The organism is Acinetobacter lwoffii (genome assembly GCF_024129355.1).
In the GTDB taxonomy this organism is placed as follows: domain Bacteria; phylum Pseudomonadota; class Gammaproteobacteria; order Pseudomonadales; family Moraxellaceae; genus Acinetobacter; species Acinetobacter lwoffii_I.
Genome location: NZ_JAMXXP010000016.1, coordinates 1 through 57,671, shown reverse-complemented (window position 1 = coordinate 57,671; position 57,671 = coordinate 1). Strand labels below are relative to the sequence as shown.

Genomic DNA, 57,671 nt, shown 5'->3' with positions numbered 1-57,671 from the left:
TATGGCCAGCAGGCCTATTCGATCCTGCTGGTTCATTCCCTGTTGGCCATTCTGGTGATTGCAGCTATTCCCCTATTTGCCGGGATTCGCTCGACCGAACATGGCGTGGCCTACTTTGCTGCCCTCATCGCGACGTTAAGCGGTCTGTTCCTGTGTAATCGTTACTTGATGCAGCCGTTGTATCGCTGGATTGCTAAAAGTGGCAGTCACGAACTGCATGCGATTGTAGCGATTGCGGTGACCTTGGCATTGTTGGTGTTAATGAATACCCTCGGACTGAATCTATTTCTCGGTGCTTTATTTGCTGGAATTTTACTGGCAGATTCAGATTTCAGGCCTGCGGTAGAAAGCACGATTCGGCCTTTTCAGGGCTTGTTGATGGGCCTGGCATTCATCAGTCTGGGCATTTCACTGCACTTACCTGATCTACGCAATTTCCCCTGGATGATTCTGGGCGGCACCCTCACTTTAATCTTGGGCAAGTTTGCAATCAGTCTGGCATTGGCGCGTTATCATCAAAATAGCTGGCGCAATAGTACCTTGCTAGCAGCCAGTCTGGCACAAGGTGGCGAATTTGCCTTACTCGCACTGGTGATTGCGGTATCCGACCAGATTATTACGGCCGATCTACTCTCTCCCTTGCTGTGGATGGTGAGTTTTTCCTTGCTGCTGACCCCCGCATTTTATTGGTTATTGCACAGTCAGATCTTACCGCGTCTGGATCGCCACAATCATCTGGCAGCGACTTTTGAAACTGATATTAATCCTCAAGCCCATACACCAATCCTGCTGATTGGCTTTGGTCGCTTCGGACAAATCATCGCCCGGATTCTACTGCAACAGCAACACGCCTTTAGTGTCATGGACAGCACTGTGCCAGCCACTGAGCTTCTGGCGCAGTACGACATCCCTTTCTATCAGGCAGATGCGACAGAACCGGCAGCCTTGATGCAGGCAGGGGTTGCCACGGCGCAACAGGTCATTGTCGCCATTGATGATATTGAAGACTCGATGCTGATCGTGCGGCATCTGCGGCTGAATTATCCTGAAACCTGTTTATGGGTCCGCGCCCGTGATCGACATCATGTACATTTATTGCAGGATTTGGGCGTGAAACATATCTGGCGTGAAACTTATCTTTCCGCCTTGGAACTCAGTCAAGCCTTATTAACCCAGCTCAATCCTGACCCGGAAGAAAGCCTGCAACAGATTCAAAACTTCCGTGAACAGGATGAAAAGTTGCTCAATAGTCAATATCATCTGGATCCGGATGAACATCCAAATTATGAAAATCAGCGCAGCAGTTTGGCTGAACTGGAGCATCTGTTTACCCAGGATCAACGCCATAAAGTGCAAAAACAGGCTACACCGCAGCAACAGGATACAAACGGCGCAGGAATTGATACGTTAAGAGATGAACTGTCCTAACTTGTGTTTTACAATAATGACACCATTAAAGCAGGGTTATGGAGAATTTTATGTCTGATTTACGCCAACGCTTTTTTATTGAAGATAGCCCTGTTCGTGGTGAAGTGGTGCATCTTGAAGAAGCTTTACAAACCATTTTAGCGCAACGTGACTATGCGCCTGCAGTTAAAATCCTGCTAGGTGAAATGCTTAGTGCCACTGCACTGCTGGCCAGCACATTGAAGATTAAAGGGCGTATCAGCCTGCAAATTCAGGCATCGGGCACATTTAAATGGGCTATGGCTGAATGTAACCATTTGGGTGAAGTTCGCGCTCTGGCTGACTATGAAGAAGATCCGCACTTTCTGGTCGGTGAAGACAGTAGTACAGTGTTGAAATCACTCACCTCTCCGGTTCTATTCATCAATATCGAACCAGAATTTGGTGAGCGTTATCAGGGGATTGTACCCCTTGATAAAGAAAATCTGGCGGGCTGTCTGATGCAGTATTATGACCTGTCTGCACAGATTCCGACGCGTATTGTACTGGCAAGTGACCATCAGCGTGCAGGTGGTTTACTGATTCAGTTATTACCACGTAATAGTGAAGAAGAACAACGCCGGGTAGATGAAGATCTATGGCCACGTCTGACCATGCTCACAGAGACTCTAAAAACTGAAGAGTTAGTCGGTTTGCAAGCCACTGATATTCTGTACCGTTTATATAACGAAGAAGAAGTGCGTCTGCCAGATACGGAAGTGTTGAAGTTTGGTTGTACCTGCTCTAAAGAGCGTTGTGCAGTCGCTTTACAGCAAATCGGAATAGAGTCGATCCGTGAAACGCTGGAATTCCAGAATCCGATCGAGATGGACTGTCAGTTCTGTAATAGCCAATATACTTTTACTGCTGAAGAAGCCTTGGGCCTATTTGGTAAACACCTGAGCTAAGCAGTTCGAATCCTTAAGTTTAAAAGCATTCCCAGGAATGCTTTTTTTATGTTTTAAAATCTAGGTGACTGAGCTCAACAAAGCGTATTCCCCTACAGTAGAAAACCTGTCTACCTCCTGAATCAAACTCTCCTGTAAATCCAATCTAAGAATCCCTTTTAAATTATAAGATTATTCACACTAACAAAACCTGAATATTCATCATTTTCAAAAAATTATGAGAAAGACCGCACAGTTCATACTCTTGATTTAATTATGCTTTTAAAATAAATTAGAGCAATAATTCTAAAATGAATACATCATCAATTTAACAGGTATGTTATGAGAAAATTATTGAATACTCTACTAATGGGGATAAGTTTGGCCGCAGTCTCTAGCCTGGCCTTTGCCTATGAAGATCCGTTATTGGGTAAATGGAAAACCATCGATGATCAATCGGGTTATTCTCGTGCGGATGTGGAAATTCGCAAGAAAGCAGATGGCAGTTATGAAGGAGTGATTGTCGAAACACGCAGCCTGCCTGGCGCAGAAAAAATGGGGATCTGTCATAAATGTCCAGGTCAGCTCAAGAACAAGCCTTTTCTAGGCCTGCCGTTTATCTGGGACTTTAAGGCAGATCCGAAAAAACCACGTGAATACCATGATGGCAAAGTACTTGATCCGATCAGTGGCAAAGTTTATAAGGGTAAAGCACGCTTAAGTGCTAATGGCAAACGTCTGACCTTACGTGGTTATGTGGGGGTATCAGTGATTGGCCGCAGTGTCACCTGGGTAAAATATTAATTTCAGAAAGATTTTCAAAGCCCCTGTATTTGGGGCTTTTTTCTTTGTCATGATTTGAAACAATAAGGTACAAATAAAAACTGTTTTGGGACAGCTAAAGTCATAATAATGGATCGAAGACGGTTATTTTTTATCCATTTATGATGATCAATCTTCAGCCTCGTTCAATTTTGCCCTTTGGTCTGCTTTGCAGCCCTGATATGGCACCCTCTATTCAACACAGGAAAGTGATTGAATACGCTTTGTCGATAACACATAAAATTATAAAAACCACTTCAGCTTTAACCTTCTTTGCCTCGCATCCTGCTGATAAAGATCCGGTCAGACCGACTGATTCATCAACTACTGGCACATCCCGACTCTTCACTCATGATCATTTGAGTCATCACTCTGAGTCTGCAGGTCCAAGGGTTGGAAAGCGTTCTATTTTAGCACCTTCCCTTTCTCCGGATTTTGCACACTTGGCTGTTTAAGGAGTAGACCCATGACTACGATTCAGTACCAAGAAAGTTTTTCCCACGGTTATACCCCCTCAGAAATTATGGACGATCGTTCATTTGACTTGATCCACTTTGCAGAAGCCTGTGGACAAAGCCCGGAATGGGTCATGCAGTTAATTGAACATGGAATTTTACCAAATCGTTCTACAACCCCGACCAGCACTTTCCTCGGTGAAGATATCTCGCGTGCACAACGCGCCTATCGCCTGCAACGCGATTTTGATGCCTCATTTAGCGCCGTTGCCATGATGCTGGACCTCATTGATGAAGTGCAGGAGTTACGCCGCGAGGTCAAACATTTGCACTTCAAGTAAATCCTTTTCATGTTCTGTCGATCTGCATTTTCCAGTGCAGATCAGAACATATTTATATTTAATTTTATGATTAGAGTATAAGAATCCCTATGAAAACCAAAGATTGCAATAAGAAAATCAAATACATGTTTCCCGAATACCGCGACTTGATTGTGCAACTTCGCGAGGAAAATCCCTATTTTGCCAAGTTATTCGAGGAACATAACGAGTTGGACAAAGAAATCAGCCAGCTTGAACTTGATCCAGTCAATCATATCAACAATGATATTGAGGCGATCAAGCGTAAAAAACTGAAATTAAAAGATGAAATTTATCGTTTGTTAAAAAGCTCTGAAGCGGACCCCTTGACCTGAGATCAACTGGACACCACATTCAGACCAATACTGACGCATAAAAAAAGCCCTAAGCCAGCCAAAGTAAACACTTTGACCAAGCTCAGGGCTTTTTTATTGTTATTCACACGAGTTTTCCCATGTGAATACTTTTAAGAATTAAACTTGTTCGATGTCTTTCATCGTTAATTTAATACGGCCACGGTTATCAACATCCGCAACCTGTACTTTTACTTCCTGACCTTCTTTCAATACATCTGCCACGTTCGCAATGCGTTCGTTTGAGATTTGAGAGATGTGAAGTAAGCCATCAGTACCTGGCAGGATATTTACGAACGCACCGAATTCAACAATACGAATCACTTTACCTGTATAAATTGTACCTGGCTCGATTTCAGCCGTAAGTGCCTGAATCTTGGCAACTGCAGCTTGCGCAGCCGCTTTAGTTTCACCAAATACGCGAACTGTACCGTTATCTTCGATATCAATCGCCGCTTTAGTTTCTTCAGTAATTGCACGAATGGTCGCGCCGCCTTTACCGATCACATCACGGATTTTATCCGGGTTGATGTTGATCACCTGGAATGTCGGTGCGTGCATCGAAATTTCAGGACGCGCACGTGAAATCACCTGGTTCATCTCATTCAAGATGTGCATACGACCCGCATAAGCCTGGTTCAATGCAGATTCCATGATCTCTTCAGTGATGCCTTCGATCTTTATGTCCATTTGTAGCGCAGTAATACCGTTTGCAGAACCCGCTACTTTAAAGTCCATGTCGCCCAAGTGATCTTCATCACCCAAGATGTCAGAAAGAACTGCGAAACGCTCGCCTTCTTTCACTAGACCCATCGCAATACCTGCAACTGGCGCTTTCAGTGGAACACCAGCATCCATCAATGATAATGAAGCACCACATACAGACGCCATTGAAGACGAACCGTTTGATTCAGTGATGTCAGAAACGATACGGATCACGTACGGGAAGCGATCAGCCGCAGGAAGAACTGCTTGAACACCACGACGTGCCAAACGACCGTGACCAATCTCACGACGCTTAGGACCAGATTCACGACCTGTTTCACCTACAGAGTATGCAGGGAAGTTGTAGTGCAACATGAAGTTGTCAGTTTTTGTACCTGCAAGGGTATCAACCATCAACGCATCACGTGTATTACCCAAAGTCGTTGTGACCAAGGCCTGAGTTTCACCACGTGTGAACAATGCTGAACCGTGTGCACGATCCAATACGCCTACTTGTACGTCGATTGCACGAACAGTTTTGGTATCACGACCATCGATACGTGGCTTACCAGACAGGATGTTGTCACGTACAGTACGGTATTTAAGGTCTTCGAATAGCTCATTTACTTCTTCTGCAATCCCCGTTTCGTCATTTTCAGGAACGAACTGTGCCACTGCTTCTGCATAAAGCGCGTCAAGTGCCGCATAACGGTCTTGCTTAACTGCAATCGTGTAAGCTTCAGAGATTTTCGCTTCGAATGCTTCTTTCAATTTACCAAGAAGTTCTTCGTTTTTAACTGGAGCAACCCAAGTTGACTCAACCGCGCCTGCAGCTGCAGCAAATTCTTTGATCGCCTGGATCGCAATTTGCATTTCGTCATGACCGAACAATACAGCGCCCAGCATTTGGTCTTCTGAAAGCTCTTTCGCTTCAGATTCAACCATCAGTACTGCAGATTCCGTACCTGCAACAACAAGATCAAGATCAGACTCTTTAAGTTGTTCAAGGTTTGGGTTCAGGATGTATTCACCGTTGATTAAACCAACGCGCGCGCCACCAATCGGACCACGGAAAGGTGTACCAGCGATAGACAATGCAGCTGAAGTACCTAACATTGCAGCAATGTCAGCATCCATGGTTTTGTCAGAAGAAATCACAGTGGCTGTTACTTGAATTTCGTTGAAGTAACCTTCTGGGAACAACGGACGAATTGGACGATCGATTAAACGAGAGATTAAAGTTTCAGCTTCAGACTGACGGCCTTCACGCTTGCCATAACCACCCGGGATACGACCAGCAGCATATTGCTTTTCTTGATAGTTTACAGTCAATGGGAAGAAGTCTTGACCTGCTTTTGCTTTAGGTTGTGCCACAACAGCAACAAGTACTTGTACGCCGCCCATGGTGATCACAACAGTGTTTGCCTGACGGGCAACACGACCTGTTTCCAGGATAACGTTGTGCTGACCGAATTGGAATTCTTTACGAATAATATTAAACATTGACATGTTTTATTTTTTCCTAGTTCTTGTGAACAATTATTCTAGTGGAGACCCCTAAGGTTTGGCATTCATGACCATATGGACGAGTAAATGACAAAGCTTAGAAGCCGACCTCACCAGATTAAATACTATTTTTAAACACAAAGAAGGAGCGAAACATTCGCCCCTTCCACTGGCTCAGCGCAAAGCTAAGCCGACTTTAGTTTTCAGTAATACAGCACAAAGCATGCAATACACCCGAAAATAAAGTTTAAATCGAATTAACGACGTAAACCTAAAGCACCGATCAATGCTACATAACGACCGTGGTCTTTACCGTTAAGGTAGTCAAGTAGTTTACGACGTTGGTTAACCATACGGATTAGACCGCGACGGCTATGGTGGTCGTGTTTGTGCTCTTTGAAGTGACCTTGTAAGTCATTGATTTGAGCAGTTAAAAGAGCTACTTGAACTTCTGGTGAACCAGTGTCGTTTTCAGCGCGAGCGAATTTAGCCATGATCTCTGCGCGATCTGCGTTAGTTAAAGCCATTCGATTTCTCCGAGATGCTTATATATTTTGATAAAAATCAAAGTGATGAGAATTCAAAACCTTGACTGCCGTGCATCACTACAGCAAGTTGCATATTTTAAGGGAAAACGCATCAAATTGCAAAAATAGATCCAGATTTTTGCATGGTTTTGGTTGCTCATTGATACAGCTCAGATCCGATGACTCTTGTTCCTTAAAGATTCAGGTTTTGCATTATTTTAATGAAATAAATCCAGAATAAATTAAATATAGAAACTCCTTTGAAAAGCCCGCAAACCCTTTAGCTCGCTTGAATCTTCAGCTACTCCCCATAGAAAATGGATAAAAAAAAGCCCGAGTAAACTCGGGCTTTTTGGCGCTGTAGTTCTTTCTCTTATCATTATTATTTATTGTATTATTATGGCGTTTTACGCTTATTATTATTTTCAAACATCCTGTTGAAAAATCATCTTCCTTGTGTGGTAGATTTTGCCATATTCCCACCAGACAACTAGAGGTATTTGCCTCATTTTGCTGTAAGCCATTTCGTACATCACAGGGTGAAAATTTGCATAATGTTACATAGCTCTCGTTTTATTTAACGCTATTTACTTAAGTTTACTGGCTAGGGCTGAAAATTTTTGCTAAGAAATTAGGATAAAAATCCAGCAAGCTTCCTATAAAAAAATCAGGATATAAAAAAGCCTTGTAGTCTCTCCCAAAACTACAAGGCTTAGCGGCTGTAAGTTTCCTCTTTCACTTACTTCACTGTAAGTTCGCTGTCTACCGACATTATTATTATCATTATGCGATTATGCTCAACTTTCCGTGTTGAGTTATTTTGTAGAACCAATCTTCTCAAAAACCGAGCAAAAGCTCTATGCGTCAATTTCCTGAATCCTTGTAAGCTTTTACCTACAAGATTTGATTATTTTTGCCAATTAAATTACTAGATTGTTCAATGATTTTTTGGCTCAAACCACTTTTCCGGGTAGTTTTAACACAAAGTGCTTGTGTAAAAGCATTATAATCTACCAATAAACTGACCACTTTTTTGGCTCGAGTAATTGCAGTATAAATCAACTCTTTGCTCAATAAATTTTTTGCATATTGATCCAGCACCACTGCCGTATGGGAAAATTCTGAACCTTGAGATTTATGAATGGTCAGCGCAAAAGCGGTTTCAATACTTTTAGGTAAACGGGTGGCTAATACCCATTTTTCCAGACTCGGGAAATACACTTCAAACTGACGTTGACCAGATTGCTCACGTAAAAAACAGATACCAATATCACCATTGGACAGGCCCAACTGATAGTCGTTATAGCTCATCATGACGGGTCGTCCGACATACCAGTCGCCCTGTTTCAACTGACCTTGGGCTGCTAAAAAACGTTGTTCAATCTGTAGATTGATCTTGAGCAACCCCAGATTACCAGAACGGATTGCCGTTAAAATACGGTAATCATCAAAAGTTTTGACCACCTGTTGCACATAGTGTTCAAAATCAGCTGAGTTTCGTTCTGTTTTTATGGCCTGTACATAAGCCTGATAACCATACATCAGCTGGTCATAATACTGATTCAAATTATGCGCGGTCTGTTCGGCACCAGCGAGCAGGTATTGTAACTGCAACTGGTCGATCTTCACCTGATCCAAATCGATCGCCTGTAACTCACTGGCTGCCACAATCTGCTGCTCAAATTTCTGCAAGACGTGAGAAGGCTGATGATTCTGCTGGATAAACTCCGCCATTGCGCCAATCCTGGCTCCAGGCGCAAAACGTCGCGTGGTGATTAAATTGACTCGATTATCCTCCAGAGTCACTACTTGCTGTAAATCTGCCAGTACCGTTCCGACATCCACAGAGGCGAGCTGGTCTGCATCACCGAGTAAAATCAGCCGTGCATGAGATGGTACGGCGGCCAGCAACATCTGTGACAGATTCAAATCCAGCATCGAGGCTTCGTCGACCACAATCACATCATACGGCAAAGGTTGTTTGGCATGAAAGCGTGGCTGTCCGCGAGTACCCAGACCTAGTAAGCGATGCAGGGTCACCGGTTGTAACTGTTTTAATGGTTCTAGCTCAAACTGTTGTAGAGCTTCACTATGCAAGGCTTTTTGCAGCGCTTCTTTCATTCGCTGTGCAGCCTTTCCCGTAGGCGCTGCCATGGCAATCCGGATATTTGGCATTGCCTCATGCAGGACCGCAATCATATGTGCCAGCGTATAGGTTTTACCAGTCCCCGGACCGCCGGTAATAATGCTTAAGGCTTGCTGCGCCACCATATGCAGGGCTTTTTGCTGCTGTGGATCTGACAATAGGCTGCGATCACGTTCAGATAAATCAATGGCGGCCACCGGTTGGGCTTTAATCCGAGCAATATGTGCAGCTACCGCCTGCTCTAGCTGCCAGTAGCGGTACAGATATAAATGCTGATCTGCAAAAATAAATGGTGCAATTCCTGCACTCTGCTGACGGCGGTCTAGAACCAGATTATGTAATAAGGCAACCTGCTGAGGCTCAACCTCGATACAGCTATCCCCTGCCTGTATCGCCTCAAGCAGTTGCTGAATCAAGAATTTTGCTGCCGGATCAAATGTAGCCGTACTAAACGGCGGCTGACACAAATAGTCAATCCAGGCCATTAAATTGGAGTCTTGCTGCGACACGTGATTCTGCTCATTTTCCACACAGTTATCCTCAAAGTTATCCACAGGATAATTTTCTGTTTAATCTCTATATATATTATAAAACTGCAAAATCATGCTGATTTTTTCTGCTCAAAATAGCCCAGTATTTGATCCAGTTTTTCTATGAATTCCAGGCTCGGTTGCCAATGATAAGCCCCTTGCTGGACCTGTCCATTCATCCCGCGCAAATACAAATAGGTTGCGCCGCCCAGATGCTGTGTGATCGAATAACCCTGCATATTGGCACTCAGATAACGATGCAGCGCCACCAGATACAAAGCGGCCTGCAACCAGTAACTGGACTGGCTCATATTCTGCTGAATCGCCTCAGCACTATAGTGCTGCTGATCAGGGCCGAGGAAGTTACTTTTATAATCGGCAATATGGTAGCGCTGGCCATCGAAATACACCAGATCGATGGAACCGGTCAGATATCGCGCCGATTTGGCCTCATTAAAATCGCTCATGACTATGTCATGTCCGAGAAAAAGCTGATGGATTTGCCGAATCTGCAAAGGGGCATCGGTCAAGGACAGATAAAAAGGGAATTCTGAAAGATACTGTTTAGCCTCCAGCTGCGCCAAGGCAAAATCTGCCTGAATCGGAGTGGCCAGAATGTCATGTACCCAGTCATGCATCAGGTTCAGCAAAATATCTTCTGTAATCTCGTCCAACAAGCCACCAAAAGCAGTCTGGAAAATACTGTCCACATTCAGCGATTCAGTGCTTGCAGAGCGTGTGAGCTGGGCCACTTCCTGTTCAAAAAACTGGATAAAGGAGTCATTCTCCAGCCCATCGAAATACACCTGAAACTGACCTAAAAATTCTAGCAGACCCGAACGATCGAGCTGTTGTGCCGAGTGAAACAGCTGCTGCCATTGCTGGCGATAAGCTTTGCTTTGGTCATGCAGGCGAATTCCGGTCAATAACTTATAGTTCAGGCTGGACAATACGCGCTGCATACTATGACGCAATTCCTCGGCTTTGAAATCTGCCTGAGCTGTGGCCTGAAACAGGGTTCGCAGATTCACCACAGCGGCCTGATAATGCAGGGAAAAAGCCTGTTCTAGTACACTACGTATATGAAAAGCCTGTTCAAATTTTTCTTTCAGTTCCTGCCAGATTTGCGGTGCGGTATTTTTAAAACGGCGCCGGATTTCCAGATTCCAGTAACTGCTGTCCTGAAAATCAATATGTTCAAAAATGCTGTGCAAGAATGTTCCGGCTACAGTGCCTTTAGGAAAATTCAGCCTAATCCAGTCTAGGGGCACAGCTGCTGGCTGTTCTTCCAGACCGGTAAAATGAATTTCATCGGCAGCACTGTCGGGCTGTTCATAAGCCGTGACCAGATCGTCCTGCAAGATATGTCCATGTAGCTGATGCTGTGACAAAGCCGTAAAACTGGTTTTGGTTCGCGGATAAAACTGCCGCTCTGGCAAAGGTTGCGCCCGCATGTCGACCTGATGATGGTTCGACTGCTCGACCAGGCGCGGTGGCTCCTGAGACAGAGGCGGCTCGACCAGACTTAAAGCATGTTGAAACAGTTGATCTCCCTGACCATGCCAGAAGGCCAGCCCCGAATCGGACTGTGCGTTTTGATCCTGCAGCATGGCATATACTCGGTGACTGGCACGGGTCAGCGCCACATACCAGAGCCGGTGGTTTTCGGCAGCATTACGCGCTGCATTTTGCAGAATCGCCTGCTCATGCAAATTCTTGTGATTGACTGCAATCACCCGGGATTGTTCCAGGATGTTGTCCTGTTCAGGCGCAGACAGGGAAAAATTCAGATTGCCTTTATTCACATCAAAAGCAGCATCTGTTCCCAATAAAAACACCACTTTAAATTCCAGCCCTTTGGAGGCATGAATGGTCATCAGCTGCACCCCATGATCCCCAGACAGCTTGCGTTCTTTTTCGCTGTCCTTGCCTGAAGGTGACTGAAGCTGGCGCAAATACCAGTGATAGAGTTTTTGCGCCCCCTGATAATATTCACTCTGCTGGCTCAGCATCTCGGTCAGATGGCGCAGATTGACCACCACCCGCTCATTGTCCAGACTTTGACTGGCCACCAGATTGGTCCAGACCTGAAACAGGTTCAGTGCATAATTCCAGGCGGTCAAAAAGCCTTTCTCAAACCACATTTCCCGAATTATATCCAGATCCGCAATATAGCGACTGAGGCCTTCACTCTGGCTTTGCAAATCAATCAGTTTTTTCAGATTGAAGCCCAGCAGACGGGTTAGTAAAGCCCGCTTGACCTTGGCCTCATTGAAAGGATCCATAATCGCCGTCAATACGGCTGCGACATCCTGAGCGATTGGACTGGCGAACACGCTCTGTTTGGATTCTTTATAGCAGGGAATGCTCATACGCTGCAGGCGTTGCTTCACCTGTTCCAGCGCATAATGTCCAAATCCCAACACCGCAATATCATCTGCACTCAGGTTTTGCTGATGCTCCTGCTGCTGAAAGTACAATTGTTGCTGGGCGGACTGATTCAGCAACGCACGGATTTTCCAGGCCACCTGATCGGCTTCTACATCGGCTTCACCCAGCTGAATCCAGCGTAGCGGCTGTGGATTGCAGGCACCACTGTCGATTAAATCCGGATGTGGCCGGCTGCCGGCCTGAATCAGGGTGTACTGCACCTGTTCGCCAAAATCCATTTGCCGCTGGAACAGTGCATCAACCACTTCTACGAGCGGTTTGACTGAACGATGGTTCTGCATCAGGGTATATTCATGACCCTGCTTGTGGCGTACGTCAGCGTGTGCCTTGTTATAAGTCAGCATGTCGCCGCCGCGGAAACCGTAAATTGCCTGTTTCGGATCACCGACCATAATCATGCAACCGGACTGCACCCGGTTGGCATCACGCCAGATCTTGGCCAGCAGATCATCCTGATCCTGATTGGTGTCCTGAAATTCATCGACCAGAATCAGCGGATAACGTGCCTGCACAAACTGGGCAAAACGCTGTCCCTGCTGGCCTTGCAATGCTTCCGCCAATGTACGGATTTGCTGGGAAAAAGTGGTTTCACCCTGCTGCTGTAAGGTTTGCGGCAAACGGGTCTGCACACTTTGAATAATATGAAATTCCAGATAGGTCGTAAGCTGTTGCAGCTGCTCATCCAGATACTGTTTGACCTCGCACAGCGCATCAATTGCCACGATCAGACTATGTTGCAAAATCAGCTGTTGCTCTGCATCCGGACAGCTTTTGTTAAAGACCTGAGTGGTCGGCTGGAAATCGGTTTTCTTGCGGCGCAAATGGCACAGATTCAGTATAATCGGCTGCAATTCAGCATCAAAGAAACTCATTGTTCCTTGAGTTTTCAGGGCTGCGCTCCAGGTCATAAAGTTTTCACAAATTTCGGTTAACTTGGTCAAAAAACTCTTGTGAAAATACTTCGGACTTTCCTGACAATAACGCCGCATGACGGCAAGATCATGCTCCTGAATATTTAATAATTGGCTGATGCAGGCTTCCAATTTGTTCAGGTCACATTCAGCCGGTTCGATCTTCCGAAAATGCTGCTTACTGAAATTCAGGGCATCTCGCACCAGCCCGGTATAATGCTCCACCGGTTTCAGCAGATTCTGAACATACAGATGATTGACCATATATTGCGGCTGTTGCTGAATCCAGTCACGCAGCACATCATGAATCAGCTGCTGGATATACAAATCCTGATCTTCGGTCAGTTCTGCACGTTCAATCTTGCCACTTTCAAAGGCAAATTCACGTAACAGTTTCTGGCTAAAGCTGTCCAGGGTGCCGACAAACAGTTCATCCAGCTGATTCAGCACCAGACGTAAACGACGACGGGCATAATCCAGACGTGTACCATAATCTTTCAGCACCTGCTGAAATAAAGGATCGGTTTCGTTCTGGATCTTTGCTGCTATCTCAACTGAATTCAGCTGCTGATGACGCTGGATATAGGCCAGGGTTTCCTCGACCCGTAGCCGTACCCGGTTTTTCAGTTCAGCGGTTGCTTTGCGAGTAAAGGTGGTCGCAATCACCTGATGTGGATAATACTGGTCCAGAAAAATCCGTACCATCAGGCTGGAGAGCGTATAGGTCTTGCCGGTTCCTGCCGAGGCTTCAATCCAGTGCAAGCCACGGAACGTCATGTCCTGGATCGGATTGGTAGAAATGGCTGTTTGCGGCTGCTGTTTTAAGACGGTCATGCGGCTACTTCACCCATTCCAGATGTTGATGAATCGGCGCATACAGGCCATGAGCAAAGTCATGACAACAGCGCTGCAAGGCCAGATCCGGGTCTTGATCCTGTAAAATAAACTGCCAGTCCTGATGCAATAGACTGGATTCATCCGAAGCCAAAGGCTTGGCACTCTCATAGCTATTGTTCCAGGCTTTCAGCAATTCCGGCATTTCTACAATCGTCATTTTGCCCTGTTCATTCTCGGTCCACTGCCACTCTTTTTTCATCAGTAATTCTGCCGGCAAGACCAGCGGCTGCTGTTGACCAATTTCCCAGGCCTTTAACCAGAGCTGCAAATACTCATGTGCCTTGCTCGAACTCAAGCCAGAAAACTTCAGGGTTTTATTACTAAAAATGACAATGCGCTCCAGTTCTGGTGAGCGTGCATCGTCATTTAAGTAAGCCAGCCACAGCAGATACTCCAGCCAGATCTGGGCGCGGCGTTTTTCCGAGGCCGAAGAGGATTGCATGCTTAACCAGTAGCTACTGTTCGGGACTTGTGGCACGTTAATATGAATGATCAGTTCAGAGCCAAACTGTAGCGATTGTTGGGTCACAGCCGTGAGTTCTTTACCGAGTTGCAGCAAACGCTCCTGTAAAAGTTGCTGTTCCTGCTGGCTGCCGAGCCAAGTGGCTTGCTGGGTTTTACCCACCGGCAAACGGTCCAGCATCAGGCTCGACCCAACCTGCTGCTCTTGTTGCAAAAGGAAATCCCGTACCTGATACTGTTCCAGCTTATTCAATAATAAAGGTTCCCGGGAACTCGGCAAATCGGCATAGCGAATCGTGGAAACCCCGACACTTTTCAGGAATAGACGTGCCGGGAAAATCATATCGCGGATCCATTCATCACCTTTGAGTACCCGGATTTCTTTTTGTTCTAGTGCCGGATAATGTGCATTGATCCAGCTGCTGCGCTTGCCTTCGGCGCTGCGGATATATTCTGCTACCGCAAACCACTGATCCTGATAACGTGGTGTCTGCATATCTGCGAATCCGGCCGGATCAAAAGGCTGCAAGGGATGTACATGATAAAGCTGCTGGATATGTTGAGCCACGGACAGACCATGCATCTCCACCATCGGATCGACTTCGGCATCCGGCTGTTCAGACTGGCAGATCAGCGCGATATGCTGAACCAGTTCCTGCAAGGCAGTGGATGGATCGCGAGCCTCACCACCCTCCAGATCAAAGCCATTATAGAACAGCCATAGATTTTCCTGTGCCAGCAGCAAGGCATCCAGAAAAGCGCCCTGCTCGTCATCCAGACGGGAACGGTCACCAAGTTGCGGCTTCAGGCTGCGCATCAGGTCAAACGGAACCTGTTGATTGCGGCTCGGAAATTTACCGCTATCCAGATTCAGCATCACCACCAGTTTATAAGGCAATGGCCGGATCTGCCCAATCTGGCTAAAAGTAATCTGTCCAGTCGGTTCGGCCTGATCCAGCTGCATCTCCAGGGTATTCTGAATTTCTTCCAGCACATAAGGCAGAGGCAGACTGAGTGCCACCAGCTCCTGACTGGCATGTGGATCATCCTGATCATGATAATCGGCCAAGGTCAGCATCCGCATTTGCTTGTCGATAATCTCGGCAACAGTTTTGAGTGATTCTACCCCGGCATCACGAAATTCATTCAGATCAGCACGCAGATATTCCAGCCAGGTTTTTACCGGCGTGCGTTGTCCAGTTTCATGCAAAGTCAGCCAGTCACGGCGCTCTACCAGATCCTGATAAATTCGGATCAGGGTGGATATCAAGGGAAAATCAGTGGTCAGAACCTTAGCATAACTCAAGGTGTCCTGAAACAGGGTATGTTCAGGAATCGCCAGACCCAACGCCAGACGGTCCAGCGCGAATTTAAAGCTAAACCGGTAATCCTCATCGCCTGCACTGAGGCTTTGCTGTAAATGCTGCTGGTCCAGTCCACGCTTGAAGCCAGCATCTGTCAGCAACTGCAACATCCGTTCTACCTGCCTATAGTCCAGACCATAACGTTGCTGGGTCGCATTCAGGCTAAGCCAGTCGGCAAAGTCCTCAATACTGAAACGGCGCCGTACCCACTGAATCCGGCCCAGTACCGCGCGCCAGGCATTGCTGACATCCAGACGTGATACCCCGGCAATCTGGATCGGTAAATACAGGTTATCTTTCTGCAAGCGTTTGCTACCAGTCTCGCGCTCACGCGGTGGCGGGGCAAAGACACTGCGAATTGCCGGTTCGAGTTCTTTCAGACTTGGCGTCAGCACCAGAATATCACTAGGCTGACGCGGCACGTCATTCGTATCTTGAGCCAGCCAGTGAATCAGCTGTTCTTTAAGGACTTCCAGCTGACGTAATGAAGAATGACAGACATGAATCTGTACCGAATCATCGTCAGGGCTTAAAGCATATTGATGCTGTTCAGGCTCGAGCAAATACAGGATATCTGACTGGATTTTGGCCAGCAGTCTGTCCTGATATTCATCGACAAAGACATCGGCCCAGAGACCCTCTTCCCCTGAAGACAGTTTAGAGAGTAGAGAAAAATGATCCCGTGCCTGCTTGCCGAATCGGGTCAGAAGCGGATGCCGCGATTCCCGGTCTTCGGCATTAAAGTTCAGCTGCTTGATCCTGAAGTCTTTAATTTCCGCATCATTTGGTTTACGTTGACGGGTCTTTTCAAAGCGCTGAATAAAGCGCTCTTCCCGCTGCAAATCAAATCTGGCTTTCCAGTCCGGATCGACACTGTCCGCCCAGTATTCCTGCGAGGGGTTAAAGTGAAAAATATAGATATCAATGTATTGCCCCAAACGGCGTAAAAAATCCAGCTGGCTCGGTGGCAGTTCCAGCAGGCTAAACACCACAATCTGTGCTGGCAGTCGTTTCAGAGCTTGGGCTCGAGTCTCTTCATTTTCCAGCCGCTCCCAATACAGGCGTTCAATCTCCAGGATTTTGGCATAGTCATCCTGAAATACATGCTGCCACAACCAGCGTTGCCAGGCTTCCAGTTCACGCGCCTGAATCTTGACAAAATCCGCCACCTGCATCTCATGACCATTTTCATCTTTGGGGCTATAGAGCATCTGCTCGATATCGAGCGCAATATCCTGTCCCCAGGCCTCGAGCCAGTTGGTCGGGCAGCTGCAACTTTGCGGTGGACAATTACGCGCGCAATAACCACGATAATCCATATAATGGCTGAACAAACGCGACACCTGCTCCGCCACCCAGTACAGCATGCTCTGTTTTTTCAGCTGTTTTTCTGTGCCCTGCTCCAGCCGGTCAGCACTATCATAAATCCGCTTCACAATAGAATACAGCGGATGATCGACGTCTAAAGGAATCTGTTCAGGCAGAATGCATTTTCGCAGCGCCTGAAACACGCGCCATTTAATGATAATGCGCGGAATATTGGCCTCACGGACCTGCTCCACCTCTTTAGGCGCATTCAATACCCACTGATAGGAAGTCCATTGAAAGGCACGAATCCGGTGATGAAACTGGGTATTGGCGCTAATGCCTTTTTTCTCGGCAATTTTCTGGGTCAGCCAAGTTTCTACTGCCGGCGAAGGCACAATAAAATGCCGGGTTTGTAACACCTCAAATGGATTCCGGGCAGTCTGGTTGACAATACGCAGCATACTATCCAAAAGCACATCAATACGTTGACTCTGAATAACATGGATGGCCATTGGTTCCCCTGAACTGCTGAATGTGGTTTTTACTACAAAACAATAAAGATTATTTACTATACATCCCGAGCGCGCTATGACACTTTAAAACCACACTTCAGTCGAAAAATTTCTTTGAAAAAAGCATCTTAAAGATGCTTGAATAGAAAAAAACAACATAGAGCTTAGGTAGTGCCCATGAAATTAGATAAAATTCCTGAACGTCTCGATCCGAGTCTAGATTTAGAACAAATCCGCGACGAATGCCTGGAACTCACCAAAAAACGCGCCTACTATTCTGCTGGTGCCGCCGTGATTCCGGTACCTTTTATGGACGTGGTCATTGATGTCGGCATCTTGTCGCAATTGATTCCCGAGATCAATGCCCGCTTCGGCTTGGCCCCTGATCAGATCAGTGTTTATGACCCGAAAACCCGTCAGATTCACTGGCAGGAGCTGCGTAAACGTGGCGTAGAATTTTCCGGCCTGGTGGTCGCACGCACGGCAGTTAAAAAATCTTTGAACAATGTTGCAGCGAAAGTGCTGATAAAGCAAGTCACAAAATTCATTCCACTAGGTGGTCAGCTGGTGGCCGCAAGTCTGGGTTATTTTGTCATGAAAAAAATTGCCGATGCTCATGTGCAAGACTGCTATCGTACTGCTAAAAGTATCCAGCAAAAACAGGTCGCCCAAGGTTAATACTATTTAAGCTGAATATTTTTAAACTTTTTAAAATCCTCTACTTCAGGTAGACTATTCTGCCTGAAGCTGTTTTAAAATAGCCTTTAACACGTCGACCCGTGCGGTATTCTTATCATCGGTCGCAATAATATGCCAGGGCGCTTCCTCGGTCGAGGTATGTTCAAACATATCGGCTGCCGCTTTCAGATAATCGTCCCAGCGTTCCCGGTTACGCCAGTCTTCTTCAGTAATTTTAAAACGCTTATGCGGTGTATCTTCACGCGCCTTAAAACGCGCTGCCTGTTCCTCTTTAGAGATTGCCAGCCAGATTTTCACAATCACCGTTTGATGCTTGACCAGGCTCTGTTCAAAACGGTTAATTTCATCATAAGCACGCTGCCATTCTACCGGACTAGAAAACCCTTCTACCCGTTCTACCAATACCCGACCATACCAGGAACGGTCAAAAATGCAGATATCATCATCAGTTTGCAGCTTGGTCCAGAAGCGCCATAAATAAGGACGGCTCAGCTCATATTTTTCTGGTGCGGCAATGGTATGAATTTCATATTCACGTGGATCCAGTTTTTTGACAATTCGCTTGATTGCGCCGCCCTTGCCGGCAGCATCCATACCTTCAAACAGCATCACCACATTACGCGAATCGGAACGCATGGCTTTGGCGACCTTCGCGGTTAATTTTTTTAGTTCCGGTTTGTAATCTTCTGGCTGGGCTTGAGTCTTGGAAGGATGTTTTAACTGCTCGGGAATCTTGGCCTGTTTCCATCTTCCCTTGGCTCTGGCAGGATGATCCGGACAATGTTTCAAGGCACTCAGGATATACTGGGCAAATTGCTGGTCGCGCTGCTGCTCATCTTCGCCATCAATAATGAACCAGTCCTCGGTAAAGCGCTGACGCAGGCGCTGCAAGGTGTCATATTCTTTGCGATTGCGCCAGTCCAGACCATGCAGTTGATGCCAGTGAGTTTCACTCGGATCCATGGCATCCAGGCGTTTTTGCAAGACTTTCCAGGACAGGTCAAACCAGACCTTGATCACGTCGACATGGTTATTTTTCAGGTCCTGTTCAAAGGCCTGCATCTCTTGCAGATATTCATCAAACTGTGCATCACTCAGCGGGCTTTCAGCTTGCATGGCACTGCCAAGCAGATCACTGTACCAGTTACCAAACAGCACCATGATCTGGCCTTCGGCAGGAATAAAACGTGCATAAGGTTGCCACAAGGTCTGCTTCGGGCCGGCTAGCTGAGGCTTATCGGCTTTCACACGCAAATAGCGCGGATCGACCCATTCACGTAACTGTTTAACCGCTTCACCCTTGCCGGCCAGTTCAATGCCATTCACCAGAATCACCAGACTTTTGGCATTTTTCTGGCCCCGGGTCTTTTTTAAATTATATTGGGCATCAATCAGCTCGACAGACAGCTGATCTTCATCCATTAACTGAAATTGTGGTTGTTCCATACGTATCTTCAACCCTGATCTTTTATTCTATTTGCAGTATAGCGAGGAGTTTCAGCGCAAAAATAGCTCTGGCAACGTTTTTCACACGATTAAATTGGCTATTTAAACAACAGATTGACATACAAATGCCCGATCTCTGTTCAATTTGTCATAGCAGGATTGTCCGGCAGCCTCTAAGATTCTTGCATCCTCCAATCATAATTGAAGCCTCATGTCCAAACTTGCCGTACTCGATGATCTGTTAGCGCATTATTATCAACTGGCTTATCACACCCGGCCTGACATTCTAAGCCGTTTAGAGGATGTGCAAGCCTGGCAGAAAGTCCGCATGCAGCGCACCCATCGCGCCCATTTTGCTGAAAAACAAAACCTGTTGATGTCCGAGTATTTCCTGAACCGTCTCTACGGCGGCGCTGACTTTGATGCGCTGGCAGAACAGATTGCCCGGCTGATGAAATATGCGCATAAAGCAGAAAAAGTTATTCCGGAAAATGCCATTAAAACCGGCACTTCAGGTGTAGAGCTGGCTATTCTGGCGGTACAGCTGGATGAACAGGTCGCGATTCAGTTATTACAGGATTATCATCCGCATGAACCGTTGACTGACGAGATGATGCGCCTGACCTATCTCAAACTGGATCAGGGTGAAGCACGCTTGAAACAGCTGGCTCTACTGGATCAGCTCGGCATGAGTCTGGATAAATACATGCGTTCATTTGTGGTCTATACGGCCTTTAAAATGTGTAAGGGCGCGGCGAATAAATATAACTTTCAGGTAATGTATGAATTTATGCAGGATGGTTTTCTGGCCATGAAGCCACTCAAATCGGCAGAAAAATTTGTACGCACGTTCACTGCTACCGAACGCCAGATTATCGATAAAGTACATTCTGGCGATCCGCTACCATTTCAGTAAATACCCGATGAGTATTTCTGCCAAGCATGAATTTTTCTGTATATTATTCATAACAATTGCATCATGATTGCTGAATAAGCCTTTAGAATCTGTCATGATGCAGACAATGCAAGATTAACCCGATTGATATGTTAGGAGTGACTCCAATGTCGAATGAAAATACAACGCCTACCCCTACCCCCGAGTCGGCACAACAGACAGACAAAGTGAGCCCATTCTTAACTGAACCCCTTCCACAAGGCACCCCGCAAGGTCAGCAACAATCTTTAGAACAACGTCTGACTGACACGCCTGTGACGGGTACTGTGCCTAAATACAATCTGCCACGCGGTGCCAATACAGGCAACGTCGGCTCAACCACGCACTTTGGCTATCAAACTGTCAACAGCGAAGAAAAAGCCCAGAAAGTCGCAGAAGTGTTCCACTCGGTGGCGAACAAATACGACATCATGAATGATCTGATGTCTTTTGGTATTCATCGCCTGTGGAAGCGTTTTGCAATCAATATGTCAGGTGTACGCCGTGGCCAGCATGTGCTGGATATCGCGGGTGGTACTGGCGACTTGGCTAAAGTCTTTAGCCGCGAAGTGGGCCCGACGGGTCATGTGGTACTGTCTGATATTAACGAATCCATGCTGAATGTCGGTCGTGACCGTCTGATTGATGCGGGCTGTACCAATGTCGATTTCGTTCTGGCCAATGCCGAAACCTTAGAACCATTTGCAGACAACAGCTTCGATCTTTTAACGATTTCTTTCGGTCTGCGTAACGTCACCGATAAAGATGCGGCACTGGCTGCGATGTACCGTGTCCTTAAGCCAGGTGGCCGTTTACTGGTTCTGGAATTCTCTAAACCAGTGTTTGAACCATTCTCTAAACTGTATGACCTGTATTCGTTCACGGCATTGCCAATCATGGGAAAAATCATTGCCAATGATGCAGAAAGCTATAAATACCTGGCTGAATCGATCCGTATGCATCCGGACCAGCGCACCCTGAAAGGCATGATGGAAAATGCCGGCTTCCAGAATTGTGACTATCACAACCTGACTGGTGGGATTGTTGCGGTTCACCGCGGTTTCAAACTTTAAGGTTCCTTGCCTATGTGGTCAATTTTGGCACTCGGTGCTGTTGAACGCGTGATTCATCATGTGATTGATCTGGATGCCATTACCCGCATCCAGTTGAATGCCCTGTCCGGCAAAATGCTGCGGGTGGTGATCGCCTCGCCGCAGCTTTCGGTTGATGTGTTTTTTGATGAAGGCAAAGTTCGTCTGGAACCAACGGCAACCGGTCATACCGAAACACCTTCGGTCTTTGAACAACGTCCATTTGACGCAAGTTCCGCAACAATCACCGAAGCGACAGCAACCTTGCAGGTCAGCAATGTGGTGGAATTACTCAAGCTGCTGCTTTCCGATGAAGTCGGCAATATTCCATTGCAAGGCGACTACAAGTTATTGCAGGAAATCCAGCGCATCATGCAACAGGCAGAATTAGATCTGGCGGCGCACTTAAGCCCCTGGGTTGGGCCGACACTGGCGCATGAAATTGGTAAATTGCAACTGCTGCCCAAGCAGCTAAAACGCACCCTGCAAAGTCAATTATTCTTTGCTGAAGATGCCTTAAAAGAAGACAGTGGTCTGTTTGCCCCACGCTGGCAAATGGATGACCTGAATCAGGACACCCGTATCCTGAATCAAAATTTAGATCGGGTTGAAGCGAAAATCCATCAGCTTCAGGCTCAAATCGATGCCTCAAACAATTCTACTCAAGACTAGGTACACAGCTTTATGATTCCGCATGTTTCACGTTTACTCGAACTTTGGCGCATCGCCGCGCACTATCGACTCGACACGTTGTTTCCTGCGGAAGAATTACCAGAAAAATCCCGGCATGTGCTATCCCTCATCCGGATGCATCCGGCCGCCTGGTCCAGTCGTGAACGTAAAAATCCACTCAAGCTGAAACTGGCTTTAGAAGAAATGGGGCCGTTGGCGATCAAGCTCGGTCAACTGCTCTCGACCCGTCGTGACCTGATTCCACCTGAAGTTTTACAGCAACTGGTCTTGCTACAAGACCGGGTCAAGCCGTTTGATAATGACGTAGCCAAGATGCGCATTCAGGAATCCCTGAAAGCTGATGTAAATACCCTATTCGCGCGTTTCGATACCCAGCCACTGGCTGCAGCTTCGATTGCTCAGGTACATACGGCTGCCTTGCATGATGGCCGTGAAGTGGTGGTTAAAGTCACCCGCCCGAATATTCGTCAGCAGATTTTGCAGGATTTTGAAATTCTGGAATGGCTCGGTCAATTTCTGGAAAAACGTCTGGAAGCAGCACGTGCCCTACATTTATCGGAAATCATTCAGGATTACCGCCAGATTATTCTGAATGAGCTGGATCTGACGCTGGAAGCAGACAATACCCGCCGTATGCGCCATCACTTTACCGGCTCGAGCATGATGTATGTGCCGGAAATTTACATGGACAGCAAAGATGTTCTGGTGGCCGAGCGTATTACCGGGGTACCAATTTCAGATATCGCGACCTTTGACCGGTTGGGCATGGATCGTGCCGATCTGGCGCGTAAAGGTCTAACCATCTTCTTTACTCAGGTCTTCCGCGATAACTTCTTCCATGCTGACATGCATCCGGGAAATGTCTTTGTAGAAACCATCAATCCAGCCAATCCGCGTTTTATTGCGCTGGACTGCGCGATTATGGGCGAGCTGTCCAAACACGACCAGATGACCGTAGCACGCATGCTACTGGCGGTCATGAACAGTGACTTTATGCAGCTGATTCAGGTGGTGCATCAGGCTGGCTGGATTCCACCGGGGACTGATCAGGATGCTTTGGCACGTGAAATGCGCCGCAGTGTGGGGCCGATGGTGTCCAAACCGATGCATGAATTGGACTTTGCCGGCATTCTGATTGAAGTGATGGATATCGCGCGTCGTTTCCATCTGGAAATTCCCCCTCAATTGATGCTACTGCTAAAAACTTTGGTGCATGTCGAAGGTTTGGGAACCGACCTATATCCTGAACTGGATATCTGGAGTCTGGCCAAACCGATCCTGACCGACTGGATCAAGGCCCAGATGAATCCGCAAAAGAACCTGAAAGAACTGGGACAAAAAATCCCGGATCTGCTTTTAGGGGCGCAGGATTTACCGACACTGATGATCGACAGCTTAAACGGTTTAAAAAACCAGTCGGCTTGGCATGCCAAACAGCTCAATGAATTACAAAGTATGCGCCTGCAAATGGAACATCAGCAAAAGCGTAGCTGGATGTTCGGCAGTGTCATGGCCATTCTGCTGGCAATTGCGATTATTTCACCATGGTTTGTGTCGGTGATTCTGATTGTGTTGGCAAGTGTGCTTGCCGTCTGGCGAATTGCGAAATAAGCGATTTACATATGCAAAAAGCCTGAATAGTCTCAGGCTTTTTTATGTCTTAAAGATGAGGATGACTTCAAAGTCACCTTAGGACATATCTTGCCATTGGGTCTTTAAACCTATCGCTTAAAATAAGCACACATTTGACTGGTATAGGTTCAACCATGGTACAGATTTTACAAAAACGTGCGCCTGCGCTGACGATTCGTGCTGGCCATCTGGCACGTGAGCTGATTCTGGAACAAGGTTTGCAACCCGAACAGGTCGATATCGTGCCCGGTGCGGCAGGCGGCCCCAAAGGCATCGGGATCCAAGGACTGGATCAGGCGATTTTTGGTGAGTTTTTTCCACGTGCACCTCAGCGTAGAACTTTGGTGGGTTCTTCGATTGGCAGCTGGCGTTTTGCTAGTATGGCTGCACATGGAGTTCAACAGGGAACCGAACGTTTGGGTGAGCTGTATACCAACCTCTATTTTCATAAAAAAATGACCCGTCAGGATGTCAGCGAAGTTTGCCGTGGCATGCTGCTGGATCTGGTACAAGGTAAAGAAAACGATCTAGTCAATCATCCAGATTATCATCTCGCAGTCATTTCAATTAAAGCCCAACACATTTTTCAGAGTGACAAGGCATTGCCGTTGCTGGCTTCTGTGGCTGGAATTCTTGGAACGACCGCAGTCGCGCGCCGGCACAGCCGTTATTTCATGCAACGTGTGATCAGCCAGCCCAATATCGGTGAACAGTTTAAAATCGCTGAAGATGGATTTACCACGCATTATCATGCACTGACCGAACAGAGTGTGTTGTCTTGGCTGATGGCTTCAGCCTCTATTCCCGGGGTAATGGCAGCGGTGAACAATATTCCGGATGCACCGCAGGGTTATTATCGCGATGGTGGCCTGATTGATTATCACATTGACCTGCCCTTTCAGAGCAAAGGTATTGTGCTGTATCCACATTTTACCGATAGCATTACCCCCGGCTGGTTTGACAAGTTATTTAAACGTACCTCAAATCCGGAAAATCAGGCACGAACTTTGCTGCTTTCTCCATCGCAGCAATATCTGCAAAGTTTGCCTTTGGGTCGTTTGCCTGACCGTAAAGACTTTAACTTAAAAGGTTTGGACCAGGCCCAACGCATTCAGCTCTGGAAGCAATGTATTGCGGAAAGTCAGCGTCTGGGCGATGAATTTCTGGAACTGGTCGAGAAGCAGAATTTTGCTGAGGTGATGCAAACCTTGTAATTGGCCGCAGCTGCCCGATTATTTGTATAATTGCTTTAATTTTGTGAACTGTTGAGATTTATGCAGAAGTTTTTAGTTGTCCTGCAATACCTGTGTCTGGCCTTTGCCATTTATCTGATTTATAGCGTCAGCATGTCGCTGTATAGCCAGGATTTTGTCCTGATGGAACTGGTCGCTGATATCGGCACGATTCTGATCTGTATCGACCTGGCGGTATTTTTATTTACCAGTAAAGGCAAGCCCGGCATTAGCATGGAAGAATATGCAAAACGACTGGAACAGCCACCGTCTAAGTTGGTCTATGTGACACGAAAATTGGGGCATCTCGGTATTTTGCTGATTATTACTAGCTGGATTGTGCCGATGATCAATTCATAACAATCCAATAAAAAACCTCCCGATTGGGAGGTTTTTTTAAATTAAAGATATCCAAAAATTATTTAGAACCTTTAATCCCTGCTTGAAGTAATAGCGCACCCAAACCACCAATTTTTTGCTCTTGTGGTTTAGCCGCTTGCGGTTTCTTGCCCTGAGGACGGTCGCCTTGCGGACGTGCTTGCTGTGGACGTTTGCCTTGAGGCTTACGTTCACCGCGTTGCTCATTGTCACGACGTGGTTGACGTGGTGCTTTCGCCGGAGCTTCAGAACCTTCAGGACGCATCGACAGATTGACACGGTTACGTTCAGCATCCACATTCAAAACACGGACTTGTACGATTTGACCCGGTTTCACCACTTTATGCGGATCAGCGACGAATTCATTGGCAAGTTCAGAAATATGTACTAAACCGTCTTGATGCACGCCCACATCGACAAATGCACCGAAGTTAGTCACGTTAGTGACTACACCTTCCAGTTGCATGCCTTCAGACAATTGCGCAACTTCAGTAATGTCATCACGGAATTTAGCAGTGCGGAATTCTGGACGCGGGTCACGGCCCGGTTTTTCCAGTTCAGCCAATACGTCTTGAATCGTCGGCAGACCAAATTTCTCGTCTGCAAATTCTTCTGCATTCACTTGGCGAATGATTTCAGTATTGCCAATGATGTCTTTTACAGTCGTTGCTTTTGCTTCAACAATTTTGCTCACCAAAGCATATGACTCAGGGTGAACTGCAGACGCATCCAGTGGTTCTGTACCATCTTGAATACGCAAGAAGCCCGCAGCCTGCTCAAAAGTACGCTCGCCTAAACGTGGTACTTTTTTCAAAGACTGACGATTGTCAAAACGACCATTTTCCTTACGGAATTCCACAATTTGCTGTGCGATCGATTTATTCAGACCCGCGATATAACCCAGAATTGCTGCTGATGCAGTATTTACATCCACACCCACTGAGTTCACACAGTCTTCAACGACCGCTTCAAGGGTTTTCGCCAGACCGGTCTGGTTCACGTCATGTTGATACTGACCCACACCAATCGATTTCGGATCGATTTTCACCAGTTCTGCTAGTGGATCTTGTAAACGGCGTGCAATCGATACCGCACCACGAATAGATACATCTAGTTCAGGCAGTTCCTGTGAAGCTAGTTCAGATGCTGAATACACCGATGCACCTGCTTCAGATACAGAAACACGCGTCATTTTCAGATCACTGTTCGCAGCCATCATTTCAGCAACTAAAGCTTCAGTTTCACGGCTTGCAGTACCATTACCAATCGCGATCAGGTCAACATTGAACTCGCGGCATAAACGCGCCAGTTCGGCCAGTGAACCTTCTTTATCGTCTTTTGGTGCAAATGGATAAATCGTGCTGTGTGCAAGAACATCACCAGACTCGTTCACTACCGCCAGTTTCACACCGGTACGGATACCCGGGTCCACGCCCAAAGTGGTACGTGCGCCTGCAGGTGCAGAAAGCAGTAAATGACGCAGGTTTTCAGCAAAGACGTTCATCGCTTCTGTTTCAGCAGCCAGACGTTTTTCAGTCAGCAATGAATGTTCGATCGTTGGACGAACTTTACCGAGCCAAAATAGTTTTGCAGTTTGCTTCAAGAAATCCTGACGCGCTTGTGGCTGAACAGTTTCAAGATTGTATTCAGTTTCAATACGCGCCAACGGGGCATCATCTTCGCCATCCACTTTCAGGCCTAAAACGTTTTCTTGACGGCCACGCAGCATCGCCAATAAACGGTGTGAAGGCACTTTATTCAAGTTTTCAGAGAAATCGAAATAATCACGGAATTTTTTACCGACTTCTTTTTTCTCATCACTGGCAACCAAACTTTTCAGCACGGCAGTTTTTGCAAATGTCGCTTTAAGTTCAGTGGTCAGCGCGATATTTTGCGCCCAGTCATCAATCAGGATGTGCTGGATCGCATCAAGCTGGCTTTCAGTATCTGGGTAATCTTCATGGCTAAAACCCGCTAAAGCTTCTGCTGGATCCACGGCTTCAGTAAAGATTTTCTCTGCAATCGGACCTAAACCGGCTTCTTTGGCCTTGAATGATTTACTGGTACGTTTTGGACGGTACGGCGCGTAAATTTCTTCTAATGCATTTTTGGTTTCGGCGGCATTCACACGCGCCAATAAATCATCAGACAATTTATCTTGTTCTTTGAGTGATTCAATCACCTTTTCACGGCGCTCATACAAATCACGTAAGTATGATAAACGCGTATCGAGTTGACGTAGTTGCGTATCGTCTAAGCCTTGCGTTACTTCTTTACGGTAACGTGCAATAAAAGGAACACTGGCACCTTCATCAATAAGCTTGATGGCAGCCTCAACTTGATTTGGACGTACGGCAAGTTCTTTTGCCAACTGCTGAACTAAGTCAGTCATCGTGTTTGATCCCACAAGGATAAGTACTAAATGGCATGATTATAAAGACCGGGTCTATAAAATCCACCATTGTTTTTATTAATTTGCCTCATCTTTATATTATGAAGTGCCACAGTTTTCAGCTTTTCCCGATCAAGTTTGTATGAACTTTGCTTTTTATCCAGCTTAAAATCGTATTTTTTGCTCATTTAGATGTATATATTTAGTATCTATGTCTTGATTTTAACTGCAATATTTGGTGCTTTAGAGCATAGTCAATTAATATCAATGAATCGTATACTCAAAGCCTATTTGATTTTTGTTTATGATGACAATAAAGAATAAAGGAGCATCTCATGAGTTTAGTTGTACCTGCTGAAAAAGCCGATGCCGTACATACCGAAACGGACCGGGTCGAACGGATCCTGGTGGTTGATGATGATGTTCGTCTGCGTACCTTATTACAGCGTTTTCTCGAAGATAAAGGCTTTGTGGTCAAAACTGCACATGACGCCACGCAGATGGATCGACTTTTACAGCGGGAACTGTTTTCTCTGATCGTGCTCGACTTTATGCTTCCGGTCGAAGATGGCTTGAGTATCTGTCGTCGTTTACGCCAATCCAATATCGATACGCCTATCATTATGCTCACCGCTCGTGGTAGCGACTCGGATCGTATTGCCGGTTTAGAAGCAGGTGCCGATGATTACTTGCCTAAACCGTTTAACCCGAATGAGCTGCTGGCACGTATTCGTGCGGTATTGCGCCGTCAGGTACGTGAAGTGCCGGGTGCACCAAGCCAACAGATGGAAGTGGTTTCTTTTGGCCCATGGTCGCTAGATCTCTCTACCCGCACTCTGACCCGTGAAGGCCAAGTGGTAACGCTCACTACTGGTGAGTTTGCGGTACTGAAAGCACTGGTTCAACATCCACGCGAACCATTAACCCGCGACAAGCTGATGAATCTGGCGCGTGGCCGTGAATGGGGTGCCATGGAACGTTCAATTGATGTTCAGGTGTCACGTTTACGCCGTCTGGTTGAAGAAAATCCTGCGCGTGCACGTTATATCCAGACCGTATGGGGTGTGGGTTATGTCTTTGTTCCAGATGGTGCTGAATAAAGGAAAAATTATAGGATAAAGATTACCCCAGTCTATTGTCCCTAAAAGCCATTCGCTGCTGTTTGAGCCTCCCTTCTTTAAAGGCTCGTATACAAATGCGCGAGTTCAGCGAATGGCAAAGTTTTTACTTGCGTAACAGTGTTACTCATTTTTTCAAAAAAAGTAACACAACAAGCTCCTTCCATCGAAGGTTCAAGCAGTAAGATTCTATTACAAATATTATTACTGCTCAATTTGGAAAATGCCTACAGGGAGCTGGTGTGAAACTCGACCCCATCGATCCACAAAAATTTACCGATTTTGTCAGCTACTCGGAAAAAAAGCGTACCCGCGGGGAACGCTTTCTCGACAAGATCAAGCCGCGTTCTGCTGCCATGCGTACCACGGTACTGGTGGTTTTTGTGGTCTGTTTCAGCCTGTTTATGTCCTTATGGTTCTTCTGGCGCACCCTGTTTTTACCTGAAATTCAGCAACATGCGCGTTATCTCGCCATGGAACTGGAAATTCTCAACAATCCCGATCTGCGCCTGTATCACAAACAGCAGGAAGTCGACATTGACGACTGGTTAAGAAATCGGGTCGGCATTGAATATGTCACCAATCCGGCAGAATATCCTACTGTGCGGGAAAAGCTGATTGCCGAATTTTTTACCCGACAGATCGAAACCAAACTGGCCAAAGAGTTACGTATCGAACAAGCCACAGTCTATTTCCAGTTTAAGCCGAGTCCACGTATCTGGATCCAGACTCCTGAAATGAATGGTCACTGGGTACAGGAACCTTTAAAGACTTATGCCAATTATAGCAATGAACTGATTTTGGGCTGGTTGCTTGGCACGCCGATTATTGTCGGCATCATTATTTTGACCTTGGTGCGTCAGCTCAACCGTCCTTTACGCCGTTTGCAGAATGCCGCCAACAGTTATAGCCGAATCGGTTCAGCGCCCTATCTGGATACCAATCATGGTCCACTGGAAATCCGTCAGGTCAATCATGCCTTTAACCAAATGATTTATACGCTGGACCAGACCGAGCGGGAACGCCGAATCATGCTGGCCGGCATTTCACATGACTTGCGCACGCCCTTAACCCGAATCCGCCTCAGTGCCGAAATGATGCCAGATGAAGACTTTCTCAAAGAAGGCCTGATTTATGATGTCGAAGATATGGACGCGATTCTGGATCAGTTCATTTCCTATATGCGCGACGGTTCCGATGAAGAACCGCAGGACACCAATGTCAATGTACTGCTACAGGAACTGGTCAAGCAGTTTAAACCGCTAGATATCCGTTTCACCCCACAAGATATACCGACCATTCAGGCACGTAGCATGTCGCTAAAAAGACTGATTGGCAATCTGATCAACAACTCAAAACGCTATGGTTCAGAACCAATTGAGCTTTCTGCGCATGTTGAAGAAGATCAACTGTTGATTTGTGTCGCAGACCATGGCGAAGGCATTCCGGAAGATCAGATTGAAGCCTTGATGCAGCCTTTTGTTCGGGGCAATTCGGCACGAACGGTACAAGGCAGTGGCTTGGGGTTGGCCATTGTGAAACGGATTGTCGACATTCACCAAGGTCAATTGCGTATTCATAATCGTCCTGAAGGTGGGCTGGAAGCTATCATTTCACTACCCGTGAATCAGGTGAACCCAGAGACACTTTCCTCAGCCACCACACTCGATAAAATTCGCCAAACTTTGACTGATCACTTTTAAGAAGTGATCAGTAATTCAACAAATGACTTTTTAGTTTTTCTATACAATTCATTTTATAGTTCACGAATTCAATCATTTAAAAATCATCATTTTTTATTATACCTACATTTAGCTAAAAAATTAGACCTTAGCCTAACACCTATGCACAATACATTTTTTGAGCGGTACAATCCGTATCATAGTTTAAGAATTAATGAGAGTTAAAATGTCTTTAGATCGTATCCGTTTAGCCTCCCTACACAACAAAGTCATCAGCCCTGAACAAGCGGCTGAATTCATCCAAGATGGCATGACTGTGGGTATGAGTGGCTTTACTCGCGCTGGTGAAGCGAAGGCGGTTCCTTTAGCTTTGGTTCAACAGGCAAAAGCAAATCCATTAAAGATCACGTTAATTACTGGTGCATCACTAGGGAACGATCTAGACAAACAACTGACTGAAGCTGGTGTATTGGCACGTCGTTTACCGTTCCAGGTAGACAATACTTTACGTAAAGCGATCAACAACGGCGAAGTGATGTTCATTGACCAGCACTTGTCTGAAACTGTTGAGCAAATGCGTAACCTGCAGTTGAAAAAACCAGACGTTGCGATCATCGAAGCCGTAGCAATTACTGAAGATGGCGGCATCATTCCAACAACATCTGTTGGTAACTCTGCAAGCTTTGCGATTTTTGCTGAAAAAGTGATTGTAGAAATCAATACGAATTTAAGCTCGGCATTTGAAGGCTTGCACGATATCTACATCCCGACCTATCGTCCAACGCGTCAAGCGATTCCATTGACTCAAGTTGATGAGCGTATTGGTACGCATGCGATCAATATCGATCCATCTAAAATTGTTGGTATCGTATTTAACAGCGAATTGCACGACTCTCCATCTACTGTAACCGCACCAGATGATGAGACTCAAAGCATTGCCAACCATTTGATCGCTTTCTTTGAAAAAGAAGTGGCTGAAGACCGTCTACCGAAAAACTTGGGACCTCTTCAAGCAGGAATCGGTTCAATTGCAAACGCCGTATTGACGGGTCTGAAAGATTCAAACTTCGAAGACTTGATCATGTACTCAGAAGTACTACAAGACTGTACGTTTGAATTGATCGATGCCGGTAAAATGAAGTTTGCTTCAGGTTCTTCTATTACGCTTTCTGCTAAGTACGGCGAGAAAGTATTTAACAACCTAGAACAATACAAAGACAAACTGGTATTACGTCCACAGGAAATTTCAAACCATCCTGAACTGGTACGTCGTTTAGGTATTATCGGCATCAACACTGCACTTGAGTTTGATATTTACGGTAACGTGAACTCAACTCACGTATGTGGTACCAAAATGATGAACGGTATTGGTGGTTCAGGTGACTTCGCACGTAATGCCCACTTGGCGATCTTCGTGACCAAGTCAATTGCGAAAGGTGGCGACATCTCTTCTGTAGTGCCGTTTGCTTCACATATCGACCACGCAGAACATGATGTTGATATCCTAGTGACTGAACAAGGTCTTGCGGATCTTCGTGGTTTGGCTCCGCGTGAGCGTGCACGTGCAGTAATTGATAACTGTGCGCACCCAATGTACCGCGATGCGTTGAATGATTACTTTGACCGTGCATGTGCAAAAGGCGGCCATACCCCTCATCTTCTTCGTGAAGCGCTTTCTTGGCACTCAAACTTCGAAGAAAATGGTCACATGCTTGCTGTTGAAGCTGCAGTAAAAACTGCATAATTGACTGCATTCACAAAACGCCCTACGGGGCGTTTTTTTATGGCATTTTTATATTTTTTTTGAATAGTCAGAACCTGATTATATTAAGGAAGCCATCTGGCTATCACCTACTCTTTCTTCTTTTATTTATCCTGCCGATCTGCTGTAGAAATACACTTCTGATGCTCAAGGGCTTTAAATTCTGATTCTTCACCCTCATACTTGAACACAAGAGCAAAATTAGAGACATGACATGCGCGTAGATATCTGGTCAGATGTGGTTTGCCCCTTCTGCTATATTGGTAAAAAACGTTTAGAAGCTGCTGCACAAGAAGCAGGTATTGAGCTAGAAGTACATTGGCACAGTTTCCAGCTCGATCCTGAAGCACCGGTACGTCAGGAAGTCTCCAACTCTGAGCGTCTGGCGCAAAAATATGGCCGCACCGTGGCAGAAGTCGAAGAGATGCAGCGCAATATTGCTGAAATGGCCAAAGCCGAAGGTATTGAATTTAACTGGGAAGGTGCCAATTCAGGCAATACCTTTAATGCGCATCGCCTGATTCACCTGGCGCAAAGCAAAGGTTTGGGCAATGAAGCACAGGAAGCGTTCTTCTATAGCTATATGACCCAAGGTCTGGCGATTGGAGAACGTGAAACACTGGAAGATGTCGCAGCGCGTATTGGCCTGAATCCGGTCGAAGTCGATGACCTGTTGGATTCGGAAGAATATGCTGATTTCGTCAAATTCGATCAGGAAGTCGCACATGAACAACTCAAAGTGACCGGTGTACCTTTCTTTGTTTTTGATCAACGTGTGGCATTGGCAGGCGCGCAGCCTAAAGAAGTTTTCCTGCAAGTATTTGAAAAAGCGCTCGATACATCAACCAACAGTCAGGCAGCACAGTGCTCACCAGAAACGTGTGACACGCCAGACCAAGCTAAATAAAACAACGTTCAATAAAAAAACCCCATTTTAAATGGGGTTTTTTTATTTGTTATTGAATGGCATTCGCTTAATCAACCAGAAAACTAATTTTTAAATTGACACGATATTCCGTGATTTTATTTTCTTTAATGACAACCTTCTGTTCATTGATCCAAGCACCTTGTACATTTTTGACCGTTTCTGTGACTTTTTGAATGCCCGTTTGAATCGCATCTTCAAAGCTTTTATTGCTGCTTGAATTGACTTCTACCACTTTTGCAATTGCCATAATAAAACTCTCAAAATGAAAATGAATGGAATTCCATCTTAGTCCATTCTCAGAAGATTGCAGCAGCCCGTAAACAAGCGATAGCAAAAACTTACATGGATTGAACAAAGCTCGAAATTCAATCTTAAATTGGCAGATCAAAAACACATCGCCGCTTGTTTTGGCACTCGATCAAGTCCAGATTCTCATCGCTAAAATAAAGCATAAAGTCCTGTAAAACCATAAAAATCAAACTAGAGTAAATATACTAATTTATTGTTTTATAGAGTAATTTATCTAAAATTTACTGCCTGAATTTGCCGAATCTATCATTTTCTATTAAGTCTTATTTGCTATTATTTCACCCGAATTAAGTTTAAATATTCTCCTCTGTTCAAATTATTGAACACTCTGATATTAAAGGTCATCCTATGAATGCTCTTAAATTTGCTTTCGCAGCAACCGTTATGGCTTTTTCTGTTCAAGCGTCTGCACAAATGGCGTAAGTGGTTCATCTGCCAGACTTTCCAGCGACTAAAGCACCTGCTGAAACAGTAAATGCAGATGCTGCGACTGTGGTAACTGAAAAAACGGCTTAATGCAAAGCTGTTTTTCATTAAAACGGGCTGATTGATTCAGCCTGTTTTTTTGATCACATTAAACACCTTCAATGTGAAAGACGCACAACTCTAAAAAAAATATCGACTATTTCCTACTCTCATTTTTTCTATTGATTTTTATCACTTTTAATTAAAAAATTTGTTTATAAAATACTCAAAATAGATCACTATTTTATGTGATCTCTGCTTATAATTGCAGCAATATAAATAGATTAATGATAAGAAAATTTTTTATGCATGAACTTCAGGCATTGGTACAGGGCAAAATTCTGCCTCAGTCGGTTTCTATTGATTATTTAATTGAAATGGCAGAAAGCTATACAGACTCGAATTCTGCTGAATACAGACTGGTCGAGCTGGCGGTTAACATTGTACTGGCACAAACCTTGGATAAAGCACTGAAACATCTCTAGAGATCAAAAAATGAATGCTTTAGAAAAAGCACACTTAATTAAAGAACTACATGGACTGGCGCAGCAACTGGAGCATAAAGTCCTGCCTTTCTATGAAATTGCCCGTTCTAAAAAAAGGATACGCGATATTTTTAATCTGTGTGATGAGCCTATTTTCAAGACCCAGATTTCAGCATTTAAGGCCCGCACTCAACCTGAACTTGTTGCTTACCAATTTTCTGCTAATACGTCTTATCATCTAAGCTTTCGTGGCTATTTCACCGAAATCTTAGCACTGGAACAAGCACTGTCTGCCCATCCGGATTCTGGCTGGGCAGTTTTGCATCATCCTGAACGTGGCTGGCAAATCTGGCTGATGCCCGCTCCCCAAGCTCCTGCCCTGCACAGCCAATGGGCTGAATTGCAACACTGCTATATCTGGCTGTTGCAACAACAGCAGCAATTTTCTTGTCTGCAACAGGATCCCCCCTTGATCGTTCCTGCCTTATCCTTAAACGAAGCTGAAACCAGCTGCAATTCTGTGGAAACAACCAAATATCATCGGGGACGGCCGCGCGCAAGAATCCATACATTAGAACTACGCCGCCCAGATGAGTCAACCAATCAGATACTGACTGAACCCAAGGAACTAAATCCTCAACTAAAAGCTGAAATGACAATAACGAAAATTCCGCAAGAACAGATCACAGTCTCCGAATTGATTCAATTCCCTGCACAGATTCAACTAGGTGAACTAAACGCCCATGTATACCCTTTAGGCTTAGAAGAAACCAATATCCAGCGGCTCTGTGCTTTAGAAGTGACTGAGAATATCGAGCATCCTGCCTATTTGGATATCGCACTGTATTATGCAGCAGAAGATAATTGGCAGGCACGTCAGGTTTATTTGGTTGAACAACTGAATCTGCAAGGCCAGTTTGTTAAATATCTGATGCTCTTAGGGGTACCGAGTCAGTTGCAGGCTCACTATTGTATTCAACATTGGCTCAGCCATCATCAACGCCAGGCTGCTGCGATTAAATCACTGGCCTGGTCTGTTATAAGCATCAGGTTCATGCAACTCGAGCTTTTTTCAACGGCTTACTTACAGCAGGCTGAAACAGTCTGGACAAAGCCAGATTACCATCCTTTTATACCCGCCCAGTTTATTCAGAAGCAGAAATTTATTTCGTTCAAAGAAGCTGCTGCTAATTTTTCTACTCCAGTGCTCTTGCTACAGGAACATCAAAAAATTCGAGTGATTCATGGTGAAAAACGCATCTCTCTGGCAGAGGATGAGCTGGCCTATCCACACATCTTGCTGCAACGCGACAAACAGCTAAATTGGCAGAATATTCACAATATTATTTTAACAATGCCGCAACCGATTCAAGTGCTGGAACTTTATCGAGAAATTCAGACTCAAATAGTTGAATAATTGCTGTTATTTTGTAGCTTTAACTTGCTTTTTAAGGCGTTTTTTTAGAAAACTACAGCTGAATATAAGAATACAAGAGTAACAAATATCTCATGCGAACAAACAGGATTACTCAAATTTTACTGCTCTCTCTGGGCCTAGGAATGAGTGGTAGCATGTCTTGGGCAAATTCAGTCACAGCTGCTCCTGCCAGTCCAACAAATACAGAGCCAAGTCGATCAGGCTTGCTGGATCAGATTCCACGTTTGATCGATGCAACACCGACGGTTCTGCCAGAGCAATCAAGTGTCGCCATCGTTCCATCCACGCTAGAGACAGAAAATTATTCATGGGCGGATCAAAAACAGAAAGGCATCCGCGAATGGGCCGATCGTACTGCACATAAAATTGATAACTGGTTTGGTGAAACCGATCCGGATCAGCCAGCTGCAGCCACATTACGGATCATTCTAGATAATCGCTGGGATGAATATGAAGGCTATGAGATTAAGCCCCGAATCCGGGGCAAGATCAAGCTTCCGACCTTGGAACAAAAGCTGAGTGTGGTTTTTGGTGATGACAGTCTGGACAATGAATTAGACAGTAATGTCGCGATTACCAATGAAAATCCTGCCACTTCCGGAGATAAACGTCTGGATACTAAACGTGCACGTGAAGATAACAGCTCTTTTGCCTTACGTTGGTCTGAATGGTCAGATCGCATTCCTTTCGAAACCGATCTGGATCTGGGCTTGCGTTCTGGAGATGATATTTACCTGCGTGTCAAAGCCAGTAAAGATTGGACGCTGGAAAATGACTACTCTTTTCATGCCGAACAGATTTATCGCTACGGCATTCAGAGTGAAAACTATTTACGGACCAATCTGGAGCTAATCCATGCCCGTCCCAATCAGGCCTTTTTCTCCAATCAGCTCAGTCTGACTTATGCAGATGAACAAGACGACGATCTGACCTGGGACAACTACACCTTTAGGCAACATCAGTTTTTTCAGGACAACCGTTTTAGTTACGGCATTTATACCGGTGGTTATCTAAATGACAAGGATCTGCGTCTTAACCGCTGGGGTCCCTATGTGTCGTGGAGACAACCTTTTTTACGTGAATGGTTTTTTGTCCAGACCGACCTGAACTACCTGAATGATCATCGCGAGGATCGTGACCACTATGTCGGGGCTTTGGTACGTTTAGAAGCATTGTTTTAAACTGAATGATGGTGGAAAATATAAAAGCCCATCATTCATGGGCTTTTTTCAATATTACTGAGGCAATCAGCGTGGCAAGTATTAGCTGGTTTTATTCAAGATAATACGATCACTGCGTAGCACACGTTTTTGCTGCAATGAGGGTTGTTCCATCACCGGCATATTGAAGCGAATATGATCGCTACGTTGTACACGTTTCGGTTTTGTTACGTTTACTTTTGCTGTTTTATAAAAGCTAATGCGATCTGTGCGTACCACTTTTTCTGCAGCAGGTGCCGCTAGACTAAACTGGCTCATCGACATCAGGATTACAGCGCCCATACTGATCATCAGCTTAGATTTCATAACATTCTCTCTCTTTGCTTTATAATCGTAATTATAAATTAAAAATTAATTAATAATCTAAAATATAGATTTATGATTCGAAGGTATTTTTTTATTCTCTCTATCGTTTTTCCAGATCATTTCTAGAATTGAAAAATGAAGCAGACATAAAAAATCCCTCCGAAGAGGGATTTTCTCATTCAACACATCAGCAGTTAAGCAAGCAGCAAGCTATTAATCCGCTTGACATATTCAGCAGGATTTTCTGGTAATCCACCTTCTGCAATCACTGCCTGGTCAAAGATCACATTGGCCAGATCATCAAACTGCGCCGAGCCATCCAGTTTTTTCACCAACGGATGTTCCGGGTTGATTTCCAAAATCGGCTTGATATCCGGCACAGGTTGGCCTGCATCTTTCAGCATACGAATCAGCTGCGGAGACAACTCACCTTCTCCAGTCACCAGACAAGCCGGAGAATCGACCAGACGCGTCGTCACCCGCACTTCTTTGGTCTTGTCTTTTAATGAATCCGTCAACTTATCCACCACCGGTTTAAACTGGGCTGCGGCGTCTTCAAGGGCTTTCTTCTCTTCGGCATCCTGAAGGTCACCTAAGTCAACTGCACCTTTCGACACGTTTTGCAAAGGCGTACCATCGAACTCATTCACAAAGTTCATCGCCCATTCATCCACGCGTTCAGTCATCAACAGAACTTCAATGCCTTTTTTCTTGAACAGTTCCAGTTGCGGTGAATTTTTCGCAGCATTCAGGCTATCTGCAGTCACATAATAAATGGCTTTCTGGCCGTCTTTCATGCGTGCTTTATAGTCTGCCAATGACGTGCTAACTTCATCATTGGTCGAAGTCGCATAACGCAGCAGTTTCAAGATACGTTCACGGTTACTGAAATCTTCACCCAAACCTTCTTTCAATACTGAAGCAAATTCCTGATAGAAAGTCTTAAAGTTTGCCTGATCTTTTTCATCTTCAGATTTAGCCAGATTATCCAAAATGGTCAGGATACGGCGGGTATTGCCTTCACGGATGGTTTTTACATCACGGCTTTCTTGCAGTAATTCACGACTCACGTTCAATGGCAGATCGGCACTGTCCACCACACCCTGTACAAAGCGCAGATAGTTTGGAATCAGGTTATCTGCATCATCCATAATGAACACGCGTTTCACATACAGTTTGATACCAGCTTTGGATTCACGGGTGAAAATATCATGTGGCGCTTTGCTTGGAATATATAATAACTGGGTATATTCAGTGCTGCCCTCAACCCGATTATGCGCCCAAGCCAATGGCGCTGCGAAATCATGGCTTAAGTTCTTGTAGAACTCGACATACTGCTCTTCAGTGATTTCAGACTTGTTACGAGTCCATAATGCACTGGCTGAGTTAATGGCTTCCCACTCATCGGTTTTGACATATTGGCCACCTTGAGCAGTTTCACCTTCAGCCGCTTCTTCTTCCTGCCAGACTTCTTTTTGCATCTGGATTGGCAGGCTGATGTGGTCTGAATATTTATTGATAATCTGCTTCACTTTATAGCTTTGCAAATAATCTAGCGCATCGTCACGGAGATGCAAAATAATATCGGTACCACGTCCTTGTTTCGTGATCTGTTCAACTTCGAACTCACCGGTTCCGCCACTGATCCAGCGCACCCCTTCAGAGACATCTGTGCCAGCACGACGCGACTCTACCGTGATCTTGTCAGCCACAATAAAACCGGAATAGAAACCGACACCAAACTGGCCAATTAGCTGGGCATCAGCTTTTTGATCGCCGGTCAGTTTGGACATAAAGTCTTTGGTGCCTGATTTGGCAATAGTCCCTAAATTATCAATAGCTTCCTGTTCGCTTAAGCCGATCCCGTTATCTGAAATGGTAATGGTTTTATTGTCTGCATCCAGACTGACACGAACGCGCAGATCCGGATCATTTTCATAAAATTCGGGATGGTTAATCCCTTCAAAACGTAATTTGTCGCATGCATCTGAGGCATTCGAGATCAATTCGCGTAGGAAAATTTCAGGGTTTGAATAAAGCGAATGGGTCACGAGATGTAGTAACTGAGCCACTTCAGCCTGGAAACTATGTTTTTGTGCGCTAGACTCGCTCATTAATCACTCCTTTTATTTTAAATACAGGTCAATACTGTTGCCTATATGAATGGAGTGAGTTGCTAAATTTTCAATAGCCAGTTGTATATTTTTTCTCAAGATACTTTATAAAGGATCGTTTGATCTAAAATGGCTTGGATTTGTAAAGGCTTAGGTTTAAGTCCTAATAAGGCCCAAGCTTATAAATACGTTGAAATTGCAGGTCTATTTGCTGCTGGCGCATATTATAAACCTGACTCAGACAAGACACAGATTCCTGACAGCGGTCACGAAACTGTAGCCATTTCACCTGATCGCGCTGGATCACCGAGCGGGTTCCCATAGGCACCATACGGCGCAAAATATGATAGCTGGTGCTCATCTTGACATCGGCATCATTGAGCAGGCGATGTTCACAAATCGCTTTCTCTGTCACGGTTTCAGCTTTCTGACAATCAAAACTTGCCGCATAGGCAGACCCTGCCAGCAGACTGAAGAAGATCACAATACCTTGGCTTAAAAACTTCATGCTGATCTTCCTTATTATTCAATTATTAAGTCGTATTCAATTAATATTTACTTTATTCATTTTAATATAGTTGAACATTGCCGATCTGCTCAATTTCAATAAGTTATAAATCGTTGTTATTTTGAAAAAAAAGCCTCATTCAAGATGAGACTTTTTTGTTGAGCAAGGTTAGAATTTAGAACTTGTAGCTATAACCGATCGTGTAAACCCAAGGATCAATATTCAAGTCGAATTTAGTATTATCAGCATCATCTAAAGTCACTTCAGGACTCAAATCTGCATAGCGCACGTCAGCAAATACCCCCCAGTTTTTGGCATCGGCTGGCTGATAATTAAAACCGACCTGACCTGCCAAACCAAATTCCTCTTTCACATCTTTAGCCAGACCTTCTTCATCCCAAGCAATAAAAGCTGTGCCACCTACACCAATATATGGCGTAAAACGTGTTGCATTTTTAAAGTTATATTTAGCAGTAATTGTAGGCGGCAGATGTTTGATCTTAGCCACCTTACCCACACCTTGAAGAGAAATATCGTGATTAAATGGCGTGGCTAATAAAAGTTCTGCAGAGATATTGTCATTAAAGAAGTATTCGACCGAAGGCGTAAAACCATATTCTTGATCCGCTTCTACGACTAAACCTGGTGCAATTTCAGTGTCACTTGATGGTGCTAAAGAACTGGCACCAACTTTCACCTGCCATTGACCTGCCATCGCAGATGCAGAAAGACCCATTAATGCAATTAGAGCTACTTGCTTTAACATTTTAAAATACCCACAGGAAGAATAATTATTAAGAAAATAAATCTTAATTAATAATAAACACGAGGGAAAATAATATGCAATAAGGATTATAAAACTAATTTTTAATTATTATTTAACATACTGATTTAAAAAATAATTTATTTTAAATTGACTAGATTGGTTGGTTTTAAATACCCAGTATATTAATCGGATAAACATGAATTTATTCAGACTAAAATAATCAGGTTTATATTAATTTTTATTTAAACATATATTTTAAATACATCTTATTATTTATTTTAAATCCAGATAAATCTGCTCCAATAGTTATCAGAGCAGATTGAAATTTACTTACAGAACCATGGCTGCAATCCACCCAAAGATGATAAGCGGAATATTAAAATGAATGAAGGTTGGAACCACACTATCCTTCATATGGTCATGCTGACCATCCATATTCAGACCGGATGTTGGGCCTAGAGTTGAATCTGACGCTGGAGAGCCGGCATCGCCTAAAGCCGCCGCAGTCCCGATAATCGCAATGGTCGCAGCCGGGCTGAAACCAAACTGGATACACAGCGGAACATAAATAATCGCCAGAATGGGAATGGTCGAGAAAGACGAACCAATGCCCAATGTGATCAGCAAACCAATCAACAGCATCAGGAAGGCAGCCAATGCCTGACTATTACCAATCCATTTCACTGATGCTTCAACCAAGGTTGGTACCTGATTAGTCGCTTCAATCACCGCGGCAAAGCCTTGTGCTGCAATCATGATAAAGCCAACCAGCGCCATCATGCGCATACCGGTAATGATCACATCATCCGCTTCTTTCCATTTAAAGATCCCGGCACAACTCAAGATTGCGACACCGACCAGACCGGCCAGAATCATCGAATCTGAATAAAGCTGTACCGCCAATGTAGCAATAACTGCAAGACCTGCCATCCAGATGGTAAATTTGGCAATCTGCGGTTTAACGTGTTCAGCCACACCTAATTCAGCGGAAATACTTTGCTGTTCCTGGACATGAATATCTTGATATTGACGTGGTTTGCGATAGCTAATAAAGATCGCCACCAATAAGCCCACAAACATACCGAATACTGGAATTGCCATCGCAGATGGAATCTGGTCATAGCTAATTTCAAATCCATATGGCTTACCAAAAGTATTGATGTTATGACCCAGAATGTCATTCAGGAAGATGGCACCAAAACCGACCGGAATCAGCATATAGGTGCCTACCAGACCAAAGGTCAGCAAACAGGCAATCAAACGACGGTCGAGCTTTAAGTGGTTAAATACAGCCAATAGTGGCGGAATCAGTACCGGAATAAAGGCAATATGCACGGGAATGACGTTCTGCGAGAACACGGCAGCAATAGCAACTGTGAAAAAGATCAGATATTTCACCCTGTTTTGCGCTTTAAAATCGGCCTCACCTTTTAAGGTACTGATCATTTTATAAGCCAGCAAATCCGGTAAACCCGAACGCGCTAGAGCCAAAGCAAATGCACCTAAAATACCGTAAGCCAAGGCAATTTTGGCACCACCACCCAAGCCATTGTTAAACGCGTCCAAGGTTCCCTGCAGGCCCAGACCTGCCAATAAACCACCTGTAACAGCACCAATGACCAGGGCAAAAACCACAGGTACACGTGCCAACGAGAGTCCGAACATGACTCCAATAGCAGCAAGAATTGCGAACATAATGAATCGGAATAGAGAGAAAGCGGCTATTTTATCAGAAAATGCGGATAAAAATTCCGCCACTTTTTTCTGGTCGGGTCATGTTTCGCGGAGGGGCCTGTCAATGAATGTCAGCAGATTTACGCTGAATAAACTCATCAATCAATTGAGCCACTTGCTCCGGTTGACTCAGGATCGCCCAGTGATTGGCAGCCAGTTCTACTTTCGAGAAATCATCCACCCATTTTGACATTTCATCAACCAGATCTGGCCCGACAAACTGGTCATATTTCAGCACAATCGCCTGTACCGGACAGATGGCAAAACGCTGCCGTGGTTGAGCTAAGCGTGGCAAAAAATTGGCCCGATACAGGTTCACACCATATTTGCCATCTTTGACAATATGCGGGTTGAGTGGCAGATCATCGTGTCTTTCCAGTTGCTGCACGATCTTGCCCCAACGCTGCGGATTAAAGAAATTCCAGGCCAACGGCGCCACTAAAGGCAACTGAAACATCGCGATATACCAAGATTTGCTCATTTGCTTTAAAAATTTTGCTTTGTTTTGCTGGAACTGTTCACGCATCCAGAAAGCGGCATGATCCAGACATGGCCCAGATAAGGTGCTATAAGACAGAATTCGCCCTTTAAAGCGTGGATCGGTGACAGATTCCCAGGACTGAATTGAGCCCCAGTCATGCGCAGCCAGATGAAAAGCTCGATTCGGCAATACCTTATTCACCACCTCTTCCAGATCCTGACTTAAACGGGCCAAGCGGTAATCGGAGATTTTTTTGGGAATACTGGACTCCCCTGCGCCCCGGACATCATAAGTCACCACAAAATAATCCTGACTCAAATGAGCAATGACTGGCTCCCAAACTGCTTGATGATCAGGATAGCCATGAACCAGTACCAAGGCTGTTTGTTCGGGTTGTCCATAAGTTTTGACACAGAGACACTGCTGATCCGTGGTATCGACCCATTGCACTTGTGTTTCCATCTTTTGATCCTGTTTTTATTATTGACCACTTAGTTTATAAATCGGCATGATTGATCAATGCCAGCGCATTTTTGTTGCTCTAGTATGCATAATCACAGCCGCAAAAAGAATGTCAGTATGAGCCTATTCCAGAAAATTCAAAAACTGCCTCTGGTTTCAAAATTTATTCTGAACCGCTATGCCCCTTATCGTGGTGCAGGCATTGAAATTGATAAGATTGATTTTAATAATTATCACGTTCGGGTCAAAATGCCGCTGACCCGTAAGAACCAGAATATTGTCGGTGTGCATTTTGGTGGCAGCCTGTATTCAATGGTCGATCCCTTTTATATGTTATTGCTGATGCATCATTTGGGGCCGAAATATCTGGTCTGGGATAAAGGCGCCAGCATTCAGTTTTTGGCACCGGGTCGCGGCACAGTGGTGGCGGACATTCGGATTTCTGCTGAAGAAATTGCCACGATTATCAATCTGGCAGCCGATAATGCGCCAGTGTATCGGCATTATCAGCTGAATATTTATGATGAAGCCGGGGTCAGAATTGCCGAAGTAGAAAAAACAGTATATATCCGGCGTAAACAGAGCAAAGGGAAAATTAACTCTCCTAAATAAGATAAAAGCGCCACATTGGCGCTTTTAAATCTAGATGAATCTGAAGTGACTTTCGACTTAACGACGACGGTTATCCTGTTCAATCGCAGCACCGGCACCACCACCGATTGCGCCACCGATTGCAGCACCCGCATTACCACCGAAGATGCTTTTACCGACTGCGGAACCAACAGCACCACCTACACCACTATAGGTCGCATTACGGTTTGAACCGCCTTGGGATTTACTACCCACTGCAGCACCGGCACCACCACCTACAGCTGCACCAACGCCACCGCCGACTTTATTACCAACACCACCACCGACTGCACCACCAAGGGCCGCAGCACCGATCCGTTGCTCATTGGCAGACATACTTTCACAACCCGCCAACATAAAGGTGGAAAGAGTGGCAACTGCCATAACACCCATTAATTTTTTCATGACCTTGGCCTTCCTGTCTTGCTTTAATTAAGCTTATCTTCATTTTATGAAACTAAAATCTGTAGCGTGTTACTTCTCTCGGTATTCCTGCTGAGTTTTGTAAATATCAATAGATTAGTCTTCTGTTCAAGCTGTCTTATTTATAAATTTTAGACAAAAAAAGACGCCCGAAGGCGTCTCTTTTCTCAGCTTTAACTCGAATTAGAATTCTTCGTTAAATGCCTGGCTAAGCGCTTGGTCTACATCAGAGAAGTCATTGTGCAGTTCAAATTCTGCAGCTTCTGCTTCTTGACGACGACGCTCCAGGTGGTAAGCCAAACCTGTACCCGCTGGGATCAGGCGACCTACAACTACGTTCTCTTTCAAGCCGCGTAAGTCATCTTCTTTACCTGTTACAGCCGCTTCAGTTAACACACGCGTGGTTTCCTGGAACGATGCAGCAGAGATGAACGAGTCAGTAGAAAGCGATGCTTTGGTAATACCCATCAATTGACGTTCAAACTTCGCAGGGAACTTGTTTTGTGCAAGAACTGCTTGGTTTTCTTGAACAACGCGGATGTAATCCACTTGTTCGCCTTTGATGAAGCTGGTATCGCCACCATCAGTGATATCAACTTTACGCAGCATTTGACGTACGATCACTTCAATATGCTTGTCGTTGATTTTTACACCTTGCAGACGGTATACGTCCTGAACTTCGTTCACGATGTAGTTTGTCAGCGCAACTTCACCTTTCAAACGTAAGATATCGTGCGGGTTCTGTGGACCATCAGAAATAGTTTCACCACGGTTCACATGTTCGCCTTCGAACACGTTAATCGTACGCCATTTTGGAATCAGCTCTTCATAAATCTCAGAGCCATCATCCGGCGTAATTACCAGACGGTTCTTACCTTTAGTCTCTTTACCAAAGCTTACAACACCCGACACTTCTGCAAGGATTGCATGCTCTTTCGGCTTACGTGCTTCGAACAAGTCAGCTACACGCGGCAGACCACCGGTAATATCACGGGTACGTGAAGTTTCTTGTGGTACACGACCGATGACATCACCGACACCAATCGTTTCGCCATCGCGCACAGAAAGAATCGTGTTCTGTGGCAGGAAGTAGAACTGTTCGCCACCATCAACGGTATCCAACACAACAGCAGGACGCAAATCTTTACCTGACGCAGGACGTGAAGTCACTGGCAAGATTTCGATAGTTGACATACCTGTTGCATCATCAGTTTTAGAAGTAACCGTCACACCATCAGCAATCTGGCTGAAACGTACTTTACCAGCAACTTCTGTTACTAATGGATGTGTATGCGGATCCCAAGTCGCCACAATACCGCCTGCTTCTACAGCTTCGCCATCTTTCAGCAAGATAGACGCACCGTAAGGAAGTTTATAGCGCTCGCGCTCACGACCTAAATCATCCGCAATACCGATTTCACCTGAACGTGAAGTCGATACCAAGTGACCTTTGGCATGTTGTACTGTTTTCACGTTATGGAAACGTACTGTACCTTGGTTACGAACTTGTACGCTGTTTGCAGCAGAAGTTCGGCTCGCAGCACCACCCACGTGGAAGGTACGCATTGTTAACTGTGTACCTGGTTCACCAATCGATTGAGCTGCCATAACACCAACAGACTCACCCGGGTTCACCTGATGACCACGTGCCAGGTCACGACCGTAACATTTCGCACATACACCAAAGGTAGATGCACAGTTCACGACTGAACGCACTTTAATTTCGTCGACACCTTGGCTTTCAATAAATGTCGCCAATTTTTCGTCAATTAAAGTATTACGTGGAAGCAGAACTTCATCTGTACCTACACGTTTCACATCTTCAGCAACCACACGACCCAATACTCGTGCACCCAGGTTTTCGATGACATCGCCACCTTGAATGAACGGAGTCATTACCAGACCGTCATACGTACCACAATCCGGCTCAGTAATGACCAAGTCCTGCGCAACGTCTACTAGACGACGAGTCAAATAACCAGAGTTCGCAGTCTTCAATGCTGTATCGGCCAAACCTTTACGCGCACCGTGTGTCGAGATGAAGTACTGAAGTACGGTCAAACCTTCACGGAAGTTCGCTTTAATAGGTGTTTCAATGATCGAGCCATCCGGCTTCGCCATCAAACCACGCATACCCGCCAACTGACGAATCTGAGCTGCCGAACCACGGGCACCCGAGTCAGACATCATGTAGATCGAGTTGAATGATTTTTGCTTCTCGTCTTCACCCTGTTTGTTCTTCACAGTGGTGAAAGACAAGTTGTCCATCATCGCTTTAGCAACCTGGTCATTGGTACGCGCCCAAATATCGACCACTTTGTTATAACGTTCGCCGGCAGTTACGAAGCCTTGTTCGAACTGTTGTTCGATTTCACGAACTTCAGCTTCCGCTTTACCAATAATTGCTTGTTTTTGCGGTGGAATAACCATGTCTTCCATACCGACAGATACACCTGAACGCGTCGCTTGACGGAAGCCCAAATACATCAACTGGTCAGCGAAGATAACAGTATCTTTCAGACCCAATTTACGGTAGCAAGAGTTAATTAATTTCGAGATGTTTTTCTTGGTCATCTCAACGTTAATTTGCTGGAAATCCATACCTTCAGGCACAACTTCCCAAAGTAGGCAGCGACCAGGCGTCGTATCTACAATAATGGTTTGCTGTTCACGGTTACCATCTTCGTCGATCACAGTCTGGTGTACACGTGCTTTAACGCGAGCGTGTAGATCAACCTGACCTGTTGCCAGTGCACGGTTTACTTCGTGAGTATCCGCGAACACCATGCCTTCACCTTTGGCATTGATTGCATCACGCGTGATGTAATACAAGCCCAAGACAACGTCCTGAGACGGTACGATGATTGGCTCACCGTTCGCTGGAGACAAAATGTTGTTCGTCGACATCATTAACGCACGAGCTTCAAGCTGAGCTTCAAGTGTTAATGGTACGTGTACCGCCATTTGGTCACCATCGAAGTCGGCGTTAAACGCAGCACATACGAGTGGGTGTAGACGGATCGCTTTACCTTCGATCAGGATCGGTTCAAATGCTTGAAGACCCAAACGGTGAAGAGTTGGCGCACGGTTCAACATCACTGGATGTTGACGAATCACGTGAGCAAGAACATCCCAAACTTCTGGAGTTTCACGCTCAACCATTTTCTTCGCAGCTTTAATGGTGGTTGCTTGACCAGAAGCTTGTAGTTTCGCGAAAATGAATGGCTTGAACAGTTCAAGGGCCATTTTCTTCGGAAGACCACATTGGTGCAAACGTAGGTTTGGACCAACAGTAATTACCGAACGGCCAGAGTAGTCAACACGCTTACCAAGTAAGTTTTGACGGAAACGACCTTGCTTACCTTTGATCATGTCTGCCAAAGATTTAAGCGGACGCTTGTTCGAACCGGTAATTGCACGACCACGACGACCGTTATCCAACAATGCATCTACAGACTCTTGTAACATACGTTTTTCGTTACGTACGATGATGTCTGGCGCTGCAAGGTCAAGAAGACGCTTCAAACGGTTGTTACGGTTGATCACACGACGATAAAGATCGTTCAGGTCAGAAGTCGCGAAACGACCACCTTCAAGTGGTACAAGCGGACGAAGGTCTGGTGGAAGAACTGGAAGTACAGTTAACACCATCCATTCTGGCTTGTTGTTCGAATCGTTGAATGCTTCCATCAACTTCAAACGCTTAGACGCTTTTTTCAGCTTGGTTTCTGAAGTTGTAACAGGAATTTCTTCACGAAGACGCGCAATTTCAGCTTCAAGATCGATGTCTTTCAACAAGTCTTGAACCGCTTCAGCACCCATTTTCGCTGTGAATTCATCACCGTGTTCTTCTAATGCATTGAAGTATTCTTCATCGTTTAGAAGTTGGTATTTCTCAAATGGAGTCATACCCGGATCGGTCACTACATAAGATTCGAAATACAATACGCGTTCGATATCACGTAGCGTCATGTCTAATAATAGACCGATACGGCTAGGCAATGATTTCAAGAACCAGATGTGTGCAACTGGAGATGCCAGCTCGATGTGACCCATACGCTCACGACGAACTTTCGCAGTTGTTACTTCAACGCCACATTTTTCACAAATGACGCCTTTGTATTTCATACGCTTGTATTTACCACACAAGCATTCGTAATCTTTCACTGGACCAAAGATTTTGGCACAGAACAAACCATCACGTTCAGGCTTGAACGTACGATAGTTAATGGTTTCTGGCTTTTTAACTTCACCGTGAGACCATGACTTAATCATTTCTGGTGACGCAAGACCAATACGGATGCGGTCAAACTCTACAGGAGCATGACCGTCTGAATCCGTCTTTTTGCGCATGATATCGAGCAAGTCTTTCAATTTTTTTCTCCGTGTGTTGTGGAGATTTTCACTCAACAACTGGGTCACAAATATTGTTTTTTAACTGAATTTTAATCCCCCTCAGTCCCCCCCTTTGTTAAGGGGGAAGCCCCTCTTTATCAAAGAGGGGTTTGGGGAGATTCAATGGAACTAATTAGTCACCATTTTTCAGTTCAATGTTGATACCTAAAGAACGGATCTCTTTGGTCAATACGTTGAACGATTCAGGCATGCCCGGGTCCATATAATGGTTGCCATCTACAATGTTCTTGTAGATACGGGTACGGCCTTCAACGTCATCCGATTTCACAGTCAGCATTTCTTGTAGCGTATATGCTGCACCGTAAGCTTCTAGTGCCCAGACTTCCATCTCACCGAAACGCTGACCACCGAATTGTGCTTTACCACCAAGCGGCTGTTGCGTTACTAGAGAGTAAGAACCAGTTGAACGCGCATGCATCTTGTCATCAACCAAGTGGTTCAGTTTCAGCATGTACATGTAACCTACAGTTACCGGACGATCGAAACGCTCACCAGTACGACCATCATATAATACGGTCTGACCAGTACTAGACAGGCCTGCAAGTTGTAACAACTCTTTGATCTGACCTTCTTCAGCACCATCGAATACCGGAGTAGCCAAAGGCACGCCAGCACGCAAGTTGCCAGAAAGTTTCAAGATTTCTTCATCAGTCAAGCTATCAAGATCTTCTTGCTCGCCACCAACTTTGTTGTAAATCTTGTCTAGGAAATCACGAAGCTCAAGTACAGTACGTTGCTCTTTCATCATCTTGTCGATTTGATCGCCAAGACCTTTCGCCGCCATACCCAAGTGAGTTTCAAGAATCTGACCCACGTTCATACGCGATGGTACGCCAAGCGGGTTCAATACGATATCAACAGGTACACCGTTGGCATCATGTGGCATGTCTTCTACCGGCAGGATGTTTGATACAACACCTTTGTTACCGTGACGACCCGCCATCTTATCACCCGGTTGGATGCGACGTTTTACAGCAAGATAAACTTTAACTACTTTCAATACGCCAGTCGTCAGTTCATCGCCTGTAGAAAGTTTGCGTTTTTTCTCAGCAAATTTCTCGTCAATTTCGAAGCTCTTCTCTTTCAAGAACACTTGAATTTGAGTTAAACGTTCAGCAATTGCTTCATCAACTGGTTGAATTTCAAGAAGATCAACAAGCTCTAAACCAGACAACACGTCTTCAGACAGTTTGTCGCCACGTTTAGTTGTACCGCCACCATTCGACTCTTGGCCATTCAGTAGACGGATTACACGTTCACGTGCAGCTTCTTCGAAGATTTTGAATTCTTCTTTCAAGTCTTTACGGTATGCATCCAATTGCGCTTTTTCAATTGCTTGAGCACGTTCGTCTTTTTCAAGACCGTCACGTGTAAACACTTGAACGTCAATGACTGTACCTTTAGTACCTGATGGAACGCGTAAAGATGAGTCTTTTACGTCAGCTGCTTTTTCACCGAAGATTGCACGTAGCAATTTTTCTTCTGGAGTAAGCTGTGTTTCACCTTTAGGGGTTACTTTACCTACAAGGATGTCCCCAGCAGTTACTTCAGCACCGATGTAAACAATACCTGACTCGTCCAGTTTAGACAGAGCAGCTTCACCTACGTTCGGAATATCAGCAGTGATTTCTTCCGCACCCAGTTTGGTATCACGTGCAACACATGACAATTCCTGGATATGAATAGACGTTAAACGGTCTTCCTGAAGTACACGCTCAGATAACAAGATCGAGTCTTCGTAGTTGTAACCATTCCAGGTCATAAACGCAACGCGCATGTTTTGACCCAATGCCAGCTCACCGCCATCTGTTGATGGACCATCAGCCAGTACATCACCACGACCTACTTTATCGCCCAGGTTCACAAGAACTTTCTGGTTGATACAAGTGTTCTGGTTCGAACGGGTGTATTTGATCAGGTTGTAGATATCTACACCTGCTTCACCTGCGATCATTTCGTCTTCATTCACACGAATAACCACACGAGACGCATCAACAAACTCGATACGACCACCACGCTGAGCGATCACACATACACCTGAGTCATGTGCTACGTTCGCTTCCATACCGGTACCAACAAGCGGCTTGTCAGCAATCAACGTCGGAACTGCCTGACGTTGCATGTTCGAACCCATTAATGCACGGTTGGCATCATCGTGTTCTAGGAATGGAATCAGTGACGCTGCTACAGATACAACCTGCTGAGCAGATACATCCATATGGGTTACTTTTTCAGGAGGAATACGTACGAAGTCACCTTGATGACGAACAGATACAAACTCTTCTGTTAAGTTACCGTCTTTATCCATTGCAGAATCGGCCTGTGCAATCACAGTGCCTACTTCTTCAATTGCAGAGAGGTATTCAACTTCATCTGTTACACGACCATCAACAACCTTACGGTATGGGGTTTCCAGGAAACCGAAGTTGTTACATTTCGCATAAACAGAAAGCGAGTTGATCAAACCAATGTTTGGACCTTCCGGTGTTTCAATTGGACATACACGACCGTAGTGAGTTTGATGTACGTCACGTACTTCAAAGCCTGCACGCTCACGTGTTAAACCGCCGGGACCAAGCGCAGAAACACGACGTTTGTGGGTAATCTCAGATAACGGGTTGTTTTGGTCCATAAACTGAGATAACTGGCTTGAACCAAAGAATTCTTTGATTGCAGCAGCTACTGGCTTCGCATTGATCAAATCTTGCGGAGACAGGTTGTCAGTTTCAGCTTGGCTTAAACGTTCTTTAACAGCACGTTCTACACGAACCAGACCTACACGGAATTGGTTTTCTGTCATTTCACCAACAGAACGAACACGACGGTTACCCAAGTGATCGATATCGTCGACTTCACCTTTACCGTTACGGATTTCAACTAATGTTTTTAATACATCAGTGATATCTTCGTTCGAGAGAATGCCTTCAACTTCACGTGACTTCTGATCTGTACCGACTTCGTAAGGACGACCCAAACGACGGTTGAACTTCATACGACCCACTGGAGACAAGTCATAACGTTCAGAAGAGAAGAACAAGTTATTGAATAAGTTTTCAGCAGCTTCTTTTGTTGGTGGCTCGCCTGGGCGCATCACTTTGTAGATTTCTACCAATGCTTCTTCACGATTGCTCGTTGTATCTGCACGTAGAGAATCTGCAACGAATGAACCGCGGTCGATATCATTGGTGAACAGAATATTGAACTGCTTCACGCCGCCTTCTGCAATTTTCACCATGATTTCATGGCTTAATACAGTATTGGCTGCAATCACATCACCATCTTTTAGTGGGATGTCTTCAGCAGTGATACGCTCATACAGGTACTCATCAGGCACTGCAAGTTTTTCAAGACCTGAAGCTTCCATTTGACGTACATGACGCGCATTGATACGTTTACCTTGCTCAACAATTGCCTTGCCATCCTTGTCCAGGATATCAAATTGTGCCATTTCGCCACGCAGACGTTCAGGCACCAGGTCAATCTGGTAGCTACCCATGTCAAGATACACAGGTACTTTCTCGTAGAACATGTCGAGAATGTTTTCGTTGCTATAACCCAAGGCACGAAGCACCACAGTCGCAAGCAATTTACGACGACGGTCAATACGTACATAGACGAGGTCTTTGGCATCGAATTCAAAGTCTAACCATGAACCACGGTAAGGAATGATACGCGCTGAATAAAGGACTTTACCACTTGAGTGAGTCTTGCCTTTATCGTGGTCAAAGAATACGCCTGGTGAACGGTGTAATTGTGACACGATCACACGCTCGGTACCATTAATTACAAAGGTACCGTTATCCGTCATTAATGGCATTTCGCCCATATAGACTTCTTGTTCACGTACGTCTTTAATTGACTTCGTTTCACGATCTTTCAGGATCAAACGAATTTTTACACGCATTGGTGCTGCATAAGTTGAGCCACGAAGAATACATTCGCGTACATCAAACTCAGGCTTACCAAGACTATACTCAACAAATTCTAAAGCAGCATTGCCAGAATAACTTTCAATAGGAAAAACTGAACGAAATGCGGCTTGGAGACCGATATCTTCGCGGTTTTTTGGTGATTTGCCATCTTGTAAGAATGTTCTGTACGAGTCGACTTGAATCGCGAGCAAGTACGGAGCATCCATGACGCTAGGCAATTTACCAAAATTCTTACGGATCCGTTTCTTTTCGGTATATGAGTATGCCATCTGGAGTCCTCGGAAAGTGTAAACCAAGCCCGCCTGCAGAACGGGCTCAGAAGGAATTACGCTGGCCGATATGGCCACCACTCTTTACAAATGCTGCAATTTTTAGTGGTATTAAAACGCTTATCAATATTTTTTAATGAAAAATATTGGTAAACGTTTGTTCATTATGTTTATTTTCAATTTGTATGATTTTTATATCATGCAAACAAAAATCGAGCCGATTATTGTAACGCAAAAAGGCTGATGACCCAAGAGCCATCAGCCAATTTTTGGAGCCGATTATAAAAAAACCGGCTCCCTTAAGAAATTACTTAAGAGTAACTGTAGCACCAGCTTCTTCAAGTTTCTTCTTAAGCTCTTCGCCTTCTTCTTTAGAAACGCCTTCTTTAAGAACTGCAGGAGCGCCTTCAACCATGTCTTTAGCTTCTTTCAAGCCAAGGCCAGTCGCTTCACGAACTGCTTTAATTACAGCAACTTTGTTCGCGCCGAAAGAAGTCAATTCAACATTGAATTCAGTTTGTTCTTCAGCAGCAGCAGCAGCTGGACCAGCAGCAACAGCTACAGCAGCAGCAGATACATTGAATTTCTCTTCGAAAGCAGAGATAAGTTCAACAAGTTCAAGAACAGTTTTTTCAGCAACTGCGTTTAGGATTTCTTCGTTTGTTAAAGCCATGAGATTAACTCCAAATGGGTATTGAATGATGTGTGTTTAAGTTTGAGCTTAAGCAGCTTCTGACTCGTTTTTCTCTTGAAGCGCTGTAAGTAAGCGGCCCAATTTCGAAATAGGAGCTTGAAGAACGTTTGCAAGCATAGTAAGCGCTTTCTCTTGGTTCGGAAGATTCGCGATTACGCTAACTTCTGCACCTTGATAAAGTTTGCCATCAAATGCAGCAGCTTTAAGTTCAAATGCTTTATTAGTTTTAGCGAATTCTTCGAACAAACGTGCAGCAGCACCCATGTCGTCTTCAGAATTCGAGAAAGCTAAGATTGTTGGGCCAACAAGGTTGTCGTTCAAGATATTGAATTGAGTATCTTGAAGAGCACGTTTAGCCAAAGTGTTACGAACGATACGTGTAGTAACACCAAGTTTACGCGCTTCAACACGTAGAGTAGTTAACTGCTCTACAGTCAAACCTTGGTAGTCAGCAACAACAGCAGCAAATGCAGTAGAAGCAACTTCAGCTACTTCAGCTACGATCTGTTTTTTGCCTTCGATAAGAAGAGCCATTGTAAAACCTCCTAACGGTGATTTATGTACTTACGCGAAGTACACTCCCAATTCGCAAGACCATCACTGGACTCACACGCGGAGGATGAACAAATCACACCACCGCGTCTACGCAGGCTGGGCTATTAAGAGAGAAGCATAAAACTCCCCTCGCCCGCGGTCTTTGACGCTGATAAATTTTCATTTATCAATTCAAAGTTTGCCTAAGTTTGCAAAATACGACGGAGCGTTTCTTGCGTAAGTTTTAAAGCAGCGCTTTAAAACTTACTCAGGGCTTTAAAATTCTGTAATAAGTCGAGACTTATTTAGAAACGTTTGCTACATCAACGATCAAACCAGGACCCATAGTTGAGCTCAAAGTGATCTTTTGAATGTATACGCCTTTAGACGTAGCAGGTTTCAAACGCTTCAAGTCAGCAACAAGTGCTTCAACGTTTTGACGAACAGCAGCAGCTTCAAAACCTACTTGACCGATCGCAGCGTGGATAATACCAGCTTTGTCTACGCGGTAACGTGCTTGACCAGCTTTTGCATTTTTAACTGCAGTAGCAACGTCAGGAGTTACAGTACCCACTTTAGGGTTTGGCATTAAGCCACGTGGACCAAGGATCGTACCAAGTTTACCTACAACGCGCATTGCATCTGGAGCAGCAATTACTACGTCAAAGTCAAGGTTACCCGCTTGGATGCTTTCAGCAAGATCGTCGAAACCAACAACGTCTGCGCCTTCAGCTTTAGCAGCTTCAGCAGCAGCGCCTTGAGCGAATACAGCTACACGTACAGTTTTACCAGTACCTGCAGGAAGTGTAGTCGCGCCACGAACAACCTGGTCAGATTTACGAGGATCAACACCTAGGTTTACCGCGATATCTAGAGATTCTTTGAATTTAGGAGCTGGAAGGCTCTCTAAAACTGCAACAGCTTCTTCTAGCGTGTAAACTTTGTGCGCTTCTACAGCAGCTACAATCGCTTTTTGACGTTTAGTTAATTTAGCCATGTCTTAAAGCTCCACTTCCAAGCCCATAGAACGCGCAGAACCAGCAATGGTACGTACACGTGCGTCTAAATCAGCACCAGTCAAATCTGGTTCTTTAGTAGTCGCGATTTCTTCGATTTGAGCACGAGTCAACTTACCAACTTTAGTTTTGTTAGGTACAGCTGAACCCTTCTGGATACCAGCAGCTTTCTTAAGAAGAACAGCAGCAGGTGGAGTTTTCATGATGAATGTGAACGACTTGTCGTTGTACACAGTGATCACGACTGGAATTGGCAGACCAGCTTCAACTTTTTGTGTCGCAGCATTGAATTCTTTACAGAATGCCATGATGTTCACACCACGTTGACCTAGTGCAGGACCAATCGGTGGAGATGGATTCGCTTTACCAGCTGGAACTTGCAGCTTGATATAGCCGTCAATCTTCTTAGCCATTTCAAATTACCTCTGGGTGCAAACGCCGGTGAAGGCTCCCCAATGATTTCAAGTAACGATACCGTTACAACAACAATGCCTGACTTATAAATAAGTCAGGCGTTTTCAACCCATACAAATTAGACTGATTTTTCGACTTGACGAAATTCCAATTCAACTTGAGTTGGTCGGTTAAATACATTAATGGTCAGCGTTAAACGCGACTTTTCGTACTGAACTTCTTCCACCACACCTTTAAAGTCGGTGAATGGCCCGTCAACCACGAGTAATTCTTCGCCTGGTTCAAACATCGTCTTAGGACGAGGTGCTTCGCCAGTATTGCGTACACGCGCAAGAATCGCATCTGCTTCTTTTTGCGTAATCGGTGCCGGTTTTTCAGCCGTACCACCAATAAAACCTAAAACTTTTGGACATTCTTTAACAATGTGCCAAGTATCATCGTTCATTTCCATTTCGACTAGGACATAGCCAGGAAAGAACTTACGCTCTGATTTACGCTTCTTGCCATCCTTCATTTCTACCACTTCTTCGGTAGGAACAAGGACTTCACCAAAGCTATCGGCAACAGCGCTACGCTGGATTCGATCATTAAGCGAACGCATCACTTGTTTTTCATAACCTGAATAGGCATGAATAATGTACCAACGTTTCATAGCTCTCTTACCCGATAATAAACTTCATTAACCAGCCTAAAATATAGTCAAAACACCACAATAAGATGGATGCAATTACGACTACAACAAGAACTTGCCAAGATGTGGACATCGTCTCTTGCTTGGTAGGCCAGGTCACTCGACGCAACTCAATTCGTGCATCTTTCAGCAGACGAATAAAGCCTTTGCCTTGATGGGTGGCGTATAATAAACCGAATGCTGCAACGATACAAGCCAAAATCACCCCAACGCGCACCCAAATATCATTCGCAGGTGCCCAGTACGCTGGTAAATATTGGTTTACCATCATTGCACCAACCAATAAAATCAAGGCGATAACCCATAGAACCATGTCTAATGGAGAACCAGAACTTACATCTACTGCAGGATTATTTCTTTGAGGAATTGCCGCTTCGCCTAATGCGTCGCGTGATTTTTCATTCGACATTTTTGTACTCGTCGTAGGTTTCGCGACTTATTATATGACCAATTTTGCCGACATCAAGCGTCTTTTTAGAAACTTGGCAGGTCAGGAGGGACTCGAACCCCCAACATTCGGTTTTGGAGACCGACGCTCTACCAATTGAACTACTGACCTGCAAAACAACAAGTTGGAGCCTAAGCTCCAACCTGCTTGTCTTATTCTATGATTATGCAGTTACTTTAGCAACTACACCAGCACCCACTGTACGACCGCCTTCACGGATCGCAAAACGTAGACCTGGGTCCATTGCGATCGGGTGGATTAGCTCTACTGACATCTCAACGTTGTCAC

Annotated in this window: 45 protein-coding genes and 1 tRNA gene (1 of these 46 running past the window's edge); 21 read left to right on the top strand and 25 right to left on the bottom strand. The window is 45.1% G+C overall.

The window, feature by feature from the left end:
- From NI468_RS09465 to NI468_RS09440, 6 genes are all read left to right on the top strand, one after another.
- A protein-coding gene (locus NI468_RS09465; protein ID WP_253101510.1) for a cation:proton antiporter domain-containing protein crosses the window boundary here: on the top strand, window positions 1-1,428 show its 3' portion. 426 nt of this gene lie to the left of the window's left edge; only the last 1,428 of its 1,854 coding nucleotides appear in the window; the start codon falls outside the window, past its left edge; the stop codon is at window positions 1,426-1,428.
- 50 nt (window positions 1,429-1,478) lie between these two features.
- Complete coding sequence (hslO, locus tag NI468_RS09460) at window positions 1,479-2,354, top strand: Hsp33 family molecular chaperone HslO (protein WP_004278571.1); 876 nt, start codon at window positions 1,479-1,481, stop codon at window positions 2,352-2,354.
- 321 nt (window positions 2,355-2,675) lie between these two features.
- Window positions 2,676-3,137: a DUF2147 domain-containing protein gene (locus tag NI468_RS09455; RefSeq protein ID WP_005102907.1), complete on the top strand. Its 462-nt coding sequence runs from the start codon at window positions 2,676-2,678 to the stop codon at window positions 3,135-3,137.
- A gap of 200 nt (window positions 3,138-3,337) precedes the next feature.
- Window positions 3,338-3,610 (top strand): hypothetical protein, encoded by a 273-nt coding sequence (locus NI468_RS09450; RefSeq protein ID WP_253101507.1) that lies wholly within the window; start codon window positions 3,338-3,340, stop codon window positions 3,608-3,610.
- Window positions 3,611-3,621: 11 nt separating this feature from the next.
- Window positions 3,622-3,951, top strand: a complete 330-nt coding sequence (locus tag NI468_RS09445; RefSeq protein ID WP_004278573.1) for a chaperone modulator CbpM — start codon at window positions 3,622-3,624, stop codon at window positions 3,949-3,951.
- 89 nt (window positions 3,952-4,040) lie between these two features.
- Window positions 4,041-4,304, top strand: coding sequence for an HP1242/YdcH family protein (locus tag NI468_RS09440; RefSeq protein ID WP_004729352.1), 264 nt, complete (start codon window positions 4,041-4,043; stop codon window positions 4,302-4,304).
- A 138-nt stretch (window positions 4,305-4,442) separates the two neighbouring features.
- On the opposite strand, the gene pnp is transcribed toward NI468_RS09440, so the two are convergent.
- The 5 genes from pnp to NI468_RS09415 form a co-directional block, all read right to left on the bottom strand.
- Window positions 4,443-6,530, bottom strand: coding sequence for a polyribonucleotide nucleotidyltransferase (pnp, locus tag NI468_RS09435; RefSeq protein WP_016806862.1), 2,088 nt, complete (start codon window positions 6,528-6,530; stop codon window positions 4,443-4,445).
- Between the two features lie 260 nt (window positions 6,531-6,790).
- A complete protein-coding gene (gene rpsO, locus NI468_RS09430) occupies window positions 6,791-7,060 on the bottom strand; it encodes a 30S ribosomal protein S15 (protein ID WP_004278577.1) in 270 nt (89 codons plus the stop codon).
- 894 nt (window positions 7,061-7,954) lie between these two features.
- Window positions 7,955-9,736: an exodeoxyribonuclease V subunit alpha gene (gene recD, locus NI468_RS09425; protein WP_086044188.1), complete on the bottom strand. Its 1,782-nt coding sequence runs from the start codon at window positions 9,734-9,736 to the stop codon at window positions 7,955-7,957.
- 71 nt (window positions 9,737-9,807) lie between these two features.
- Window positions 9,808-13,932 (bottom strand): UvrD-helicase domain-containing protein, encoded by a 4,125-nt coding sequence (locus tag NI468_RS09420; protein ID WP_086044189.1) that lies wholly within the window; start codon window positions 13,930-13,932, stop codon window positions 9,808-9,810.
- Window positions 13,933-13,936: 4 nt separating this feature from the next.
- Window positions 13,937-17,641 carry an exodeoxyribonuclease V subunit gamma gene (locus NI468_RS09415; protein ID WP_086044190.1) on the bottom strand — a complete coding sequence of 1,235 codons (3,705 nt, stop codon included), beginning with the start codon at window positions 17,639-17,641 and terminating at the stop codon, window positions 13,937-13,939.
- A gap of 177 nt (window positions 17,642-17,818) precedes the next feature.
- Between NI468_RS09415 and NI468_RS09410 the strand changes: the two genes are divergently transcribed.
- Window positions 17,819-18,319, top strand: a complete 501-nt coding sequence (locus tag NI468_RS09410) for a hypothetical protein (RefSeq protein ID WP_253101504.1) — start codon at window positions 17,819-17,821, stop codon at window positions 18,317-18,319.
- Window positions 18,320-18,373: 54 nt separating this feature from the next.
- Here NI468_RS09410 and pap read toward each other — a convergent pair whose 3' ends face one another.
- Window positions 18,374-19,792, bottom strand: a complete 1,419-nt coding sequence (gene pap / locus NI468_RS09405; RefSeq protein ID WP_253101525.1) for a polyphosphate:AMP phosphotransferase — start codon at window positions 19,790-19,792, stop codon at window positions 18,374-18,376.
- Between the two features lie 205 nt (window positions 19,793-19,997).
- Between pap and NI468_RS09400 the strand changes: the two genes are divergently transcribed.
- From NI468_RS09400 to NI468_RS09375, 6 genes are all read left to right on the top strand, one after another.
- A complete protein-coding gene (locus NI468_RS09400; RefSeq protein ID WP_004278583.1) occupies window positions 19,998-20,702 on the top strand; it encodes a DUF8198 family protein in 705 nt (234 codons plus the stop codon).
- A 146-nt stretch (window positions 20,703-20,848) separates the two neighbouring features.
- Window positions 20,849-21,793 (top strand): bifunctional demethylmenaquinone methyltransferase/2-methoxy-6-polyprenyl-1,4-benzoquinol methylase UbiE, encoded by a 945-nt coding sequence (gene ubiE, locus NI468_RS09395; protein WP_253101500.1) that lies wholly within the window; start codon window positions 20,849-20,851, stop codon window positions 21,791-21,793.
- Window positions 21,794-21,805: 12 nt separating this feature from the next.
- The gene (locus NI468_RS09390) at window positions 21,806-22,483 is read left to right on the top strand and encodes a ubiquinone biosynthesis accessory factor UbiJ (protein WP_086044193.1); all 678 of its coding nucleotides are present in this window, start codon (window positions 21,806-21,808) and stop codon (window positions 22,481-22,483) included.
- A gap of 12 nt (window positions 22,484-22,495) precedes the next feature.
- Window positions 22,496-24,115: an ABC1 kinase family protein gene (locus NI468_RS09385; RefSeq protein WP_004729335.1), complete on the top strand. Its 1,620-nt coding sequence runs from the start codon at window positions 22,496-22,498 to the stop codon at window positions 24,113-24,115.
- Window positions 24,116-24,270: 155 nt separating this feature from the next.
- Window positions 24,271-25,350: a patatin-like phospholipase family protein gene (locus NI468_RS09380; protein WP_005108057.1), complete on the top strand. Its 1,080-nt coding sequence runs from the start codon at window positions 24,271-24,273 to the stop codon at window positions 25,348-25,350.
- A gap of 60 nt (window positions 25,351-25,410) precedes the next feature.
- Window positions 25,411-25,728 carry a hypothetical protein gene (locus NI468_RS09375; RefSeq protein ID WP_005245842.1) on the top strand — a complete coding sequence of 106 codons (318 nt, stop codon included), beginning with the start codon at window positions 25,411-25,413 and terminating at the stop codon, window positions 25,726-25,728.
- A gap of 58 nt (window positions 25,729-25,786) precedes the next feature.
- Here the strand turns inward: NI468_RS09375 and NI468_RS09370 are convergent, their stop codons facing one another.
- A complete protein-coding gene (locus tag NI468_RS09370) occupies window positions 25,787-28,138 on the bottom strand; it encodes a Tex family protein (protein ID WP_086044194.1) in 2,352 nt (783 codons plus the stop codon).
- Between the two features lie 335 nt (window positions 28,139-28,473).
- Here NI468_RS09370 and ompR point away from each other — a divergent pair, with 335 nt between their 5' ends.
- The 4 genes from ompR to NI468_RS09350 all read left to right on the top strand — a co-directional run bounded on the left by ompR (window position 28,474) and on the right by NI468_RS09350 (window position 33,607).
- Window positions 28,474-29,238, top strand: a complete 765-nt coding sequence (gene ompR / locus NI468_RS09365) for an osmolarity response regulator transcription factor OmpR (protein ID WP_004278590.1) — start codon at window positions 28,474-28,476, stop codon at window positions 29,236-29,238.
- A gap of 260 nt (window positions 29,239-29,498) precedes the next feature.
- Window positions 29,499-30,959, top strand: coding sequence for an ATP-binding protein (locus tag NI468_RS09360; RefSeq protein ID WP_086044195.1), 1,461 nt, complete (start codon window positions 29,499-29,501; stop codon window positions 30,957-30,959).
- A gap of 205 nt (window positions 30,960-31,164) precedes the next feature.
- On the top strand, window positions 31,165-32,682 hold the full coding sequence (locus NI468_RS09355) for an acetyl-CoA hydrolase/transferase family protein (RefSeq protein ID WP_044111757.1): 1,518 nt from the start codon (window positions 31,165-31,167) through the stop codon (window positions 32,680-32,682).
- A gap of 232 nt (window positions 32,683-32,914) precedes the next feature.
- Window positions 32,915-33,607, top strand: a complete 693-nt coding sequence (locus NI468_RS09350; protein ID WP_004647323.1) for a DsbA family oxidoreductase — start codon at window positions 32,915-32,917, stop codon at window positions 33,605-33,607.
- 67 nt (window positions 33,608-33,674) lie between these two features.
- On the opposite strand, the gene NI468_RS09345 is transcribed toward NI468_RS09350, so the two are convergent.
- Window positions 33,675-33,875: a dodecin family protein gene (locus NI468_RS09345; protein WP_004278594.1), complete on the bottom strand. Its 201-nt coding sequence runs from the start codon at window positions 33,873-33,875 to the stop codon at window positions 33,675-33,677.
- 832 nt (window positions 33,876-34,707) lie between these two features.
- Here NI468_RS09345 and NI468_RS09340 point away from each other — a divergent pair.
- From NI468_RS09340 to NI468_RS09330, 3 genes are all read left to right on the top strand, one after another.
- Window positions 34,708-34,887 (top strand): hypothetical protein, encoded by a 180-nt coding sequence (locus tag NI468_RS09340; protein WP_005267565.1) that lies wholly within the window; start codon window positions 34,708-34,710, stop codon window positions 34,885-34,887.
- A 10-nt stretch (window positions 34,888-34,897) separates the two neighbouring features.
- Window positions 34,898-36,304 carry a hypothetical protein gene (locus NI468_RS09335; RefSeq protein ID WP_086044196.1) on the top strand — a complete coding sequence of 469 codons (1,407 nt, stop codon included), beginning with the start codon at window positions 34,898-34,900 and terminating at the stop codon, window positions 36,302-36,304.
- A 92-nt stretch (window positions 36,305-36,396) separates the two neighbouring features.
- Window positions 36,397-37,506 (top strand): hypothetical protein, encoded by a 1,110-nt coding sequence (locus tag NI468_RS09330; RefSeq protein WP_086044197.1) that lies wholly within the window; start codon window positions 36,397-36,399, stop codon window positions 37,504-37,506.
- A gap of 81 nt (window positions 37,507-37,587) precedes the next feature.
- Here NI468_RS09330 and NI468_RS09325 read toward each other — a convergent pair whose 3' ends face one another.
- The 6 genes from NI468_RS09325 to NI468_RS09300 form a co-directional block, all read right to left on the bottom strand.
- Window positions 37,588-37,851 carry a hypothetical protein gene (locus tag NI468_RS09325; RefSeq protein WP_071851077.1) on the bottom strand — a complete coding sequence of 88 codons (264 nt, stop codon included), beginning with the start codon at window positions 37,849-37,851 and terminating at the stop codon, window positions 37,588-37,590.
- 194 nt (window positions 37,852-38,045) lie between these two features.
- Entirely contained in the window at window positions 38,046-39,965 is a 1,920-nt protein-coding gene (gene htpG, locus NI468_RS09320; RefSeq protein WP_086044198.1) for a molecular chaperone HtpG, read from the bottom strand.
- A gap of 163 nt (window positions 39,966-40,128) precedes the next feature.
- Window positions 40,129-40,473: a lysozyme inhibitor LprI family protein gene (locus tag NI468_RS09315; protein WP_004647317.1), complete on the bottom strand. Its 345-nt coding sequence runs from the start codon at window positions 40,471-40,473 to the stop codon at window positions 40,129-40,131.
- Between the two features lie 175 nt (window positions 40,474-40,648).
- Window positions 40,649-41,239, bottom strand: a complete 591-nt coding sequence (locus NI468_RS09310; RefSeq protein ID WP_044111748.1) for an OmpW/AlkL family protein — start codon at window positions 41,237-41,239, stop codon at window positions 40,649-40,651.
- Window positions 41,240-41,569: 330 nt separating this feature from the next.
- Entirely contained in the window at window positions 41,570-42,934 is a 1,365-nt protein-coding gene (locus NI468_RS09305; RefSeq protein ID WP_086044199.1) for a Na+/H+ antiporter family protein, read from the bottom strand.
- A 100-nt stretch (window positions 42,935-43,034) separates the two neighbouring features.
- Window positions 43,035-43,916 carry an alpha/beta fold hydrolase gene (locus NI468_RS09300; protein WP_004647314.1) on the bottom strand — a complete coding sequence of 294 codons (882 nt, stop codon included), beginning with the start codon at window positions 43,914-43,916 and terminating at the stop codon, window positions 43,035-43,037.
- 117 nt (window positions 43,917-44,033) lie between these two features.
- Between NI468_RS09300 and NI468_RS09295 the strand changes: the two genes are divergently transcribed.
- Window positions 44,034-44,528 (top strand): DUF4442 domain-containing protein, encoded by a 495-nt coding sequence (locus NI468_RS09295; protein ID WP_201771462.1) that lies wholly within the window; start codon window positions 44,034-44,036, stop codon window positions 44,526-44,528.
- 57 nt (window positions 44,529-44,585) lie between these two features.
- Here the strand turns inward: NI468_RS09295 and NI468_RS09290 are convergent, their stop codons facing one another.
- The 11 genes from NI468_RS09290 to NI468_RS09240 form a co-directional block, all read right to left on the bottom strand.
- Window positions 44,586-44,951, bottom strand: a complete 366-nt coding sequence (locus tag NI468_RS09290) for a glycine zipper domain-containing protein (RefSeq protein ID WP_005108070.1) — start codon at window positions 44,949-44,951, stop codon at window positions 44,586-44,588.
- A 201-nt stretch (window positions 44,952-45,152) separates the two neighbouring features.
- Window positions 45,153-49,343: a DNA-directed RNA polymerase subunit beta' gene (rpoC, locus tag NI468_RS09285; protein ID WP_004278609.1), complete on the bottom strand. Its 4,191-nt coding sequence runs from the start codon at window positions 49,341-49,343 to the stop codon at window positions 45,153-45,155.
- A 154-nt stretch (window positions 49,344-49,497) separates the two neighbouring features.
- The gene (gene rpoB / locus NI468_RS09280) at window positions 49,498-53,586 is read right to left on the bottom strand and encodes a DNA-directed RNA polymerase subunit beta (protein WP_005102827.1); all 4,089 of its coding nucleotides are present in this window, start codon (window positions 53,584-53,586) and stop codon (window positions 49,498-49,500) included.
- Window positions 53,587-53,893: 307 nt separating this feature from the next.
- The gene (rplL, locus tag NI468_RS09275) at window positions 53,894-54,259 is read right to left on the bottom strand and encodes a 50S ribosomal protein L7/L12 (RefSeq protein ID WP_004278611.1); all 366 of its coding nucleotides are present in this window, start codon (window positions 54,257-54,259) and stop codon (window positions 53,894-53,896) included.
- 48 nt (window positions 54,260-54,307) lie between these two features.
- On the bottom strand, window positions 54,308-54,814 hold the full coding sequence (rplJ, locus tag NI468_RS09270) for a 50S ribosomal protein L10 (protein ID WP_004278612.1): 507 nt from the start codon (window positions 54,812-54,814) through the stop codon (window positions 54,308-54,310).
- 301 nt (window positions 54,815-55,115) lie between these two features.
- Window positions 55,116-55,811: a 50S ribosomal protein L1 gene (rplA, locus tag NI468_RS09265; protein ID WP_004278613.1), complete on the bottom strand. Its 696-nt coding sequence runs from the start codon at window positions 55,809-55,811 to the stop codon at window positions 55,116-55,118.
- 3 nt (window positions 55,812-55,814) lie between these two features.
- Complete coding sequence (rplK, locus tag NI468_RS09260; RefSeq protein ID WP_004278614.1) at window positions 55,815-56,243, bottom strand: 50S ribosomal protein L11; 429 nt, start codon at window positions 56,241-56,243, stop codon at window positions 55,815-55,817.
- A gap of 119 nt (window positions 56,244-56,362) precedes the next feature.
- Window positions 56,363-56,896, bottom strand: a complete 534-nt coding sequence (gene nusG / locus NI468_RS09255; protein ID WP_004278615.1) for a transcription termination/antitermination protein NusG — start codon at window positions 56,894-56,896, stop codon at window positions 56,363-56,365.
- A gap of 7 nt (window positions 56,897-56,903) precedes the next feature.
- A complete protein-coding gene (gene secE / locus NI468_RS09250) occupies window positions 56,904-57,344 on the bottom strand; it encodes a preprotein translocase subunit SecE (protein WP_004278617.1) in 441 nt (146 codons plus the stop codon).
- A gap of 74 nt (window positions 57,345-57,418) precedes the next feature.
- A tRNA-Trp gene (locus tag NI468_RS09245) sits at window positions 57,419-57,494 on the bottom strand.
- Between the two features lie 52 nt (window positions 57,495-57,546).
- A partial coding sequence (locus NI468_RS09240) for an EF-Tu C-terminal domain-related protein (protein WP_075861485.1) occupies window positions 57,547-57,671 on the bottom strand: 125 nt, incomplete at its 5' end.

Coding starts and splice junctions, on each gene's coding strand:
- hslO (WP_004278571.1), top strand. CDS start 1,479: ATGTCTGATTTACGCCAACGCTTTTTTATTGAAGATAGCCCTGTTCGT.
- NI468_RS09455 (WP_005102907.1), top strand. CDS start 2,676: ATGAGAAAATTATTGAATACTCTACTAATGGGGATAAGTTTGGCCGCA.
- NI468_RS09450 (WP_253101507.1), top strand. CDS start 3,338: ATGGCACCCTCTATTCAACACAGGAAAGTGATTGAATACGCTTTGTCG.
- NI468_RS09445 (WP_004278573.1), top strand. CDS start 3,622: ATGACTACGATTCAGTACCAAGAAAGTTTTTCCCACGGTTATACCCCC.
- NI468_RS09440 (WP_004729352.1), top strand. CDS start 4,041: ATGAAAACCAAAGATTGCAATAAGAAAATCAAATACATGTTTCCCGAA.
- pnp (WP_016806862.1), bottom strand. CDS start 6,530: ATGTTTAATATTATTCGTAAAGAATTCCAATTCGGTCAGCACAACGTT.
- rpsO (WP_004278577.1), bottom strand. CDS start 7,060: ATGGCTTTAACTAACGCAGATCGCGCAGAGATCATGGCTAAATTCGCT.
- NI468_RS09420 (WP_086044189.1), bottom strand. CDS start 13,932: ATGACCGTCTTAAAACAGCAGCCGCAAACAGCCATTTCTACCAATCCG.
- NI468_RS09415 (WP_086044190.1), bottom strand. CDS start 17,641: ATGGCCATCCATGTTATTCAGAGTCAACGTATTGATGTGCTTTTGGAT.
- NI468_RS09410 (WP_253101504.1), top strand. CDS start 17,819: ATGAAATTAGATAAAATTCCTGAACGTCTCGATCCGAGTCTAGATTTA.
- NI468_RS09400 (WP_004278583.1), top strand. CDS start 19,998: ATGTCCAAACTTGCCGTACTCGATGATCTGTTAGCGCATTATTATCAA.
- ubiE (WP_253101500.1), top strand. CDS start 20,849: ATGTCGAATGAAAATACAACGCCTACCCCTACCCCCGAGTCGGCACAA.
- NI468_RS09390 (WP_086044193.1), top strand. CDS start 21,806: ATGTGGTCAATTTTGGCACTCGGTGCTGTTGAACGCGTGATTCATCAT.
- NI468_RS09385 (WP_004729335.1), top strand. CDS start 22,496: ATGATTCCGCATGTTTCACGTTTACTCGAACTTTGGCGCATCGCCGCG.
- NI468_RS09380 (WP_005108057.1), top strand. CDS start 24,271: ATGGTACAGATTTTACAAAAACGTGCGCCTGCGCTGACGATTCGTGCT.
- NI468_RS09375 (WP_005245842.1), top strand. CDS start 25,411: ATGCAGAAGTTTTTAGTTGTCCTGCAATACCTGTGTCTGGCCTTTGCC.
- NI468_RS09370 (WP_086044194.1), bottom strand. CDS start 28,138: ATGACTGACTTAGTTCAGCAGTTGGCAAAAGAACTTGCCGTACGTCCA.
- ompR (WP_004278590.1), top strand. CDS start 28,474: ATGAGTTTAGTTGTACCTGCTGAAAAAGCCGATGCCGTACATACCGAA.
- NI468_RS09355 (WP_044111757.1), top strand. CDS start 31,165: ATGTCTTTAGATCGTATCCGTTTAGCCTCCCTACACAACAAAGTCATC.
- NI468_RS09350 (WP_004647323.1), top strand. CDS start 32,915: ATGCGCGTAGATATCTGGTCAGATGTGGTTTGCCCCTTCTGCTATATT.
- NI468_RS09345 (WP_004278594.1), bottom strand. CDS start 33,875: ATGGCAATTGCAAAAGTGGTAGAAGTCAATTCAAGCAGCAATAAAAGC.
- NI468_RS09340 (WP_005267565.1), top strand. CDS start 34,708: ATGCATGAACTTCAGGCATTGGTACAGGGCAAAATTCTGCCTCAGTCG.
- NI468_RS09335 (WP_086044196.1), top strand. CDS start 34,898: ATGAATGCTTTAGAAAAAGCACACTTAATTAAAGAACTACATGGACTG.
- NI468_RS09330 (WP_086044197.1), top strand. CDS start 36,397: ATGCGAACAAACAGGATTACTCAAATTTTACTGCTCTCTCTGGGCCTA.
- NI468_RS09325 (WP_071851077.1), bottom strand. CDS start 37,851: ATGAAATCTAAGCTGATGATCAGTATGGGCGCTGTAATCCTGATGTCG.
- htpG (WP_086044198.1), bottom strand. CDS start 39,965: ATGAGCGAGTCTAGCGCACAAAAACATAGTTTCCAGGCTGAAGTGGCT.
- NI468_RS09315 (WP_004647317.1), bottom strand. CDS start 40,473: ATGAAGTTTTTAAGCCAAGGTATTGTGATCTTCTTCAGTCTGCTGGCA.
- NI468_RS09310 (WP_044111748.1), bottom strand. CDS start 41,239: ATGTTAAAGCAAGTAGCTCTAATTGCATTAATGGGTCTTTCTGCATCT.
- NI468_RS09305 (WP_086044199.1), bottom strand. CDS start 42,934: ATGTTCGCAATTCTTGCTGCTATTGGAGTCATGTTCGGACTCTCGTTG.
- NI468_RS09300 (WP_004647314.1), bottom strand. CDS start 43,916: ATGGAAACACAAGTGCAATGGGTCGATACCACGGATCAGCAGTGTCTC.
- NI468_RS09295 (WP_201771462.1), top strand. CDS start 44,034: ATGAGCCTATTCCAGAAAATTCAAAAACTGCCTCTGGTTTCAAAATTT.
- NI468_RS09290 (WP_005108070.1), bottom strand. CDS start 44,951: ATGAAAAAATTAATGGGTGTTATGGCAGTTGCCACTCTTTCCACCTTT.
- rpoB (WP_005102827.1), bottom strand. CDS start 53,586: ATGGCATACTCATATACCGAAAAGAAACGGATCCGTAAGAATTTTGGT.
- rplL (WP_004278611.1), bottom strand. CDS start 54,259: ATGGCTTTAACAAACGAAGAAATCCTAAACGCAGTTGCTGAAAAAACT.
- rplJ (WP_004278612.1), bottom strand. CDS start 54,814: ATGGCTCTTCTTATCGAAGGCAAAAAACAGATCGTAGCTGAAGTAGCT.
- rplA (WP_004278613.1), bottom strand. CDS start 55,811: ATGGCTAAATTAACTAAACGTCAAAAAGCGATTGTAGCTGCTGTAGAA.
- rplK (WP_004278614.1), bottom strand. CDS start 56,243: ATGGCTAAGAAGATTGACGGCTATATCAAGCTGCAAGTTCCAGCTGGT.
- nusG (WP_004278615.1), bottom strand. CDS start 56,896: ATGAAACGTTGGTACATTATTCATGCCTATTCAGGTTATGAAAAACAA.
- secE (WP_004278617.1), bottom strand. CDS start 57,344: ATGTCGAATGAAAAATCACGCGACGCATTAGGCGAAGCGGCAATTCCT.